Genomic DNA, 55309 nt, shown 5'->3' on the forward strand with positions numbered 1-55309 from the left:
GAAGTCGCCGTTTAAAAGAAAGCACGATGTGCTCGTTTAAAACGTTGGCGATTCTTGATTGCTCAAGAATCTATATTCTCACGATGATCTTCATCATCGCGACTCACTTACTGTTCAGTTTTCAAGGAGCAAACCGTGTTCATTTGTTTCTTTCGTTCGGCGCCGTTTATCTCAGCGGCGACTTTTATATCCTATCACAGTTCCAAGCAGTTCGTCAAGCACTTTTTTAAAATTCTTTTTCAGCACTTGTTTTTCGACTTGTTGTGATGGCCGTCTCTCGAAGAGCCGATTAATAATTTACCACGAAGCAATATAGCAAGTCAACACTTTTTTCGATAAACATTTACGGTTTTTCACAAAGCATTCGTCCGTCCCTTCTTTCTTTTAGAATATAGCAAAAGCGGCACGGGGGTCCCGACCGCTTTTCTCGTTTTAGCATCATCTTGTGCAAGAGTTAGCGCTCGCCGCTATGCCGCTTATCCCGCACATACTTAGATAGCTCCTTGGGAGGCGCAACTCTCGCATACATTTGAAAGATCGTTTGGTATCGTTTAGAAATGGACTCCCGCATATTTTGATCCAGGCGCTTATCGCTCAAGTCGAACAACATCTCGTCCAACTCTTTGCGCAGCACGTAGCCAAATTCCTTGCACTCCATCTCGTTGAACATCATTCCGAGCATTACTGTCCCTCCTTCCGGCTTCATCAACATTGAATTACCAGTTCAACTTTGATTTAACCCAAAATGAAGCAGGGATAACTCTTCGGTGCGTAAAAGTTTACAAAACCTATTAGATTCAACTCTATGCCTAATCAATAGAGACGCTCTGACGCCATACGCTAACGAAGAAGATGGTAGGTCAGCGTACTCTCTATAACAGCCGCTACGAACAACAAGATGACGATCCATACGGCAGCGCCGAGCATCTGCTTCATCGCCGTCTCCCATCGAAGCGCAAGCTGATCCCTTTTTGAACTCCCGAGACTAAAGAGGCTTCCGATCACCAGTCCGCCGAATCGCAGTCCGTAACCGCAGGCAATCACAATCGCAGGCAGCTCGATAATACCGTGAGGAAGCAACCCTTGGAAGATCAACTCTCCCATGTCTTGGCCCTGTCTTCGGGCGACTTCCACCACGAAGCCTAATACCATGCCGTTCAGCAATAAGAAACCAAAAGGCGCCAATCCCAAAAAAGCACCGAACAGCATAACGAGTACTGCTTTTATAGAGTTGTTGAAAAAGATAAAGGTGAAGAAGCTCAACTCGACGTTATCCGACTCCTCCAGCGATTGTGACACAGTCTGCAACCCCTGAAGCTGCGAAAGGAGCAGACGCTGAAGATCATCCGCCCAAATCGCACCCATGGCAATTCCTGCGATGAACAACACCGTCGCTGCCAGCATATACCCTTTATTCTGAGCCAATCCTTTGATAAAGCTCACGAACGACAGCATCTTCATGCTAGACCTCCTTGTTATTGCGCATTCCCGCCTGCCGACGTTTTTTCAATGACCGAACGCGCCATTTCTCCGTACATGCCGCCCGTTTCCGTTTCTGCCTTATATACGGAAGGAGAGAAATCAGGCTCCGAGATATGATTATCCGGAACGCCGAGCGGAATTTGTCCCAACAGTCCGGTATGCAGCGTCTCGGCCAACCGCCCGCCTCCTCCGCGTCCGAATATGTAATCTCGCTCTCCGTTTTTCTCGTAATACGCCATATTTTCTACGACGCCCAGGATCTCATGACCGGTTTGCAAACCCATGGCTCCCGCACGGGCCGCGACGAACGCGGCGGTTCCGTGAGGCGTCGTAACGATGATCTGTTTGCTCTGAGGCAGCATCTGATGCACGTCCAGCGCAACATCCCCGGTTCCCGGAGGCAGATCCAGCAGCATGTAGTCCAGTTCGCCCCAATCCGTCTCCTCGAAGAACTGTCTCAACATTCTCCCCAATAAAGGCCCCCGCCATACAACTGGATTATTTTCACGGATAAAGAAGCCCATCGACATAACTTTCACGCCAAAACGCTCCACGGGATACAAAAGACCGTCGACGACCTCAGGTCCTTCCTCGATTCCCATCATGTCGGGCACGCTAAAGCCATAGATGTCCGCATCGATCAAACCTACCTTTTTGCCTTCGCGCGCCAAAGCCACAGCCAGGTTAACCGCTACAGTCGATTTGCCCACGCCGCCCTTGCCGCTCGCAATGGAGATGAACGTAGTCGGCGAGTCGGGACTTAATATCGGAAGATCCTCCAAGCCCGCCGCGTGACCTTTTACCAATACCGGGTCATCGTCATGTTCCATGGCATCGCGATCCGTCCGGTTATCTTCAATGATAGCCAGACTGCGTTCTTTCTCCATCTCCGTGGCTTCTTTGAAACGGATTCGAACATCTTCGACGGCAAGCGATTGCAAAACGGAGCGAATCTGTGTCTCCAAGCCCTGACGGACTTCTTCTCCAGATTGCAGGCATACGACGCTAAGGGACACTTTTTCATCCCGAATCACGACGTCGCGGATCAACCGCAGGTCGGATAAACGTACACGGTAAACAGGGTCCATCACCGCTTCAAGCGCTTCTACAACTTCTTCTCTCGTTACCATGCTATTCATCCTCTCTCCCTCTCTTACGGGAAATCTCCTCCCCATTATACATGAAACAAAAACACCGAACCGCTCCTCAATGAGGAACACGGTTCGGTGCTTAATGGAATGAACCCTCTTGCTTTAAACTTGCTCGGCCACCCGGTCGCGCATACCTTCGATCAACACTTCAGCCACTTCCGGGCGCGTGAACTCCGGCGGCGGGCATTCTCCTCCGCGAAGCAGTGCACGTACTTTGGTTCCCGACAGGGTGAGATGCTTTTCTTTGCCGTGCGGGCAGGTTTTGCTTGTCGCCATATTGCCGCAATGCGTGCAGAAGAAGCTGTGTTCGAAAAAGAGCGGCGTGATCTCCAGTTCTTCCGGTTGGAAGTTGGAGAAGATCTCCTGCGCCTCATACGTACCGTAGTAATCGCCTACCCCGGCATGGTCGCGTCCGACTATAAAGTGGGTGCAACCATAATTTTTACGGACGATCGCATGGAAAATGGCTTCCCGCGGACCGGCATAGCGCATCGCCGCCGGGAATACGCCAAGGAACGTCCGCGCCGCAGGATAGTAGTTCTCCAACAGAACGAGGTAGCTGCGCATGCGAATGTCTGCCGGAACGTCATCCGACTTCGTCTCGCCTACAAGCGGGTTGAGGAACAGCGCGTCTACCGTTTCGAGAGCAGACTTTTGAATATACTCGTGCGCACGGTGTACCGGGTTGCGGGTTTGGAAACCGACGACGGTTTTCCACCCTTTTTCCGCAAATTGCTTTCTCGTCTCGGACGGATCGAAGTAAAACTCGTTAAAACGCTCCGGCTGCGGACGATTAAGCACCTGCACCGATCCGCCGATTCGCTCCAAAGGACGCTCGAACAACTTTTTCACGCCGGGATGCTCGGGATCGTCCGTTTTAAAAACGTTCACCGCTTCAATATTGCGATCAATCGTGTAGACACTCTCTACATGAAGAATCGCATATACAACGCCGTCATTCTCTCCCACAAGCGCCACACGCTCGCCTGTAAGCGAAGCGTCTGCGCCTTCCAGCGGCAGAGTGATCGGAATGCTCCACACGGTACCGTCTGCCAGGCGCATCTTGCTTACTACGCTATGGTAGTCTTCTTCGTTCAAGAACCCGGTCAGCGGGGAAAAGGCACCTACGGCAATCAAGTCAAGATCGGACAGCACCCAGGCATTGATCGGGATATGGCGCAGTCCTTTCGCTTCGGTAAGCAGAGCTTCACGTTCTTGACCTTCAGCGAGACGGTTAATCAAAGTGCCGCCGTGCGGCTTGATGGAAGTCATAATCGGCAGTCGCTCCTTTATTGAATGGTTGATCGTTTAAATGACAGGCTTCCTTTACTTATGCAGGCCGCACTCGGTCTTGTCGTTGCCCGACCAGCGTCCCGCGCGCGGATCTTCTCCGGGCATAACCTGGCGGGTGCACTGTTCGCAGCCAATGCTCGGGAAGTTGCGGTCATGCAGGGGGTTATAAATAACGTCATTGTCGCGGATATACTTCCACACGTCTTCGCTAGTCCAGTCCGCGAGCGGATTGAACTTCATGAGGCCGAATTTGTAATCGTACTCGACTTTTTTCGAATTGGCGCGCGTCGGGGCTTGATCACGGCGAATACCGGTAATCCAGGCATCGTAGCGGGACAGATTGCGAGTGAGCGGCTCAACCTTGCGGATATTGCAGCACAGGTTGGGATCGGACGTCCATAACTCGGGAGCATGCTTCTCGGCTTGCTCTTCGGGAGTAATTAACGGGGCGACGCGCACGAAGTCCAGGCCGTAACGGTCAACCATCCGATCGCGGGTGTCATACGTCTCTTGGAAATGAAAGTCGGTGTCCAGGTAAAAGATATCGGTAGACGGGCTGATATGCTGCAGCATGTCGACGATCACAACGTCCTCGGCACCGAAGCTGCATGCAAAAGTCAGGCTCGAATACTGCTGCGCGGCAAAACGAACAACTTCCTCGGCGCTCAAATGTTCCAACTCTTCGGCTTTGATACGGGCAAACTCTTCTTTTTCCAGCAAATTCATCGTAAAGACCCTCCATCTCTGAATGGCGAATTGATTGAATAAAATAAAGCATCTCGCAAGGCAGCAGCGAAAAGGAGTGTGGCCGGTCGGGAAGTGATAGTAGCGAAACGGTCGGGAGACACCTGGTGCTTTGTCAACGCTAAAGATACTGGTTACGATCCTTTAGCGTATAAAACCAACTATTCTAATCTGAATTATTTATAAGTATAAAACTTTCCACGTGAACAATCAATCTTTATTTCAAAATGAGAAAAACTTTTTTGGCATATAGGTTGTTATATATTTCAAAAGAATTATTTTGCTTGCCTGTTAACTCTTTTCTCACAAAATGCATAAAGCATAGTACAATGAACTCAGAAAATTCAGGAAGGTGGCACTCATGTCCCTAATCACCAAGAAACTCGCGGTAAAGCTATCCATCATTATCTTTCTTGTTTTGGCAATTCTCTTCACCACATTCGTTTACATGCAAAATGAAAATGTCAAAAAAGCGAGCGAGTACACCATCAGCAGCTTCAATATGAAAATGGCTGAAGCTTTTGCCACACAATTTGATGCCGAACAGTACAAGTCTTATTTGTCCGATACGGCGGAAAACGATCAGTATTGGCAGCTTCGCGACCAGCTCAATACGTATCGAAGCGAAATCGGCGCGATGTATGTCTATACGGTGAGCATCAATGAGGAGAAGCAACCCCTCCTTATTGTTGACGGGCAGCCCGTAGATTCGGATAGCGCATCGCCAATCGGCGAAGTTACCGACATCCCTGAAGAAGCGATCGAGAAGCTGTTAAAAGGTGAAACGGCCAGTACGGGGATCATTGTTCATCCTGAATACGGAAGTTATATTTCAGCCTACGTTCCGATCCGAGATGCCTCCGGGGCGATGATCGGGGTACTGGGAATCGATACGGACGTCAGTGTCGCCAATCAGATATCTAATCAATTCATCGATAGCAGCTTCTTATTTTATATCCTCATGGCAGGCATCACCCTAATTATCTTTACTGTGATTGTTATGTTCTTGTATCGGGCTATAAAGCCACTCGGCATCATCGTAAGGGGAGCCCAGGCTATCGCAGACGGAGAGATCGGCAAAGCCAACCAGGTCTTGAGTACGGTAGGCAAGCCTTCTAAAGACGAAATTGGGCAGACCTATGAGGCGATGGTTAAAATGAGTGCGCGATTAGGCGTAACACTGGGTGATGTGATGCGAGACATGCAGGAGACGACGCAAACTTTAGTCCAATCCTCACATCGCTTCACTTCCGAGGCGAATCTTCTACTTCATATGAATAACGAGTTAAATCAGTCTGCTGCCGCACTCACGGTTGAAGCCAACAATCAATATGCAGGCGCGGAAGACTGTGCAAGATCGATGCAGGAGATTACGTCCGCGATCGAACGGGTAACTCACTCCTCGGCCAATGTATCCAATGCTTCGATGGAAGTTCTGGATGCCGCAACCCAAGGTAAATCTTCAATGGATGGGCTGCAAAAGCAGATTACGGAAATGTCGCAGTTGGTCGGCCATACTTCCGCCTCGGTACAAACCCTCCATTTTTATATGAATGAAGTGGGCCCTGTCCTTCAGGCAATTACCAATATCGCAGATCAAACGAACTTGCTTGCCTTAAATGCTTCGATCGAAGCTGCTCGGGCAGGAGAGCAAGGTGCAGGATTCGCTATCGTAGCAGGTGAAATTCGTAAGCTGGCCGGATTATCTTCCACCTCCGCCTCACACGTCGTCGATCTTTTGTCCAAGATCAGCCAGGAAACAGCCACCATTGGAGAGCGAATGACTCAAGAAAGCACAGAAATTCAAAAGAGCAGCGAGCTTTCTACGCAAGTTAGCGCATTGTTTGAACATACGGTTACACGATTCAACGATATAAGCGTTCATATGGAAGAAATCTCTGCTTCTGCCCAGCAAATTCTGGCCGGCTCAGAGGAAGTGTCCGCTTCAGTCGAGCAGATCTCTACGATCTCGAAGACCACCGCAGACTATACCGTCTCCTTACAAGACCTATCGCTCCAACAATTAGAGGCTTCAAAAACGATTGCCGAAACGACCAAGTCCCTCGAGCAAAGCACTTCCAGCCTGGAACGAACCCTCACCAAGTTTGAATTATAACAGCAACGCTCAAACTAACGGCCCTCTGCTTCCTGACTCCAGGTGTCTAATCACATCAAAGTCAGAAGTAAAGGGCTTATTTGATTACAACAAAAAACAGCCTGCTTCCGAATAAATCGGAAACAGGCTGTTTGCATATCCCAAAAGGATTAACGTTTCGAGAACTGTGGAGCGCGACGAGCGGCTTTGAGGCCATACTTTTTGCGTTCCTTCATACGTGGGTCACGAGTCAGGAAGCCCGCTTTTTTCAGCGAACCGCGCAGTTCTGGATCTGCTTTAAGCAGTGCGCGCGAGATACCGTGACGGATAGCGCCGGCTTGGCCCGAAGTGCCACCGCCGTGTGCCAGTACGATTACATCGTACTTGCCAACAGTTTCAGTCAGGTTCAGCGGTTGGTTGACGATCAGTTTGAGCGTCTCCAGACCAAAGTATTCGTCGATTTCACGTTTGTTGATGACGATGCGTCCTTCACCCGGTACAAGGCGAACACGAGCTACCGAATGTTTACGACGACCAGTCCCATAGTATTGTACATTTGCCATGAAAGGGTCCTCCTTTTATTTAGCCGCGAAGTTCGTAAACTTCCGGTTTTTGTGCTGCATGTGGATGCTCTGCTCCGGCATACGCTTTAAGTCTGAGTTTCATTCTGTCGCCCATACGAGTCTTAGGAAGCATGCCGGCTACGGCAAGTTCCAAGATGCGTGCTGGTTTGTTTTTGATCATTTCGCCTGCGCTAGTGACTTTCAAACCACCTGGGTGCATCGAGTGACGGTAGTATTTCTTGTCCTGCAGCTTGTTGCCTGTCAGGTGAATTTTCTCAACGTTGATGACAACAACGAAGTCGCCGCCGTCTACGTGAGGAGTGAATTGTGTTTTGTGCTTGCCGCGGATGAGGGCAGCAGCTTCGCTAGCCAAGCGGCCCAGCGTTTTGCCTTCGGCGTCGATGATGTGCCAGTTGCGCTCAACTTCGCTCGGCTTAGCCATGTAGGTAGTACGCATGAATAAGTTCCTCCTTCTAATCTTTGCAATAAATTCTTTTTGGGTGTCAGAACGTTCCATGCCGCCGGGCTAAGATCCGGGGCTGCCGGAACGATTTATGTTTGCGATCATGGATAGATAAAGTTAAATCAAAATGATTCGATGCGTTTTTCTTGATTGGGGGCCGTGGGAAGCCTTCAAGAAAACACAACTTTTATTCTACATGATAGCCGGTTAAACTGCAATACATTTTCAAGCAATTCCCCAAAGAACTTTCGGTTACTCGGGCAAAAGTTCGCCATAATCGACGTTCCAGAGCGCGAGACCTTTCCCCACTGCGGTCGGTCCTGCCGCTACGCGGTCGCAAGCCAACAAAATCGTCTTCATATCTTCCGGTGCACGCTTGCCTTCTCCCACCTGTAGCAGCGTTCCCGTAATGATACGGACCATATGCTGCAGAAAGCCGGTTCCGGTCAGGAAAATATGGATAAACCCCTGATCGGCCGTTCCCGGCCGGCAGGTTGTGGTATCCACTTCGATCCGTGCTTCAAGGAGCGTTCGTACGTGATTGGTCTTTTGGGAGTACCTAGAGGCAAACGACGTAAAGTCGTATGTGCCTACCAAGTGTTGCAATCCCTCGCGCATCGCTTCGATATTGAGCTGCGGCGCGGGATGATGGAACTGCATATGCCGCTGAAACACATCCGGGTAGCGGTTCGCGTTAATCGTATAGCGATACGTCTTACGCTTGGCCGCATGCCGGGAGTTGAATTCCAAAGGCACCTCCCAAGAACGGGTCACGACGATATCCTGAGGCAATCGGGCATTTAGCGCAAGCGGCCAGCGATCCGCAGGGATCAGCGAAGACGTATGGAAGTTGAATACCTGAGCGTAAGCATGTACACCCGAATCCGTACGACCCGAAGCAATGATCTTAGGCTTGTCGCCGGTCAGCGCCAGTATAGAGGCTTCAAGTTCATCCTGTACGGTCTTTCCGGCAGGTTGGGTCTGAAAGCCGTGATAATTCGTACCGTCGTAGGCGAGGGTCATGCATAAGTTGCGCAAAGGGATCACCTCCATGTCTTCACTGCGTCCTGAGTTCAAAAAAAAAGAAACGGCTCTGCCGCCTTAAACAGGCGGCATACGTTTCTCGGGAATCCTGATGGTAGGGTTACCCCTGCCCCGAACCGTTAAACCGGCAACTAGGCGCGGTCAACCAATTCCAGGTAAACCATAGGTGCTGCGTCGCCGCGGCGTGCTCCCAGTTTAAGGATGCGCGTGTAGCCGCCTGGACGATCCGCGTAGCGCGGTGCCAGATCAGCGAACAGCTTTTGGATAGCGTCTTTTTCACCGTCAACCGTCTCGCGACGAACGTATGCAGCCACTTGGCGGCGTGCATGCAGATCTCCGCGTTTGGAAAGGGTGATCAGTTTTTCAGCGATAGAGCGAGCTTCTTTAGCCTTCGCTTCCGTCGTTTCGATACGCTCGTACAGGAACAGGTCGGTTACCAGGTCGCGAAGCAATGCTTTACGAGCGCTGGAGTTACGTCCCAACTTTTGGTATGCCATGTTTTTCCCTCCTTCACATAATGCTCTTCGTTCTTAGTCTTCCTGACGAAGACCGAGTCCAAGCTCTTCGAGCTTTTCTTGAACTTCTTCCAAAGACTTGCGGCCCAGGTTGCGAACCTTCATCATGTCTTCTTCCGACTTCGTAGTCAGCTCTTGTACCGTATTGATACCGGCACGCTTCAGACAGTTATAGGAACGCACGGAGAGATCGAGTTCTTCGATCGTCATCTCCAACACTTTTTCCTTCTTGTCTTCTTCTTTTTCGACCATGATTTCCGCGTCGCGAGCTTCGTCGGTCAGACCTACGAAGAGCAGCACGTGCTCGGTCAAAATTTTGGCGCCAAGACTAACCGCTTCTTCCGGACGAATGCTGCCATCTGTCCAGACTTCAAGCGTCAGCTTGTCATAGTTCGTGACTTGTCCAACCCGAGTGTTTTCCACGGCGTAGTTTACGCGGGAAATCGGAGTGTAGATCGAATCAATCGGAATGACACCGATCGGCTGATCGTCACGTTTATTTTTGACGGACTGAACATATCCGCGGCCGCGGCCTGCGAAGATACGCACGTGCAGTCTAGATCCCGGTGCCAGAGTGGCGATGTGCAGATCCGGGTTAAGGATCTCCACATCACTATCAGCGCGGATGTCTCCAGCCGTTACAAGGCCTTCGCCTTCCGCGTCGATTTCCAGTACCTTTTCTTCATCGGAATGAATCTTCAGCGACAGAGCTTTCAGATTCAGAATGATTTCCGTTACGTCTTCCGTAACGCCGGGGATCGTCGAGAATTCGTGCAGAACGCCGTCAATTTGGACCGAAGTTACCGCCGCGCCGGGAAGCGACGACAGCAGGATGCGACGAAGCGAGTTTCCAAGCGTCGTACCGTATCCACGTTCCAGAGGCTCAACGACAAACTTTCCGTACGTGCCTCCGTCATTGATCTCGACGGTCTCGATTTTCGGCTTTTCGATTTCTATCACTACAATACCCCTCCTTCAAAACGTCGCTTCCGTGAAACAAAGCATACTGAATGCACAATGCTTATGATTACTATACGCGGCGACGCTTAGGAGGACGGCATCCGTTGTGAGGAACCGGTGTTACGTCCTTGATCAGGTTGATTTCCAGACCTGTCGCTTGCAGGGAGCGGATAGCCGCTTCACGACCTGCGCCAGGACCTTTAACCATAACTTCAACAGTTTTCAGACCGTGCTCCATAGCAGCTTTAGCAGCTGTTTCGGCAGCCAGCTGAGCAGCGAATGGAGTCGATTTACGCGAACCTCTGAAACCGAGACCGCCCGAGCTTGCCCAGGAGATCGCGTTTCCGTGCGGATCCGTAATCGTTACAATCGTATTGTTAAACGTGGAACGAATATGTGCCACGCCGGATTCGATATTTTTACGGTCGCGACGTTTCGTACGTACGACTTTTTTCGGTTTAGCCATTGTCAGTTATCCCCCTTTCTTACTTCTTCTTGTTCGCTACAGTACGACGAGGACCTTTACGAGTACGAGCATTCGTTTTCGTACGTTGTCCGCGTACCGGCAATCCGCGACGATGACGTACACCGCGATAAGATCCGATCTCGATCAGACGTTTGATGTTCAGCGAGATTTCGCGACGAAGATCGCCCTCAACTTTTTCATTAGCGTCAATCGATTCACGCAGCTTGTTTACTTCATCCTCAGTCAGATCGCGAACACGAGTGTTCGGGCTGATTCCTGTTTGGCTCAGGATTTTTTGGGACGTTGTTTTTCCAATCCCGAAGATATAAGTCAAGGCGATCTCAACGCGTTTGTCACGTGGTAAGTCTACACCAGCAATACGAGCCATTACGCTACACCCCCTTCTAATTTATCCTTGTTTTTGTTTGTGTTTCGGATTTTCGCAGATTACCATGACATTCCCTTTGCGACGAATGACTTTGCATTTTTCGCACATTGGTTTGACCGACGGTCTAACCTTCATGATTATTACCTCCTCAAAAGCATTCGGTTTGATCGTGCCTGGAACGTGCCGGCAAGGCCGCAAACGCTACCCGCACTAGAACGTTGTATATCCAAAAAGCGACGTATCCTTACTTGCGATAAGTGATACGGCCGCGAGTCAGATCGTAAGGCGATAACTGTACGACCACTTTGTCTCCCGTCAGAATACGGATAAAGTGCATGCGCAGCTTTCCGGAAACGTGAGCGAGAATTTGATGACCGTTCTCGAGTTCCACCTTGAACATCGCATTCGGCAATGGTTCGATAACCACGCCTTCGATTTCAATGACATCTTCCTTGGCCATAATCATTCTCCTTTCTGCTTAGCATTGTGTGCGTCGGATTCCAAAAATACGTTCACTGCATGACGCAGCTTGGCATTCGTGACCCTTCCGCTCTCCTGCAAACTGTTTACTACTTCGCTGCTGATCGTCATTTGAGACTCGAGATGAAGCGGATTTTTCTTCTTCGGACGATCAAACCTGCGTTTGTGTCCATCCGCGATCCAAATACCCTGCTCCTCGTCAAGTCTTACGACCACCGCCGCCTGCCCGGCATCGCGGCCTTTCCGGATCTTCACGAGTTGACCGATCTGCAGGGGATGTTCCTTTTTCAAGTTTATCACCTACGCGCTCAATTTTGTGAAAATTTCCAATCCGTTTTGCGTAACTGCCACCGTGTGCTCGAAATGAGCGCACAATGAGCCGTCTACCGTCACGACGGTCCAATTATCCTCAAGCGTCCGAAGTTGTCTTCCGCCGAGAATGGCCATCGGTTCGATTGCCAGCGCCATGCCGGATTTAAGCAACGGACCGCGGCCCTCGATGCCGTAATTCGGGACGTTAGGTTCCTCATGAAGGTCCCTGCCAATGCCGTGACCGACATATTCCCTAACTACCGACATTCCGGACTCTTCGATATGTCGCTGAATCGCATGCGAAATGGTAAACAGACGCACATCCGGCTTCACAAGAGCCAGTCCTGCGTACAGGGCGGCTTCCGTAACGTCCAGCAATCGCTGAGCTTGCTCGGAAATTTGCCCTACCGGGTAAGTCCAGGCGGAATCGCCGTGGTAGCCCCGATATTGCGCACCGATATCGATGGAGATGATATCGCCTTCCCGAAGCTTGCGCTCACTGGGGAATCCGTGTACCAACTGGTCGTTGATCGAAGCACATATGCTAGCCGGAAAACCATTATAGCCTTTGAAAGACGGCACCGCATCCTGGCTGCGGATGGTCGCATCAGCAAGCGCATCGAGCTCGGCCGTCGTAACGCCCGGCTTGATTGCTTTTGCCAATACACGGTGAGTCTCAGCCACAATCCGTCCCGCTTCTCTCATAAAGCCGAGCTCCGTTTCGGACTTGCAAATGATCATTACAGTTAACCTCGCAGTACGGATAGGATACCTTCCGATACCGTACCGATCTCCTGGTCTCCGTCGATCTGCCGCAGCAAGCCTTTGTTTGCATAGTAATCGATCAGAGGCGCCGTTTTGCTTGTATACTCATCAAGCCGAGTGCGTACGCTCTCTTCGTTGTCATCCGGACGTTGGTAGAGTTCGCCGCCGTCTTTGTCGCACACGCCTTCCTGCTTTGGCGGGTTGAAGACTACATGGTAAGTCGTTCCGCAAGTTTTGCAGATTCGACGCCCCGTAATCCGGACAAGAAGCTTCTCCGGGTCCACGTTCAGATTAACAACATGATCAAGCTTACGGCCAGATTCGAGCAAAAGAGCATCCAATGCTTCGGCCTGCAGCAGAGTTCTCGGAAATCCGTCGAGCAAGAAACCTTTTTCGCAATCCGGCTGACTGAGCCGTTCGCGGACGATACCGTTCGTTACGTCATCCGGTACGAGCAGGCCCTGGTCGATGTATTCTTTTGCCTTGACCCCGATCGGGGTTCCTTCTTTGATCGCCAAGCGAAAAGCATCGCCTGTCGAAATATGAGGAAGGCCGAATGCATCGACGATGACCTGCGCCTGTGTTCCTTTACCTGCCCCGGGAGGCCCCATGAATAGAATGTTCACGTGATGTCCACTCCTTACGTCTTACCCATGCCTAACCGCACAAAAGGCGCCGGGCGAGCGCATGGAGTCGGACCCGTCCGGAACCTGAGCTATTTATTGATAAAACCTTTATAATGCCGTTTAATCAGCTGACTTTCAATCGTCTTCATCGTATCCAAGGCAACCCCGACGACGATCAGCAGCGAAGTGCCGCCGATTTGAACCGACTGAGGAAGACCCGAAAGCGAACCGAACGCGATCGGCAGCAGAGAAATTACAGTCAGGAATACCGCACCGGTAACCGTGAGACGCGACATTACGCGAGTAATGTACTTCTCAGTCGCTTTACCCGGACGAACTCCAGGAATGTAACCGCCGTTTTTCTTCATGTTCTCCGCCATCTGCTGCGGATTAATCTGCACGAAGGTGTAGAAGAACGTGAAGCCGATAATCATGATTGCGTAAAGCACCATGCCCAGCGGCTGACTGTAGTTCAGGTTTTCTTGTACCCACTGTGCCCACTGATAAGTAGACCAGAAGTTTGCCAAAATAACCGGGAACTGCAGCAGAGATACGGCGAAGATTACCGGGATGACACCCGCAGCGTTGACTTTCAACGGGATGTGAGTGTTTTGACCGCCGTACATTTTGTTACCGACTACCCGCTTCGCATATTGAACCGGAACTTTCCGGATCCCTTGCTGAATGAAGATAACACCGATAATGATCATAATCAAGACGAGCAGGATAATCACGGTTTTCATTGCGTTCAAGAACGTTTGACCGTCCACGATGAAATCGGATTGAGCCGTCGTCGAGATATAACCAGGAATGTTTGCGACGATCCCGGCAAAGATGAGAATCGAAATCCCGTTGCCAATGCCTTTTTCCGTGATTTGCTCACCCAGCCACATCAGGAGGGAAGTACCCGCGGTCAAGACAATTGCAATCAGAATATAGTCGACGGTCGTAGCGTTCGGAATCATTTCCGCATTATAAATGCGGTTGAAACCGATCGCTGTAGCGAACGCCTGAACCAAACCCAGAACTATGGTGCCGTATCGGGTGATCTGCGCCAGCTTTTTCTTACCGTGCTCACCTTGTTTAGACCACTCGGTGAACTTCGGAATGACATCCATCGACAGCAGCTGTACGATGATCGATGCCGTAACGTACGGGTAGATACTGAGCGCGAAGATCGAGAACTGCAGAAGCGCCCCTCCGGAGAAGGTGTTCAGCAGACCCATCAACTGGCTGCCGGCTTCGTTAGCCGACTGTAGTACGTCCGTGTTAACGCCCGGAACCGGGATGAACGTACCGATACGGTAGATCACCAGAACCATCAACGTAAACAGGATCCGTTTACGGAGGTCTTCGACCTTCCATATATTCTTCAGGGTGTTGAACATTAGATCACCTCGGTTTTACCGCCGGCAGCCTCGATTTTCTCCACCGCAGATTGAGAGAACTTATTTGCTTTGACAGTCAGTTTCACCGTCACGTCGCCATTGCCGAGGATCTTGATACCGCTCTTCGTATCTTTAACGATACCTTGTTCCTTCAGCAGCTCAGGAGTGACTTCTGTGTTTTCTGCAAAGTTGTTCAGTTCTTCGATGTTGACGATGGCATATTCTTTGCGGGTTGGGTTAACAAAACCGCGTTTTGGCAAACGACGATACAATGGGTTTTGACCGCCTTCGAAGCCTGGACGAACACCGCCGCCGGAGCGGGAGTTTTGGCCTTTATGACCGCGTCCGGCTGTTTTACCCGTACCGCTACTCGTACCGCGACCGATGCGCTTCCGCTCTTTAGTCGAACCCGGAGCAGGAGAAAGCTCATGTAACTTCATCGTTCGTTGCACCTCCTTGATTCATTCTATTGTTTCGCTCCTTGCGGAGCGATTGTTTTTAAGCTTCGATTTCTTTTACGGAAACCAAGTGCTTGACTTGGTTAACCATACCGCGAATCGCAGCGTTGTCGTTTTGGACGACAACTTGGTTCGTTTTACGCAGACCCAATGTGTTTACAGTCGTGCGTTGGTTTTTCGGACGTCCGATCAGGCTGCGTACGAGGGTAATTTCCAATTTAGCCATTGTTGTTCCCTCCTTAGCCTCTCAGTTCTTCGACGGATTTACCACGAAGCTTAGCCACATCTTCGGCACGCTTCAAGCGGGACAATCCTTCCAAAGTCGCATTGACCATGTTCATGGAGTTCGAAGAACCCAGGGATTTTGTCAAAATGTCGCCTACGCCTGCAAGTTCCAGTACAGCACGTACCGGACCGCCAGCGATAACGCCAGTACCTTCGGATGCCGGTTTCAGCAATACGCTGCCCGCTCCGAATTTACCGGTAACCAGGTGAGTGATCGTTGTTCCAACGAGAGGAACGTGGATCAAGTTTTTCTTGGCATCTTCGATGCCTTTACGGATCGCATCCGGAACTTCGCCGGCTTTACCGATGCCTGCTCCAACGTTGCCTTGTCCGTCGCCTACGACAACCAGTGCGCTGAAGCTGAAACGGCGTCCGCCTTTTACAACTTTAGCTACGCGGTTGATGTGTACAACGCGCTCCGTCAGTTCTCCTACAGTGCTCATATCTACACGCAAGTCGTTAACCTCCTTTTTTCGTTTTAGAATTCGAGTCCAGCTTCGCGAGCTGCGTCAGCCAGTGCTTGAATCCGTCCATGGTAGAGGTATCCTCCGCGGTCGAAGACGACAACGGTATGACCTTTTTCCTTAGCGCGGTTTGCAACCAGTGTGCCAACTTTAGCAGCAGCTTCAACGTTGCCGCCGTTTGTGATCTCGCTTTTCAGATCTTTGTCCATAGTCGATGCCGAAACGATAGTAACACCGTTTACGTCGTCGATCAACTGGGCATAGATGTGCTTATCCGAACGGTATACGTTCAGACGAGGGCGCTCAACCGTACCTTGAATTTTCTTGCGTACACGCAAGTGTCTTTTCAAGCGAGCTTTATTTTTATCACCTTTGGTAATCATGAGTACTTTCACTCCTTCCCAATCTGCTTATTAAGCAGCTTCACATGAGCAAGCTAAGGGTAATGCGAAGGAAAGCGGCTTATTTTTTCTTGCCGGCTTTACCTTCCTTACGGATGATGCGTTCGCCTTCATACTTGATACCTTTACCTTTGTAAGGTTCCGGTTCGCGTACTTTACGGATTTGAGCAGCATAAGCGCCTACGCGCTCCTTGTCAATTCCGCGAACGATGATTTTCGTGTTCGAAGGAACTTCGAACTCGATGCCCGATTCCGGCGTGATTTCGACCGGGTGGGAATAGCCTACGTTCAGGACGATCTTCTCTCCGGACTTGCTGGCACGGTATCCGACCCCGACCAATTCAAGCGACTTGGAGAAACCTTCCGTTACGCCGCTTACCATGTTGCTGACAACGCTGCGTGTCGTTCCGTGAAGGGAACGATGCTCTTTGTTGTCGGAAGGACGTTCTACCGTAATTGTGTTACCTTCCACCGTTACCTTCATGTCTTTATGAAGTTCACGAGTGAGAGTACCTTTAGGGCCTTTGACTGTAATCGCAGTGTTGTTAAGCGTTACTTCAACGCCGCCCGGTACTTCGATTGGTTTGCGACCAATACGAGACATAGTTATTGCACCTCCTTGTGTTCTGACGTAATTACCAAACGTAGCAGATTACTTCGCCGCCAGCTTTCGCTTGACGAGCTTCTTTGTCGGTCATAACTCCCTTAGACGTGGAGATAATCGCGATACCCAGGCCGCCCAGTACGCGAGGAACTTCGTTGCTCTTCGTGTACACGCGCAGACCCGGCTTACTGATTCTTTTCAGACCAGTAATAACGCGCTCATTGTTTTGACCGTATTTCAGGAAAATACGAATGATGCCTTGTTTGTTATCCTGTACGAATTCCGCGTCGCGGATAAAACCTTCGCGCTTCAGGATCTCGGCAATTTGCTTTTTCATCGCGGAAGCCGGCATTTCGACTTTCTCGTGACGTACCACGTTCGCGTTACGAATACGTGTAAGCATATCAGCAATCGGATCGGACATAGTCATGTGTGTGAACCTCCTTCCTTGTTATGCGGTAATTACCAGCTTGCTTTTTTAACGCCAGGAATCTGACCTTTATGAGCCAATTCGCGGAAGCAAATACGGCAGATTTTAAACTTTTGCAGCACCGAGTGTGGACGACCGCAACGTTCGCAGCGCGTGTATGCACGCACTTTGAATTTCGGTGTACGTTGCTGTTTAACTTTCATCGAAGTTTTTGCCACTTTAGCCTGACACCTCCTGGATTTTTCGGGAGAACAGGGTCATAGATCATGGCCCTAGATACTGGCCGATATTATTTTGCGAAAGGCATTCCGAGACCTGCAAGCAGTTCGCGGCCCTCTTCGTCTGTTTTTGCTGTCGTAACGATAACGATATCCATACCGCGGACCTTGTCCACTTGATCGTATTGGATTTCAGGGAAGATCAGTTGTTCTTTCAGACCCAGTGTGTAGTTGCCGCGGCCGTCGAAGGCTTTGTTGGATACACCTTGGAAGTCGCGTACGCGTGGAAGCGATACGTTGAACAGTTTGTCGAGGAACTGGTACATACGCTCGCCGCGCAGTGTAACCTTAGTTCCGATCGGCATATCTTCACGCAGCTTGAAACCTGCGATCGATTTTTTTGCACGAGTGATAACAGGCTTTTGGCCTGCGATCTGCTCCAGTTCAGCTACGGCAGTATCGAGAACTTTGGAGTTGGATACGGCTTCGCCGACACCCATGTTGATGACAACTTTCTCCAGCTTCGGAACCTGCATGATCGAAGAGTAGCCAAACTTCTGCATCAGAGCAGGAGTGCTTTCGTTCAAATAACGTTCTTTAAGTCTTGTTACCATGAAGGATGAACCTCCTTTCCGTAAAAATGGGATTATTCGATAACTTCTCCGGACCGTTTCGCAACGCGCACTTTTTTGCCGTTGTCCAGCGTTTTGTAACCTACGCGGGTTACTTTGCCGCCGTCTTTCGGGTCAACGTGCATCACGTTCGACACGTGGATCGAAGCTTCTTGTTCCACGATTCCGCCTTGCGGGTTCGCTTGGCTTGGCTTCTGGTGTTTTTTCACCATGTTCACGCCTTCGACCAACACGCGGTTTTCACGAGGATAAGCAGCGATTACGCGCGCTTTTTTGCCTTTGTCTTTACCGCTGATCACGATAACGACATCGTCTTTTTTCACGTGAAGTTTGTTGTTGTGGGATTCCAGAACTTTTTTCACTCTTGCCATCAGGTACACCTCCTATGACTTAAAGGTCGATCGACCATTAAGAAAATCGTGCATTATATTAGATAACTTCCGGTGCCAAGGAAACGATTTTCATGAAATCCTTGTCGCGAAGTTCACGAGCAACTGGTCCGAAGATACGTGTACCGCGTGGTCCACGATCGTCTTTTACGACTACCGCTGCGTTTTCGTCGAATGCGATGTACGATCCGTCTTTACGACGTACCGAACGCTTCGTGCGAACAACTACTGCTTTAACTACGTCGCCTTTTTTGACAACGCCCCCTGGTGTTGCTTGTTTTACCGAGCAAACGATCAGGTCACCGATGTTAGCTGTACGACGTCCCGTACCACCAAGTACGCGGATACACATCAGTTCCTTCGCACCGGAGTTATCAGCTACAGCCAAACGTGTAAATGGTTGAATCATTATGAATGTCCTCCTTTCGGACGAGCTTATCGTTCATTAGATGATGATTGCTTTTTCAGTAACTGCAGCCAGTCTCCAACGCTTGTCTTTGGACAGCGGGCGGGTTTCAACGATTCTTACTGTATCGCCGATTTTCGCTTCGTTGTTCTCATCATGCGCTTTGAATTTTTTCGTCGACTTGATGCGTTTGTGGTAGAGCTCGTGTTTTTTGTAAGTTTCTACAACAACTACGATCGTCTTGTCCATTTTGTCGCTTACGACTTTACCCACCAACGTTTTACGCGAGTTGCGTTCTTCGGTCATGGTTAGCCTCCTTCCTGAATAAAGGACTTATATTATACCCGAGGGTTCAAAGGAATTAAGAAGTAATTCCGAGTTCTCTTTGACGCAGAACCGTTTTGGCACGAGCGATTTCCTTGCGGACTACGCTGATGCGTGTAGGGTTATCGAGCTGACCGGTAGCGAGCTGAAAGCGCAGATTAAAGAGTTCTTCTTTAAATCCGGAGACCTTCTGTTCGATTTCGGCAGTAGTCAGGTCACGCAGTTCCTTAGCCTTCATTTGCTTCACCACCCAATTCTTCACGTTTCACAAACTTAGTTTTAACAGGCAGTTTGTGAGAAGCGAGGCGCATTGCTTCACGAGCGATTTCTTCCGAAACGCCAGCAAGTTCAAACATGATCTTGCCCGGTTTTACAACCGCTACCCATTTCTCAACGTTACCTTTACCGCTACCCATCCGAACCTCGAGAGGCTTTTGAGTAATCGGCTTGTCCGGGAAAATTTTGATCCAGACTTTACCGCCCCGTTTGATGTAACGGGTCATAGCGATACGCGCTGCTTCGATCTGACGGTTCGTGATCCACGAAGGTTCAGTCGCTTGCAGGCCGAATTCGCCGAAGTTCAGTTCAGTACCGCCTTTAGCACGACCGGCCATGCTGCCGCGTTGCTGTTTACGGTGTTTTACACGTTTAGGTACCAACATGATTAGTTGCCTCCTTCCTGAGCAGCTTGTTTCTTAGCTGGAGGAAGAACTTCTCCACGATAGATCCATACTTTAACGCCGATACGACCGTAAGTCGTGTGCGCTTCAGCTGTACCGTAGTCGATGTCGGCACGCAGGGTATGAAGTGGAACAGTTCCTTCGCTGTAGCCTTCCGAACGCGCGATTTCAGCGCCGCCCAGACGTCCACTAACTGCAGTTTTAATTCCTTTAGCGCCTGCACGCATTGTGCGTTGCATCGATTGTTTCAGAGCACGACGGAACGATACGCGACGTTCCAATTGTTGTGCAATGCTTTCGGCAACCAGAATAGCGTCCAGTTCTTGGTTTTTGATTTCTGCGATGTTGATGTGTACTTTTTTGCCGTTCGAAATCTTAGTGATTTCGCCACGCAGTACTTCAACTTCCGCACCGCCACGTCCGATAACCATACCCGGCTTCGCCGTATGGATCGTTACGTTTACACGGTTAGCTGCACGTTCGATCTCGATCTTGGAGACAGCGGATTCTTTAAGCTTAGCTTTCAGATATTCGCGAATCTTCACGTCTTCGATCAACAACGTACCGAAGTCTTTACCAGCATACCATTTGGATTCCCAGTCACGGATGATTCCTACGCGGAGTCCGACCGGATTTACTTTTTGTCCCACAGTTGTCCCTCCTTACTTTTCGGATACAGCCAAAGTGATGTGGCTGGTGCGTTTATTGATCCGGCTTGCGCGTCCCATTGCCCGAGGGCGGAAACGTTTCAAAGTCGGTCCTTGGTTTACGTAAACTTGCGAGATAACCAGCTTGCTCACGTCCAGCGAGTGGTTGTGTTCTGCGTTAGCGATTGCCGAGTTCAGCAACTTTTCCAAAATCGGGGATGCCGCTTTCGGAGTGTGGCGCAGAATCGCGATTGCTTCACCTACGTGTTTGCCGCGAATCAGGTCAGCGACCAATTGGGCTTTACGCGGCGAGATGCGGGAATACTTCAAGTGCGCTTGTGCTTCCATGCTATCATAACCTCCCTTCGGACTTTAATGTAAGGTCCGTTTAGCGTCTTGTTTTCTTGTCGTCAGCTGCGTGGCCTTTGTAAGTACGCGTCGGCGCGAACTCACCCAGTTTGTGTCCAACCATATCTTCCGTTACATAAACCGGTACATGTTTGCGACCGTCATAAACGGCGAAAGTGTGTCCGATGAATTGCGGGAAAATCGTGGAACGTCTAGACCAAGTTTTGATAACGACTTTCTTTTCGGTTTCATTCAGAACTTCTACCTTTTTGAGCAGGTATCCGTCAATGAAAGGGCCTTTTTTAAGACTGCGTGTCATCGATTGTAGTCCTCCCTTCAGCTGGCTTGTTCCATGATCCTAACCGGCGAAGCAATGCGGGATAAGCGCATTACTTCGTGCGGCGACGGATGATGTATTGATCCGAAGATTTGTTTTTCTTGCGTGTTTTGTAACCAAGTGTTGGCTTGCCCCATGGAGACAGCGGGGACTTACGTCCGATTGGAGCACGGCCTTCACCACCACCGTGTGGGTGATCGTTAGGGTTCATGACTACGCCGCGGACTTGAGGGCGGTTGCCCAACCAACGGTTACGTCCTGCTTTACCGATCTTCACGAGCTCGTGGTCTTGGTTGCCTACCGAACCGATTGTAGCGCGGCAAACTTTCAATACGCGACGAACTTCGCCCGAAGACAGACGGATCGATACGTAACGCTCTTCTTTACCCAACAGTTGAGCTTCTGTGCCAGCTGCGCGAACCAATTGGCCGCCTTTACCTGGTTTCAACTCAATGTTGTGGATAACTGTACCTACCGGAATGTTTTCCAGTGGCATTGCGTTACCGATCTTAATGTCCGATCCAGGACCAGAGTAGATGGTATCGCCGACTTTCAGACCCTTAGGCGCGATGATGTAGCGTTTCTCGCCGTCCGCGTAGTTGATCAATGCGATATTCGAAGTCCGGTTCGGATCGTATTCGATTGTAGCAACGTGGCCTGGAATTCCATCTTTGGTACGCTTAAAGTCGATAATACGGTATTTACGTTTGTGTCCGCCGCCATGGTGACGAACTGTAATTTTACCCTGGTTGTTGCGACCCGCTTTTTTGAAGAGCGGCGCGAGCAACGATTTCTCCGGCTGATTCGTTGTGATTTCTTCGAACGTCGACACGCTCATTGCGCGGCGGGCCGGGGATGTTGGTTTGTACTTTTTGATTGGCACGTTAGTTTCCCTCCTTACTCTGCAGATTCAAAGAATTCGAGCGATTTGCTTTCTGGAGTCAGCGTCACGATCGCTTTCTTCCACTCGCTTGTATAACCGGAATGACGGCCGTAACGTTTCGGTTTAGCCGGAACGCGTTGAACGTTGACTTTCAGCACTTTCACGCCGAAGATCGATTCTACTGCCTTTTTCACTTCCGTTTTGTTAGCGCTCATTTGCACTTCAAATACGTATTTCGACTGACTCATTGCTTCAGCTGTACGCTCCGTAATAATCGGGCGTTTGATAAGGTCGCGAGGATCTTTCATTATGCGAATACCTCCTGTACCTTCTGTACTGCGTCCTTCGTGATGATCAACTTATCATGCACGAGCACGTCAAGAACATTAATGCCGTCGGCTTGAACGAATTTCACGCCAGGGATGTTACGAGCGGACAGAGCCACGTTGTTATCATATTCCGGAGCCACTACCAGGGCTTTACGGTCTACGTTCAATTTGCTCAGGATACCCGCGAATTCTTTTGTCTTCGGAGCGTTCAGGCTCAGTGCATCCAAAACGATAATTTCGTTTGCGATGACTTTCGAAGACAGTGCCGATTTGATCGCCAGACGACGAACTTTTTTAGGCAGTTTGAAAGAGTAGCTGCGCGGAGTTGGTCCGAAGACGATACCGCCGCCTCTCCATTGTGGAGAACGGATGGAACCTTGACGAGCACGTCCTGTACCTTTTTGTTTCCAAGGTTTACGACCGCCGCCACGAACTTCCGAACGTCCTTTGACTTTGTGCGTACCGGAGCGAAGCGATGCTTGTTGCATCACGACCGCTTGGTGGAGCACATGTCCGTTAGGATTAATACCGAACACGGAATCGCTAAGTTCGATTTCTCCAACTTCGCTACCTTCGATATTGAATACTTTTACTGTAGGCATTTCATGTTCCTCCTTTCTGCTAAGGATTTATTATTTCTTCACCGATTCGCGAACTTTAACGAAGCCGTTTTTAGGACCCGGAATGGAGCCTTTAACCAGCAGCACGTTACGTTCCGCATCGACTCTTACGATTTCGAGGTTTTGAACAGTGATCGAGTCATGGCCCATGTGTCCTGGCAGGCGTTTACCTTTCGGTACACGGTTAGCCTGGATGGAACCCATCGAACCCGGTCTGCGGTGGTAACGCGAGCCGTGCGACATTGGTCCGCGGCTTTGTCCCCAACGCTTGATACTACCAGCGAAGCCTTTACCTTTGGATACGCCGCTTACGTCGACGAATTGTCCTTCGGCAAACACGTCCGCTTTAAGCACTTGTCCAACCTCGTAGTTAGCGAGGTCAACACCGCGAAGTTCGCGAATGTAGCGCTTAGGTGCAGTGTCCGCTTTTTTAGCGTGACCTGCCGCCGGTTTGTTGGAGCGGCTAGCTTTCTTGTCCGCGAAACCGATTTGTACCGCTTCATAACCGTCATTTTCCAGGTCTTTCTTCTGCAGAACCACACATGGGCCTGCTTCGATAACCGTTACAGGAACGACGTTACCTTCAGCGGTGAACACTTGGGTCATACCCAGTTTTTTCCCTAAGATACCAGTCATGTTGACACCTCTTTTCATTTATGTCCTTATTCAGGATTCTTACAATTTGATTTCGATATCGACGCCGGACGGCAAGTCCAGACGCATCAGAGCATCCACAGTTTGTGGAGTTGGGTTCACGATGTCGATCAAACGCTTGTGTGTGCGTTGTTCGAATTGCTCACGCGAATCCTTGTATTTGTGCACCGCACGGAGAATGGTAATGATTTGTTTTTCAGTCGGCAGCGGGATTGGTCCGGAAACACCGGCACCCGAACGCTTTGCTGTTTCAACAATTTTCTCAGCAGATTGATCCAAAACTCTGTGATCATATGCTTTCAAACGAATACGGATTTTTTGCTTTGCCATTTCAAATTCCCTCCTTCTATCGCCCAATTTGGTATCGGACATACTCCGCGAAAATTTTCCGCTCACACCAACTATGGCAAAGGAGCCGGGTGTGTCGGTAACCTCTCGCATCATCGCAACGTCTCAGAACAACATTCATTATTATATAGAAGATGTCGAGACAATGCAACCCTTTTTTAAAATTACACAAAAAGAAAGCGAGGCCCTATCCCGACTTCGGGATGATGGCCCCGCCTCGCGCTTTCGTTTACAATACAATGTTACTCGTTCCAGTACACTGTTGCTCTATTTAACGGGGTTAGCCGTTATTATTTTTGGATTGTTGCTACAGCACCGGCGCCTACTGTACGTCCGCCTTCACGAATAGAGAACTTAGTTCCTTCTTCGATAGCGATCGGAGCGATCAGGGATACAGTAACTGTGATGTTGTCGCCTGGCATTACCATTTCTGCGCCTTCTGGCAGGTTGATGATGCCTGTTACGTCAGTTGTACGGAAGTAGAACTGAGGGCGGTATCCTGTGAAGAACGGCTTGTGACGGCCACCTTCTTCTTTAGTCAGGACATAGATTTGAGCTGTGAACTCAGTGTGCGGTTTAACCGAACCTGGTTTCGACAGAACTTGTCCACGCTCGATTTGAGTGCGGTCAACACCACGCAGCAGCGCGCCGATGTTGTCGCCGGCTTGAGCGGAATCCATCAGTTTACGGAACATTTCTACGCCCGTAACAACGGATTTCTTGGACTCTTCAGCGATACCAACGATTTCGACTTCGTCACCGATCTTAACTGTACCGCGTTCGATACGGCCAGTTGCTACCGTACCACGGCCAGTGATCGAGAATACGTCCTCGACTGGCATCAAGAAAGGCTTCTCAGTGTCGCGCTCTGGAGTTGGGATGTACTCATCGATGATGTTGAACATTTCAACGATCTTTTGAGCCCATTCGCCTTCAGGGTTTTGCAGCGCTTCACGAGCGGAACCTTGGATGATTGGAGTGTCGTCGCCTGGGAAGTCATATTCGCTCAACAGGTCACGTACTTCCATTTCAACCAGTTCCAGAAGCTCAGCGTCTTCAACCATGTCGCATTTGTTCAGGAATACGACGATGTAAGGAACGCCTACTTGACGGGACAGAAGGATGTGTTCGCGAGTTTGTGGCATTGGGCCGTCAGCTGCGGATACAACCAGGATCGCTCCGTCCATTTGTGCCGCGCCAGTGATCATGTTTTTAACATAGTCGGCGTGACCTGGGCAGTCTACGTGTGCGTAGTGACGAGCTGGAGTTTCGTATTCAACGTGTGCTGTCGAGATCGTGATACCACGTTCTCTTTCTTCCGGAGCCTTATCGATTTGGTCAAACGCGATTGCAGCACCACCATAAGTCTTCGACAGAACAGTTGTGATTGCAGCAGTCAGAGTTGTTTTACCATGGTCGACGTGACCAATAGTACCAATGTTAACGTGCGGCTTATTACGCTCAAATTTAGCTTTTGCCATTTGAAACAGTTCCTCCTTAATATAGAAAAATTATTGGGTTAAAATCAATCCGGATGATGAGGTCTCGTAAGATTCCATCATCCGGCGGTGAAAACGAGGATTACTCCCCTGCTTTCGTTTTCGATACGATTTCTTCAGCGATGCTCTTCGGAACTTCTTCATAGTGAGAAAGCTCCATCGAGAATACGCCGCGTCCTTGCGTACCCGAACGCAGAGTCGTCGAGTATCCGAACATTTCGGAGAGAGGTACCTTCGCACGGATAATTTGAGCACCGCTGCGGGAATCCATACCTTCGATACGGCCGCGGCGGGAGTTCAGCATACCCATAACGTCGCCCATGTACTCCTCAGGCACGGTTACTTCGACTTTCATGATTGGCTCAAGCAGGACAGGCTTACACTTTTCCTTCGCTGCTTTAAGCGCCATCGAACCGGCGATTTTGAACGCCATTTCGTTGGAATCGACATCATGATAAGAGCCGTCGACGATTGTCGCTTTAACGTCTACCAGCGGGAAGCCCGCGATAACGCCGCTCTTCATTTGTTCTTCGATACCTGCAAGTGCCGGTTGAACGTATTCGCGTGGAACGGAACCGCCGACAACTTTGCTCTCGAACTGGCTGCCCGTACCCGGCTCCAGCGGTTCGAATTCAACCCATACGTGACCGTATTGACCGCGACCACCGGATTGACGTACGAACTTGCCTTCTACGCGAGCCGGTTGACGGAAAGTTTCGCGGTAAGCTACCTGTGGTTTACCCACGTTGGTTTCTACCTTAAATTCCCGACGCATCCGGTCGATAATGATATCAAGGTGGAGTTCGCCCATACCTGCCAGAATCGTCTGGCCTGTTTCTTCGTCCGTATGGGCACGAAGGGTTGGATCTTCCTCGGTGAGCTTGCTCAGAGCCACGCCCATCTTATCTTGGTCAGCCTTGGTTTTCGGCTCAACCGCGATTTCGATAACCGGGTCAGGGAAGTTCATCGATTCCAGAATAACCGGGTTCTTCTCATCACACAGTGTATCACCTGTGCCCGTATCTTTCAAACCAACTGCTGCCGCGATATCGCCCGAATAAACGATGCTGATTTCTTGACGGCTGTTGGCGTGCATTTGCAGGATACGACCGATCCGCTCACGTTTGCCTTTCGATGCATTCAGCACGTACGAACCGGATTGAAGCGTACCGGAGTACACGCGGAAGAACGTAAGTTTACCCACGTAAGGGTCTGTCATGATTTTGAAAGCAAGTGCGGAGAACGGCTCTTCATCCGAAGAATGACGAACAGCTTCCGTACCGTCTTCAAGCGTACCCAGGATTGCAGGAACGTCTGTTGGAGCTGGCAGATAGTCAACAACTGCGTCCAGCATCAGCTGAATGCCTTTGTTTTTGTAAGAAGATCCACAGATAACCGGGAAAATCTTAACATCGACGACGCCTTTACGCAGGCCGGCTTTGATCTCATCAACTGTGAGTTCTTCGCCTTCCAGGTATTTCATCATCAATTCTTCGTCCAGTTCCGAAACTTTCTCGATCAGAGTAGAGCGAAGTTCTTCGACTTGAGCCAGATATTCTTCCGGAATGTCGACAACTTCGATATTTTGACCCAGATCGTCTTTGTACATATGAGCTTTTTGCTCAACAAGGTCAATGATACCTGCAAAGTCATTTTCAGCGCCGATTGGCAACTGAATCGCTACCGCATTGGCTTGAAGACGCTCGCCCATATCTTTAACAACGTTAAGGAAGTCCGCACCGATAATGTCCATTTTGTTGACGTATGCGATCCGAGGAACGCCGTAACGGTCAGCCTGTCTCCATACGGTTTCCGACTGAGGTTCGACACCTTCTTTGGCACTGAATACGCCTACTGCCCCGTCCAATACACGAAGGGAACGTTCAACTTCAACTGTGAAGTCAACGTGTCCCGGAGTATCGATGATATTGACGCGGTAACCGTGCCACTGAGCGGTCGTAGCGGCGGAAGTAATCGTGATTCCGCGCTCCTGCTCTTGTTCCATCCAGTCCATTGTCGCTGCGCCATCGTGTACTTCACCGATTTTGTGCGTAATGCCTGTGTAGAAAAGAATCCGTTCCGTAGTTGTCGTTTTACCAGCGTCAATATGCGCCATGATACCGATGTTACGTGTATTTTTCAAGGAGAATTCTCTTGTCATGAATGGGATTCTCCCTTCAAAATTCGTTATTGAATGCTAAGCCGAAATCCTACCAGCGGTAGTGAGCAAACGCTTTGTTCGCTTCAGCCATTTTGTGCGTGTCTTCGCGTTTCTTCACGGATGCACCAGTGTTGTTCGATGCATCGATGATTTCAGCCGCCAGACGTTCTTCCATTGTCTTCTCGCCGCGATTGCGGGAGTAGTTAACGAGCCAACGGAGACCGAGAGCTGTACGTCTTTCTGGCTTAACTTCGATCGGTACTTGATAGTTCGCACCGCCTACACGGCGAGCTTTAACTTCAAGAACTGGCATGATGTTTTTGATTGCAGCTTCAAATACTTCCATCGGGTCATTGCCCGTACGTTCCTGAATCAATTTGAACGAGTTGTAAAGGATGTTTTGAGCTACACCGCGTTTTCCGTCGATCATGATGCGGTTGATCAGACGAGTAACCAGTTTGCTGTTGTACACCGGATCCGGCAGTACGTCTCTTTTGGTAACTGGACCTTTGCGTGGCATGGATATCCCCCTTTCTCCGATAGTTGAACGCCCTCAGGCGCTCAAATTAATTTTTCTTTTCTTTTGGACGCTTAGCGCCGTATTTCGAACGGGCTTGCATACGTCCGTTTACGCCTGCAGTATCAAGAGCACCGCGAACGATATGGTAACGTACACCCGCCAAGTCTTTTACGCGACCTCCGCGAACCAGCACTACGCTGTGTTCTTGCAGGTTGTGTCCGATACCCGGAATGTAAGCAGTCACCTCGATACGGTTCGTCAGACGAACACGGGCATACTTACGAAGCGCGGAGTTCGGTTTACGTGGAGTCATTGTACCTACACGAGTGCAGACACCGCGTTTTTGCGGAGCGCTCAGGTTTGTTTCTTCACGTTTCAGTGCGTTGAAACCCTTTTGCAGTGCTGGGGATTTCGACTTCACGACTTTCGCTTGACGTCCTTTGCGGACGAGTTGGTTAATAGTTGGCATTGTCATTGCCACCCCCTTCCCATATTGGTAAACATCCTTGTTACAAACCGTCTCCTCAAGCCCACAGAGCCAGGTGGTTCATAAAAGAACAAATGAAAGTTTTTGCCCCAAGCGCTTAACGCTCCTGAAACAAAAACGTTCTCACACAGTTATGTCTTTCTCACTTCAGAACCGCAACCATCGCCGCGCCGACTTCGATTCCGCATGCCTTGCCAAGCTCTCGCATGGTTTCGACTTCGGTGATCTTCACGCCGGACTTCACGCACAGCGATGTGATCTTTGCGATCATCCGCTGATCTGCGTCCATGGCTACATAAACTTCGGAAGCTTCTCCAAGTTCAACCGCTCGCACGGTTTGCTTGGTGCCGATTTTAACATGAGCATCCTGAAGTCCTTTATCATTAGACATTCGGCATATCCTCCAAAAGACAGGATTACAACAACCTGCTCACGCACCTTTGCTATATTAGCACCTGGCAGAACAGTATGTCAAGCACAGAATGCAGGGTTTCCAGAAAGATTTCTCTTTCCTTCCACCCCGGTTCCGTTGCTCCGTAACGACTTATTCAGTCGTTACGGGCTCCAAGGATTCTTCTCCGCTATCCGCGCCTTCCGGCTCTTCAAAGCGGATGTTGCGATAACGGCTCATACCAGTACCGGCAGGGATAAGCTTACCGATCAGTACGTTTTCTTTCAGGCCGAGCAATTGGTCGACTTTGCCTTTGATGGCTGCGTCGGTAAGCACGCGCGTTGTTTCCTGGAAGGAAGCTGCCGACAAGAACGAATCGGTTTCCAGCGACGCTTTCGTGATACCCAGCAGGATCGGTTTGGCTACAGCCGGATCCTTACCGCTCAGGATGACGTCTTTATTCGCCTTCTCGTATTCGTGCATTTCCACGAACGAGCCCGGCAGCAGCGTCGTATCGCCTGCATCGACGATGCGGATTTTGCGCAGCATCTGACGAATCATGACTTCGACGTGCTTGTCGTTAATTTCTACGCCTTGGTTCCGGTATACGCGCTGAACTTCCTGAAGGATGTAGTTCTGCACGCCGCGGATGCCCTTGATGCGCAGCATTTCTTTAGGGTCAATCGAACCGTCCGTCAACTCGTCCCCTGCTTCAATGGTCATGCCTTCGCGAACGCGCAGACGGGAACCATAAGTAACAGCGTACGTTTTGCTTTCAGCCTCGCCTTGAACTTCGATTTCGCGACGATCTTTCGTTTCGCGAATCTCTTTCACGACACCGTCGATTTCGCTGATCGTGGCCTGACCTTTAGGGTTACGGGCCTCGAACAACTCCTGGATACGCGGCAGACCTTGCGTGATATCGTCGCCGGCAACGCCGCCGGTGTGGAACGTGCGCATGGTGAGCTGGGTTCCCGGTTCGCCGATCGATTGGGCAGCGATAATGCCGACTGCTTCGCCGATTTCGACGTGTTTACCCGTAGCCAAGTTGCGACCGTAGCACTTTTTGCACACGCCATGACGCGCGCGGCAGCTGAGTACGGAGCGGATTTGCAGTTTTTCGACGCCGGCTTTGACGATTTCTTCGGCTTTGTCCGAAGTAATCAGTTCGTTGCGGCGCGCAATGATTTCATTCGTTTCCGGATGACGAACAGTTTCGAAGCAGTAACGGCCTTCAATACGGTCGTACAGATCTTCGATAACTTCTTTACCGTCCTGGATACGGCTAACCATAAAGCCTTTATCCGTTCCGCAGTCGTCTTCGCGAACGATAACGTCTTGGGCTACGTCAACCAGACGACGGGTCAGATAACCCGAGTCGGCGGTACGAAGCGCGGTATCGGCCAGACCTTTACGCGCACCGTGCGTAGACAGGAAGTATTCGAGGACCGTCAGGCCTTCGCGGAAGTTCGACTTGATCGGGAGTTCGATGATCCGACCCGACGGGTTGGCCATCAGACCGCGCATTCCGCCCAGCTGGGTGATCTGCGATTTGTTGCCCCGGGCCTTGGAATCGACCATGAGCATGATGGAATTATAACGATCCATGGATTTCATCAGAATGTCACTGATTTGATCCTTGGCGTGCGACCAGATTTCGATAACGCGGTCATACCGTTCTTCGTTGGTAATCAGACCTCGGCGATATTGATTCGTAATCACCGAAACCTTCTTGTCCGACTCTTCCATCAGCGCTTTTTTCTCCGGCGGAACGACGACGTCGGATACAGCTACGGTTACGCCCGAACGAGTCGAGTACGTGAATCCGAGCTGTTTGATTTCGTCGAGGATCATCGAAGTTTGAGTCGTCTGGTACACTTCGAAGCAACGTCCGATGATGTCGCCCAGGTACTCTTTACCGATCCCCTTCGTTTGCGGAGCGTTCATGATGCGGTCGGTGACGTTCTCCCCTTTTTCATAGATGAAGAAGTCTTCGGCCACGCCGTCGAACAGGTTTGCACGGGTTGCATCGTTGATATACGGGAAGCTTGCCGGGAAAATCTCGTTAAAGATAATCCGACCTACCGTCGTAATCAACATTGCATCCTGTTGTTTTTCGGTAAAGCTTGTTTTATTGAGAGCTCTGACCGGAATCGCCACGCGAGCGTGGAGTTCGGCCGTGCCACGCTGATAAGCGGACACTGCTTCATTAATGTTACGCAAAATCATACCTGCGCCCTGGGCTTGGTTGTTGTCCATCGTCAGGTAATACGTTCCGAGGACCATATCCTGCGAAGGGGTAACGACCGGCTTGCCGTCTTTCGGGTTCAGGATGTTACCGGAAGCGAGCATCAGGATGCGAGCTTCGGCTTGTGCTTCCGCGGACAGCGGAACGTGCACGGCCATTTGGTCGCCGTCGAAGTCGGCATTGTATGCCGTACATACGAGCGGGTGAAGGCGGATTGCTTTACCTTCGACCAAGATCGGTTCAAACGCTTGGATACCGAGACGGTGAAGCGTAGGGGCACGGTTCAACAGAACCGGATGCTCTCTGATCACTTCTTCGAGCACATCCCAAACTTCAGCGCTTACGCGCTCAACTTTGCGTTTTGCACTCTTGATGTTGTGAGCAAGGCCTTTGTTGACCAGTTCCTTCATCACGAAAGGTTTGAACAGTTCCAACGCCATTTCCTTCGGAAGACCGCATTGGTACATCTTCAGGTTTGGACCTACGACGATAACGGAACGGCCGGAATAATCGACCCGTTTACCGAGCAAGTTCTGACGGAAACGTCCTTGTTTACCTTTAAGCATATGGCTGAGGGATTTGAGCGGACGGTTACCCGGACCTGTAACGGGACGGCCGCGACGGCCGTTGTCGATCAGGGCGTCTACCGCTTCCTGCAGCATGCGCTTTTCGTTTTGGACGATGATGTCCGGTGCTCCCAGATCAAGCAGTCTTTTCAGACGGTTGTTCCGGTTGATCACGCGGCGATACAGATCGTTCAAGTCGGATGTCGCAAAACGACCGCCGTCGAGCTGTACCATCGGGCGCAGTTCCGGCGGGATGACCGGAAGCACATCAAGGATCATCCAGTCCGGATTGTTGCCCGAACTCTTGAATGCTTCGATGACTTCCAGACGTTTGATCGCCCGGCTTCTGCGTTGTCCCTGCGTCGTGCGGAGTTCCTCTTTGAGGAACTCCAATTCTTTATCGATGTCCATGTCCTGAAGGAGTTTTTTGACGGCTTCAGCACCCATGCCGGCGTGGAATCCGTAGCCGTACTTTTCACGGTAGCTGCGGTATTCTTTTTCCGACAAGAGTTGTTTTCTCTCCAAAGGCGTTTCGCCCGGATCGGTTACGACATAAGAAGCGAAGTAAATGACTTCTTCGAGCGAGCGCGGCGACATGTCCAGCGCCAGTCCCATACGGCTCGGAATTCCTTTGAAGTACCAAATATGGGAAACTGGAGCAGCCAACTCAATGTGGCCCATCCGTTCGCGACGAACTTTTGCACGGGTAACTTCAACGCCGCAGCGATCGCAGACAACGCCTTTGTAACGTACCCGTTTGTATTTGCCGCAATGGCATTCCCAGTCTTTGGTCGGTCCGAAGATCTTTTCGCAGAAAAGACCTTCTTTCTCCGGTTTGAGCGTACGATAGTTGATCGTTTCCGGCTTTTTCACTTCGCCACGGGACCAAGAACGAATCTTGTCCGGCGAAGCGAGCCCGATCTTGATAAACTCGAAGTTGTTTACATCCAACAAGGAGCAACCCTCCCTATATGCGGTTCCTGATTTTTAAAACTTATTGTTCCGCGGTAACTTCCGATCCCTCAAGGTTGAGGCCCAGCTTGTCGCCGCCGGTTGGTTCTTCCTCGTCATCCAGTTCCTTCATTTCGATCTCGTTCTCGTCTTCACCCAGGATTTTGACATCCATGCCCAAGCTTTGCAGCTCTTTGATCAAGACTTTGAACGCTTCCGGTACGCCCGGTTCCGGCACGTTCTCGCCCTTAACGATCGATTCGTACGTTTTCACGCGACCAACCACGTCATCGGACTTCACGGTCAGGATTTCTTGCAACGTATAAGCTGCGCCGTAGGCTTCAAGCGCCCATACTTCCATCTCGCCGAAACGCTGTCCGCCGAACTGGGCTTTACCGCCCAGAGGCTGTTGCGTAACGAGCGAGTAAGGGCCCGTGGAGCGGGCGTGGATCTTGTCGTCGACCATGTGCGCGAGCTTGATCATGTGCATGACGCCGACCGTAACTTCGCGCTCGAAGCGCTCGCCGGTACGTCCGTCGTACAGCACGGTCTTGCCGTTGCGCTGCATGCCGGCTTCTTCCATCGTGTCGAATACGTCGTATTCGTTCGCTCCGTCGAATACCGGAGTCGCGACGTGGATGCCGAGACGTTGTGCCGCCATACCCAGGTGGACTTCCAGGATTTGTCCGATGTTCATCCGCGAAGGTACGCCCAGCGGGTTCAATACGATCTGAACCGGCGTTCCGTCCGGCAGGAACGGCATATCTTCTTCAGGCATGATACGCGATACGACACCCTTGTTACCGTGACGTCCGGCCATCTTGTCGCCTTGGGAGATTTTACGTTTCTGTGCGATATAAACACGTACAAGCTGATTAACGCCCGGTGGCAATTCGTCGCCGTTTTCACGCGTGAAGACTTTAACGTCTACTACGATTCCGTCTGTACCGTGAGGTACGCGCAGGGAAGTATCGCGAACTTCGCGAGCCTTCTCGCCGAAGATCGCATGCAGCAACCGTTCTTCCGCAGTCAATTCAGTCACGCCCTTAGGCGTAACTTTACCAACCAGGATGTCGCCGGCAGCGATTTCCGCGCCGATGCGAATAATACCGCGATCGTCGAGGTTCTTCAATGCTTCTTCGCCGACATTCGGAATGTCGCGCGTGATTTCTTCAGGCCCCAGCTTCGTGTCGCGCGCATCGGATTCGTATTCTTCGATATGGATCGAAGTGTATACGTCTTCCTTAACGAGTTTTTCACTCAGCAGGATCGCATCCTCGTAGTTGTAACCTTCCCAAGTCATGAAGGCTACGACAACGTTGCGGCCCAGAGCCAATTCGCCCATTTCGGTCGAAGGGCCGTCTGCCAGGATGTCGCCTTTTTTCACAATATCGCCTGCGCGAACGATCGGACGTTGGTTGATGCACGTGCCTTGGTTCGAACGCATGAATTTGTGTAATTTATAAGTGACCAAGTCGCCTTTGACTTCTTGGCCGTCGACGTTCTCGACGCGGCGCAACGTGATTTCGCTGGCTGTCGAACGTTCGATGTAACCGTCATGTTTCGCTACGATACATACGCCGGAGTCCTTCGCCGATTTGTGTTCCATGCCGGTACCTACGAGAGGAGCCTTGGGAATCAGCAGAGGTACGGCCTGACGCTGCATGTTCGATCCCATCAGTGCGCGGTTGGAGTCATCGTTCTCAAGGAACGGAATGAGCGCCGTCGCGACGGATACGACCTGTTTCGGCGAAACGTCCATGTAGTCGACGCGATCGCTCGGCATCGGCAGGATGTTGTCGGCCTGTTTGTTGTAACGAACGATAACCATGTCATCCGCGAAGGCATCATCTTCAGTCAGCTGGGCGTTTGCCTGAGCGACTACGTAGTTGTCTTCTTCGTCGGCTGTGAGGTAATCGATATGCTCGGTCACTTTGTTCGTCTTCGGATCGACGCGACGATACGGCGCTTCGATGAATCCGTACTCGTTAATCCGCGCAAACGTGGACAAGGAGTTGATCAGACCGATGTTCGGTCCTTCCGGCGTCTCGATCGGGCACATCCGGCCATAGTGACTGGCGTGAACGTCTCGAACTTCGAAACCAGCGCGTTCGCGCGTCAAACCGCCGGGTCCGAGTGCGGACAGACGACGTTTGTGCGTCAGTTCGGCCAAAGGGTTCGTCTGGTCCATGAACTGGGAGAGCTGCGAGCTGCCGAAGAACTCCTTAATGGATGCGATAACCGGACGAATGTTGATCAGAGCCTGAGGCGTGATCACGTTCGAATCCTGGATCGACATCCGCTCGCGCACAACGCGCTCCATGCGGGACAGACCGATACGGAATTGGTTTTGCAGCAATTCGCCTACGGAACGCAGACGACGGTTACCCAAGTGGTCGATGTCGTCCGTGTCGCCGATGCCGTGCAGCAGGTCGATGAAGTAACTCACCGATGCGATGACGTCGGCAGGCGTGATGTTTTTAACCGACTTGTCGATCAGACCGTTGGCGATGACTTTAACGACTTTGCCGTCTTCGATCGGAGAGAACACGTCGATCGATTGCATCGGAATATCGTTAGCTTCAAGCACGCCGCCGGCAACATGATACGTCTTCACACTGTGTTCGCTTTCCAGATAAGGCAGGATCTCGTCGAGGAGACGACGGTCTACCATTTGGCCAGCTTCCGCGATGATCTCGCCGGTTACGGTGTCAATCAGCGTTTCGGCAAGCTTCTGGTTGAACAGACGGTTCTTAATATGAAGCTTTTTGTTGATCTTGTAACGACCTACATTGGCGAGATCGTATCTCTTTGGGTCGAAGAAGCGAGCAACCAGCAAGCTTTTCGCGTTATCCAGTGTAGGAGGCTCACCCGGACGCAGACGCTCGTAGATCTCGATCAGAGCTTTCTCTGTCGAATCCGTGTTGTCTTTGTCGAGGGTGTTGCGGATATACTCGTCATTGCCGAGCAAATCCAGAATTTCGGCATCGCTGCCGAAACCAAGCGCACGCAGCAGTACCGTTACCGGAATTTTCCGGGTACGGTCGATTCGAACGTAAATGATGTCTTTCGCGTCCGTCTCAAGTTCAAGCCATGCACCGCGGTTCGGGATTACAGTTGCGCTATATGCTTTCTTTCCGTTTTTGTCCACTTTATTATTGAAGTAGACGCTTGGAGAGCGAACCAACTGACTGACAATAACCCGTTCCGCACCGTTTATGATGAACGTACCGGTTTCGGTCATCAGCGGGAAGTCGCCCATAAATACTTCCTGCTCTTTGACTTCGCCCGTTTCCTTGTTAATCAGGCGGACTTTCACACGAAGCGGTGCCGCGTAAGTTACATCACGCTCTTTGGCATCGTCTGTCGTGTATTTCGGCTCCCCGAGGCTGTAATCGATAAATTCCAGAATCAGATTTCCGGTAAAGTCCTGGATTGGCGAAATGTCGTGGAACATTTCCCGAAGGCCTTCCTCCAGGAACCATTCATACGATTTCTGTTGAATCTCGATCAGATTCGGAACTTCGAGCACCTCATGAATCCGCGAATAACTCCGCCGAGTGCGTCGACCATATCGAACAAGATGTCCCGTCAACTATACTCACCCCTCAATGTCTACTCAACTTTAGGCACTTTTTGGATGAAAAATGCCGAGTTTAAAAATTCCATTGCAGCCCTTACTTTGAATCACGTATAATGAATTCAAAACGAGCATACCCCTTACATGCAGAAAAGCCCTTATCGAGTTATTCGAAAAAAGAGCGGCGCAAGAACGGGTCGTAAACCAAACTTTGCAAAATGAAACGTCGCTGCATGTCTTACACACTGTCGTCGAAAAACCCATGATAAAACCGCAACTGCATATCAAAATATGAAGCCCCAAACAAAACCGCACTTCCTTTGCTGTTTTGCGGAGCCACTCAACATTTTAATATGCTAAAGCCACGTAGGGCATTCTATACTGACATTTTATAACTATAACACGGCCAAACTCGCAGGTCAACCCCTCTTTGCCATTTTCTCAAAAAGTTCGTTTTCTGCATTAAAGACTTTTTACCGCCTTGTAAATTCGATATCCTTTATCCTTCGTAACCTCATCCACCTGTTCAAACAATTCTTCAAGTTTCGCTTTGGCCGAAGGCGCTCCCTGCTTTTTCTGAATCACGATCCACAGCGAACCTCCAGGCTTCAAGCATGCGCTTGCCTGTTCAAACAGTCGATGCACCGTCTCTTTTCCCGCACGGATCGGAGGGTTACTGATAATTACATCAAATCGTTCCTGCGATACGGCCTCAAGCAAATCGCTTTGCATTGCTTTTGCCTGCGGCACGCCATTGGCTGCTGCATTCTCGCGCGCCAGCTCAATCGCCCGTTCATTCACATCCAGCATCATAATACTTGTCGCACCCAAAATTCCTGCCGCAATACCGATGGGTCCATATCCGCAACCGACATCCAGTACAGAAGCTTTTTCCGGAATTTCCAATGCGTCAATAAGCACCCGGCTACCGTAATCGAGTCCGCTTTTGGAAAAGACGCCGGCATCCGTCACCAATCGAACCTTTTTGCCACGCAGCTCGACTTCAATCGTTCTGCGATCATGTTCGGCGGCAGGACGGTTGGTATAGTAATGATCCGACATTTGCTTCAACCCCTTTATCATTGATCGAAGACTTACGCGCTTTTCACGAGTTTTCGAGAAACGCACCAAATAAGAGAAAAGACCCCCGAAGCAGGATAACTTCGAGGGTCTGCCCTGTGCAATTCTTTATTGAAAAGAAATTACTTAACTTCTACTGCAGCGCCAGCTTCTTCAAGCTTAGCTTTGATCGACTCAGCGTCTTCTTTAGAAGTTTTTTCTTTGATTGCTTTTGGAGCGTTGTCTACAACTTCTTTCGCTTCTTTCAGGCCAAGACCTGTAATTTCGCGAACAGCTTTGATAACGTTGATCTTCGAAGCGCCAGCGCTTGTCAGAATAACGTCGAACTCGGATTGTTCAGCTTCTGCTGCTACTGCGCCGCCTGCTGCTGCTACTGGAGCTGCTGCAGTTACGCCGAATTCTTCTTCGATTGCTTTAACCAGGTCGTTCAGTTCCAGTACAGTCATGCCTTTGATGGCTTCAAGAATTTGCTCGTTGCTCATGATTGAACCTCCATTTGGGTATGTGGGATCAGCCGGTTAAGGCTGTCGATTTTGTGAAACGGGATAAAACGTTGTGCTTGAGATCGCTAAGCGACCTTAAGCGCTTTGTTGCTCGTCTTTGTCTGCAACGGCTTTGACTGCCAATGCGAAGTTGCGCATTGGAGCTTGAAGCACGCTGAGCAGCATCGACAGCAAACCTTCGCGGGAAGGCAGGGAAGCCAGTGCTTTCAGTTCGTCAGCACTTACTACGCGTCCTTCTACTACGCCGCCTTTAAGTTCCAGAGCTTCATTCGTTTTCGCGAAATCGTTCAGGATTTTAGCAGGCGCCACAGCATCTTCAGTACCGAATGCAATTGCAGTCGGTCCAGTCAGAACAGCGTCAAGGTCGCTAAGTTCAGCAGCGGCAGTCGCGCGGCGAACCAACGAGTTTTTCAGAACTTGGAACTCGATGCCCGCTTCGCGAAGCTGTTTGCGCAGCTCGGTAACTTGAGCAACGTTAAGACCACGATAGTCGACAACCACGGTCGATACGCTTTCGCGCAGTTTACCAGCGATTACGTCTACCGACTCTTGTTTGGATTGAATCACTTTTGCGTTAGCCAAATCGTACACCTCCTGTTGAATTCGAGTGAAGCGCCGAACCGCCGCAGCGGGCGATTCGGTCGCCTCCACTTTTGCCACATTCAAGTAAACTTAACGTGCGGCGCATGCAATAAGAAAAGCCTCCGCAGAAGACGAAGGCTTGACGAATCAGCAAAGCTGAAATTCTATCACACACCTCGGTAGGAAATTAAGCCCGAAAGCACCTACTGTCTACGGTAAGCATATTCAAATTTACCAGACCGTTCAGAGAACGGAATGAACAACTACTACAGTTTATCGAAAAGTTTGACGCAAGTCAACACTTTTTATTATCTGTAGGAAGTTGTGTTAACGCGAACGCTCGGTCCCATCGTTGCGGACACAGCTACGCCTTTCAGGTAAACGCCTTTTGCAGCAGCTGGCTTAGCGCGGTTCAGCGCGTCCATCAGTGCTTTCAGGTTTTCGTTCAACTGATCCTCACTGAACGACGCTTTGCCGATCGGTGCATGGATTTGGCCTGCTTTGTCCAGACGGTATTCGATTTTACCAGCCTTGATTTCTTGAACGGCTTTGGTAACGTCGAAAGTAACTGTACCTGCTTTAGGGTTAGGCATGAGGCCTTTACCGCCGAGCAGACGGCCCAGTTTACCGACTTCGCTCATCATGTCAGGCGTCGCTACGCAGACGTCAAACTCGAACCAACCTTGTTGGATCTTGTTGATCATGTCCTGATCGCCTACGAAGTCCGCTCCGGCAGCTTCCGCTTCCTTCGCTTTTTCGCCTTTTGCAAATACCAGTACGCGTTGCGTTTTACCCGTGCCGTGTGGCAGGACAACGACGCCGCGAACGGCTTGGTCTTGTTTACGCGGGTCTACGCCCAGACGTACTGCTGCTTCGACAGTTTCGTCGAATTTAGCTGTTGCGGTCTTTTTAACGAGACCTACAGCTTCAGCCGGTTCGTAAGTTGCTTCGCTGTCGAACAGCTTGGCAGCTTCTACGTATTTCTTACCGTGTTTAGCCATTGTGTATTCCTCCTTTGTGGTGTTAGCGGGTAACCCTCCCACATTATGCCGCACTTCCTGATGAGGCTCGGCTTTGGACGATGGTCAAGACTAGTCTTGAATCGTGATGCCCATGCTGCGAGCAGTACCTTCAACCATGCGCATAGCGGACTCTACGTTCGCAGCGTTAAGGTCAGGCATTTTTTGTTCAGCGATTTGACGAACTGTATCACGGTTAACCGTTGCAACTTTCTTTTTGTTCGGTTCGCCCGAACCCTTCTCGATCTTCGCAGCGACGCGCAGAAGAACTGCAGCCGGCGGAGTTTTCGTGATGAAAGTGAAAGAACGGTCTTCAAACACGGAGATCTCGACCGGAATGATCAGACCTGCTTGATCCGCTGTGCGAGCATTGAATTCTTTACAGAATGCCATGATGTTCACACCTGCTTGACCCAATGCCGGACCTACTGGAGGCGCCGGGTTGGCTTTACCTGCAGGAATTTGAAGTTTCACCATTTTAATAACTTTCTTTGCCATTGAGAAACACCTCCTTGCGTTAATTAAATCTTCTCGACTTGCGTGTAATCCAGTTCAAGCGGCGTTTCGCGCCCGAACATGTTGACGTGAACCTTCAGCTTGCTTTTCTCGAGCAGAATTTCTTCCACTGTTCCGACAAAGTTAGCAAAAGGACCCACTTTGATGCGCACGGATTCCTTCAGATCGAATTCGATCTTCGGTTTCGGTTCGGACATGCCCATATGCTTCAGAATTTGTTCTACCTCTTCTGGAAGCAAGGCTGTCGGCTTGGAACCGGAACCCGTTGAACCTACAAATCCCGTGACGCCGGGCGTGTTGCGAACAACATACCAAGAATCATCGGTCTGGATCATTTCCACCAAGACATAACCCGGATAGACCTTACGCATGACGGTTTTTTTCTTGCCGTCTTTGTCGACCACTTCTTCTTCCATAGGAACAAGAACCCGAAAAATCTTGTCTTCCATGCCCATCGATTCTACGCGTTTTTCCAAATTGGCTTTGACTTTGTTCTCATACCCGGAATAGGTATGAACGACGTACCATCTTTTTTCCATATCAAGCCACCTACAGGCCTTTCCTTAAATTATCGCTTCAATCGCATAGGAGAGTCCGATGTCGATTACCCAAAAGAATACAGCCATCACAACAATCGTTCCCAAAACAACAAGCGTGTAATTGGTCAGTTCTTTGCGATTGGGCCAGCGAACCTTTTTAAGTTCAGCCCAGCTTTCAGAGAAAAAGGAAAACATAGACTTGAAGCTTTTTTTCACGCCCATGACACCTCCAACTAACTATCTGGTCTCACGATGAGGAGTTTGCGAGTTACAGTACTTGCAATACTTCTTCATCTCCATGCGGTCAGGGTGATTACGTTTGTTTTTCATCGTTGTATAGTTGCGCTGTTTGCATTCTGTGCACGCCAACGTGATAATAACCCGCATAGATTTACACCTCCCGAAGATATCCTTCAATCAAGAAGAACTCGTATTGAGCCTAAAATCATGATTTTAGGCCTACCTAAAACACTTTAGCATAGCCGGTATAGGCTGTCAACGAAAAACTACAGCAACTTGGCCGCGCGTTTCCTGTTCTTCTTTTTATGATCCATGTGCTTTAAAAAGAAAAAGGCTCCGATGCCGGAGCCTCAGGCTGTCGAGAAACTCTCGATAGCCTTTCTTTATGTCTATTCTGTTTATGACGACACCGCGTTAATGTTGTATAATAGAAGTACCTTTTAACGAACGGATGGTGTTCTCATGTTGCGTCCAAATCGAGAAAAACAACAAGCCTACGAACTCGTTTCGATTGAAGATCTTGTGCCCGAAAACCATATGCTGCGCAAGATTGATCGGTATATCGATTTCTCTTTCATCGATGCAAAGGTCCGTCCTCTTTATTGCGAAAACAACGGTCGTCCGGCCATTGACCCGACGGTTCTCTTCAAGATGATTTTCCTGGGTTATTTTTATGGCATTCGTTCCGAACGCCAGCTGGAACGCGAAGTCCAAACGAATCTGGCTTACCGTTGGTTTCTCGGGCTTGGCTTAACTGACAAAGTGCCGGACTCTTCCACGATTAGCTGGAATCGCCGAACACGCTTTAAGGAGACGACAATTTTCCAGGACATTTTCGATGAGATTGTGCTGCAGGCCATGTCGCACAAGATGGTAGGTGGACGTGTTTTGTTCTCGGATTCGACCCACGTCAAAGCGAGCGCCAACAAACACAAGTACACGAAGCAAGAAGTGCTGCAAAACACAAAAGACTACCTGGACGAGCTGAACACTGCTGTCGAAGCCGACCGAAAGGCGCATGGAAAAAAGCGCTAAAACCACGAGAGGAGGTGGAAGAAACCAAAGAAGTGAAAGTGAGCACGACCGATCCGGACAGTGGCTACATGGTGCGTGATGGAAAGCCAGAAGGCTTTTTCTACCTGGACCACCGCACGGTTGATGGGAAGTACAATGTGATTACCGATGTGCATGTGACGGCTGGAAATGTGCATGATTCCGTACCGTATTTGACGCGCCTGGACCGGCAGCGTGAGCGATTCTCGTTTCAAGTGGAAGCCGTGGCGCTGGATGCCGGTTATTTGACGAATCCGATTTGCCGAGGACTTGAAGAACGACAGATTTATGGCGTGATTGCCCACCGAAGATTCCAGCCTGTAAAAGGTCTATTTCCGAAAGCCAAATTCCGCTACAATGTCGACGAGGACCACTACACCTGTCCAAATGGGCAAGAGTTACCGTACCGAACAACCGACCGACAAGGGTACCGCCAGTACGCCTCCGACCCCAAGCTCTGCCAAGACTGTCCATGGCTTCAGAGCTGTACACGCTCGGCGAACCGACGAAAAGTGGTGACCCGGCACGTCTGGGAAGACAGTAAGGAAAAGATGCGGGAAAACCGGCTGAGCCGCTCGGGCAAGCAGCTGTACCGCAAACGAAAAGAGACGATTGAACGAAGCTTTGCAGATGCGAAAGAGCTGCATGGGTTTCGTTATTTCAGGTTGCGCGGACTTGCGAATGTGACGGAGCAGGCACTCCTGACCGCCGCCGTGCAGAACATGAAGAAGGTGGCGAACCACCTGGACCGGCAGGCCAAACAGGCCTAACCGGCCTGCTTGGCCTGCCGGCCGAGGAAAAAAGAGTCACGAGACGCAAAAGAAACCCAACTCTCTATGAGGAGAGCTGGGTTTCTCGACATTCTGAGGCTCCGATGCCGGAGCCTTTTTCGCCCCGTTTCGAAGGCGTTTTCTCTGTATATGTAACTCGGCGCGCGGACGACCGTTTCAAACCTGGTCCCGGACTTCCAAATAACGTTCCAACTTGCGTTTAACCCTCTGAAGGGCGTTATCGATCGACTTGACATGCCTGCGCAGATCAACGGCAATCTCCTGATAGGATCGCCCGTCCAAATACAACATCAACACCTGACGTTCCAACTCGCTTAAAATTTCCGACATTTTGTCTTCCAGTCCGCTAAACTCTTCCCGGTTGATAATCAACTCTTCCGGGTCCGATGCCTGCGATACGCAGATGACATCGAGCAGCGTGCGATCCGAATCCTCTTCGTAAATCGGCTTGTCCAACGAGACGTACGAATTCAGCGGAATATGCTTCTGCCGAGTCGCGGTCTTGATCGCCGTAATAATCTGACGGGTAATGCACAGCTCGGCAAAAGCTTTGAACGACGCCAACTTATCGCCCCTGAAGTCGCGGATCGCCTTATACAGTCCGATCATGCCTTCCTGGATGATATCTTCGCGATCCGCGCCGATCAAGAAATACGACCGCGCCTTCGCCCGGACGAAATTCCGATACTTGTGGATCAGATATTCCAGCGCTTCGCTGTCGCCCACGCGAACCGCTTCCACAAGTTCTTCGTCGCTCTGGAAATCGTAAGGTGAAACGATGACGTCTTTGAGATCTACACTCACCAGCAATCCCTCCGGCCGCGGCGCAAGTTTCGAGCCTGTTGTAAAAGTTAGCCCCAGTATATATTATGTCACCTAACACCGTCAACCGCATAACGCCCAAAAGAGGGTCATAGTGCCGAATAATTCCTTTTTGTACACCGACTTGTAAAAAAACGCTTACTTTTGCGGCATGTCGGCACATTGACCGCGCCGGGACGCGGCCGGCGCATGCACCGATTCATTGCCGCCGCCAGCGTTCGAATAACCGAAGCTGCTCGGGCGTCAGCTTGCCGTCAATGGTGTTTCGGCTGCCCCGCTGCGCCTGTTCGGCAATTCTTTTTCCGATTTCGCGCTCACTTTGTTCCACTTCCGTCAACAGCTCAAGCGCAGGCATTCGCAGCGCGCCCTGCGCAAAAGCCACGCTTTGCTCCACAAAATCGCTTGTTGCCACGTATACGCTGCGCCGTTTGCCTTTGAGCTGCGCGGCAAAACGCTCGACCGCTTCGTCCGCCGTCTCTTTTTCCTTCGTAAAGTAGACTTCGACCTTGCCCTGCTCGAACGATTTGCCTTTGCCCGGAATCCGGTAAGCATCGAACACTGCAATGACCCGACGTCCCGTGAAAGCTTGATAGTCCGCAAGGCGCTCGAGTAATCGGTCGCGTGCCTGATTCATATCGATTTGCGACAGCGAAGCCAGTTCAGGCCACGCTCCGATCATGTTGTAGCCGTCCACCAGAAGCACATCCCGCAAATCGGCCATAAGCGAATCTCTACTTTCTGCCGCTGCGCTGGCGCAGCACTTCGTACATGACCACGCCTGCGGCCACGGAAGCGTTAAGCGAGTTGATCCGTCCCTGCATCGGCAGCTTGATCAGCACGTCGCATTTTTCGCGGACAAGCCGTCCCATGCCTTCGCCTTCGTTGCCGATGACAAGCGCGAGCGGTCCTTTGAACACATCCGTATCGTAAATCTCGCCTTCGGCCCGCACGTCCGTACCCGCGATCCATACGCCCGCTTCTTTGAGTTTTTCCATCGTTTGCGCCAGATTGGTCACACGCGCAACCGGAACATACTCCGCCGCGCCTGCGCTCGTTTTCGATACGGTCGCGTTCACCTGAGCCGAACGGCGCTTCGGAATAATGACGCCGTGCACGCCCGTGCAGTCGGCCGTGCGCAGAATCGAACCCAGGTTATGCGGATCTTCGATCTCGTCCAAAATGATCAAGAACGGATCTTCGTCCTTTGCCGCCGCGGCGGCAAGCAGGTCTTCGACTTCCGCATATACGTAAGGAGCCGCTTGCGCGACTACGCCCTGATGCTGAATCCCCGGCACGAGCGTGTCCAGCTTGCGCTTGTCCGCGGTCTGTACCACGACGCCCCGGTTTTTCGCTTCGGTCAGGATCGGCTGCATCTGCTTTTGCTGCGCGCCCTCCGCGATCCAAATTTTATTGATGCTGCGTCCGGCTCTAAGCGCCTCGGCGACCGAGTGCTTGCCGGCAATCAATTCTTCTTCCATGCTATTCGTTCCCTTCTTCGGACGATGCGGATGTTAATCATCGCCATTCGAATTTATCGTTTATTCCTGATCCGATTCTTGCGGCGCATCAGGCTCAAGTCCTCTGCGAATCAACTCTTCCAGACGTCCGACCCGGCCGCTGTAGTACAAATAACCGGCCAAGCACTCCAGCCCCGTTGCATGCCGGTATTCGAGCACGTCGGCATTTTTGGGCACGGAACCGGACTTGGCATTGCGGCCTCGGCGAACCATGTCCGCTTCCTCTTCCGTCAGCAAAGACTCGATACGGAAAAGCATGCGGGCCTGCGCGCCTGCCGATACGAATTTCGTCGCTTCGCGATGCAAATGATGGGGTCTCAAGTTACTGTGTCCGATCAGATACTGGCGAATCGCCACCTCGAATACAGCGTCACCGATATAGGCAAGGACGAGCGGCGGCAGCAAACCCGGCGGCTTGGACGGCGGATAGTCGAAAAGAAGCCCGTTTGGCAAAACGGCTTTCACCGCGTATTCTGCTTCCTCAGCTATCTGAGATTCTTCGTTGACAGCGTCTGTTCCCGTCCCTTTTTCATTCTCGTGTTCGGTCATGTTATTTTCTCCGCCATCTCATGCCCTGCGGCGTATCTTCGAGGAGGATTCCCTGTTCAGCCAGCAGATCGCGGATTTCGTCGGAGCGGGTCCAATTTTTCGTTTTGCGGGCTTCGACGCGTTCGGCAATCAGTGCTTCAACTTCCTCGTCGAGCAGTTCCGAACCCGGCTCGGACGCAATACGAAGTACCGCATTCATTTTGCGGAAAGCGTCGAGCAAGGCTTCAAGATCCGCTTTGATTACCACCTCTTCGCGCAGCACGCGGTTCGTTTCGTTTACCCACTCGAAGATGGCCGTCACGGCATCCGGCGTATTGAAGTCGTCATCCATTTTTGCATAAAAATCGTTCAGTACCGCTTCCAGCTTGCCGCGCAGTTCTTCGCTGACGGCATTCGCCCCTTGAGTTGCCGCTCCGAGACGGTGGTGAACCGCACCTACGGCATTCTCGATCCTTTCCACGCTGTTCAGCGCCTGCTGCATGTTGTCTGCGCTGAAGTTGAGCGGGTTACGGTAATGCGTCGAGAGAACGAAATAACGCAAAGCTTCTTTTTTATAACGTCCGCGCAGATCCTGCACCGTAATCCCGTTGCCGAGCGACTTGGACATTTTCTCGTTATCGATATTGACGTAGCCGTTATGCATCCAATAGTTGGACAACGCATGGCCGGTCACGCATTCGGATTGGGCAATCTCGCACTCATGGTGAGGGAACTGCAAATCCTGCCCGCCTCCGTGAATATCGAGCGTATCACCCAGGTAACGTCTTGCCATCGCCGAGCACTCGATATGCCAGCCCGGACGTCCCGCTCCCCAAGGGCTGTCCCAAGAAATCTCGCCCGGCTTCGCGCCTTTCCAAAGCACGAAATCTTCCTGGTTTTCTTTGCGCGCGTCGACTTCGATCCGGATGCCGAACTGAAGCTGCTCCAGGTTTTGACGCGACAGTTTGCCGTATTGTTCAAAGCTCGATGTGCGGAAATACACGTCGCCGCCGCTCGGGTAAGCATGGCCGGTGTCCACCAATTCGCCGATAAAGGCAATAATGTCGTCCATATTCTCGGTTACGCGCGGATTCAACGTGGCCTTGGCCACGCCCAATCCTTCCAAGTCCTCGTAGTACGCCGCAATAAACTTCTCCGCCACTTCAGGCACGGTCGTGTTCATCGCTTCCGCTTTGCGGATCAGTTTGTCGTCGACATCCGTGAAATTCACGACATAATTCACTTCGTACTTCCGGTCTTCCAGATAAGCTCTGACTACGTCGAAAAAGATAACCGGACGCGCGTTTCCGATATGGATGTAGTCGTATACGGTCGGGCCGCACACGTACATATTCACCTTACCCGGATTCACCGGCACGAACTTTTCTTTTTCCCTTGTCATTGTATTGTAAATTTGCAGCGTCATTTTTCCACGTTCCTCTCATCGTCAAACGTTCTACTTTTACTGGGTATCTCCGTTGCCGGCGGCGCGCTTCGGCTCTCCGTACGCGTCCCGGCGCACCGTCTCCAACTCGCGTTGAAGCTCGCCGATCTGGCGTCTAAGTTCGCAAATCGCATCGTGCGAAGGATCAGGCATCTGATGGCTGAGCCGATCGACTTTGCGTCCATGCTGCCTGACGATCTGTCCCGGAATGCCGACCACCGTGCTGTTGGGCGGCACTTCCTTGAGCACGACGGAGTTCGAACCGATGTTGCTCTGATCCCCTATCGTAATAGAGCCGAGCACTTTCGCTCCCGAACCGATGACCACGTTGTTGCCGATCGTCGGGTGCCTCTTTCCTTTTTCTTTACCCGTGCCGCCGAGCGTGACGCCTTGATAGACGACGACATCGTCGCCGATCTCGCACGTCTCGCCGATCACGACGCCCATTCCGTGGTCGATGAACAGTCGATTGCCGATCGTCGCGCCCGGATGGATTTCAATCCCGGTGAAAAAGCGGCCTACCTGCGACACGAACCGAGCCAACGTGAAACGCCGCCACTTGTACAGCTTATGCGCCACCCGGTGAGCCCAAATCGCATGCAAACCCGAATAGGTGAATATGACTTCAAACATGCTTCTTGCCGCCGGATCGTTGTCGAATACCGCACGGATATCGGACTTCATCGATTTGAACATCACGCTTCCTCGCTTCCATTGCCCAAAAATAAAAACGCCTCTGTAGCATCGTTATGCTACAGAGGCGTTCGACCGCGGTTCCACTCTGCTTGAACGTCCCGTTGCGGGAAATCCATCTTCTTCAAGTCCGTAACGGGGACGAATCGGCGGACTCTAGCCCACGGCCGAAAAACCATGGGTTCGAATTCGCAGCTCCCAGGCGCATTTCCGTCTGCCTCTCCGGACGACTTCCAGCTCCGCGCCCCGGCCCGATTGGGCTGTTGGCGTTCGGCCGTCCTCTCTGGGGATGCGGCGTACGACGTACTTCTCCTGTTCTTCGCTATAGAAATATTCGATTAATGACGGTATGGGATAGATCTTGTTTAGCCATTATAAACGAATCGGTGCGGTCTGACAATCATTTGCGGTCGCGTTACGCCGTTTGAGCTTTGAGCCGCTCGATCACGGTCTCTTTTCCGAGCAGGTAGATCGTCTGGTTCAGGTCGCGCCCGTGCATCTGTCCCGTCAACGCGACGCGAATCGGCATAAACAGCTGCTTGCCTTTGATGCCGTTCTCCTTCTGGACTTCTTTGATCAGCGCGGCCATGCGTTCCGGCGTGAACTCGTCGGAAGCTTCAATCTTCGACAGGAACGCACTAAGCGCTACCGGCGCTTTTTCATCCGCGAGCACTTCGCGTTCTTCGTCGCCGAATTCGATGTCTGTACGGAAGAATACCTCGGACAGGTTCACGATATCCGAAGCGGCATTCATCTGCTCCTGGTAAAGCGCCACAAGGCGTTGCGCCCAGTCCTGCTGCGCCGCATCCAGCGTCGCCGGCAGAAGACCCGCTTTTTGCAGATGAGGAATAGCCAAATCGGCGATCCGCTGCGAATCCGCGTTTTTGATGTAATGGTTGTCGATATGCGCCAATTTGTTCGGATCGAACACGGCCGGGCTTTTCGACAGACGATTCGCATTGAAGATCGAGATCAGCTCTTCGCGACTGAAGATTTCTTCCTCGCCTTCCGGCGACCAGCCGAGCAGCGCGATAAAGTTGAACATGGCTTCCGGCAAGTAACCGAGTTCTTCGTATTGCGCGATAAACTGAATAATCGACTCGTTGCGTTTGCTGAGCTTTTTGTGATCGTCGCCCACGATCAGCGTCATATGACCGAAGCGCGGCGGCTCGAAGCCCAGTGCTTCATAGATCATCAGCTGACGCGGCGTGTTGGAGATATGGTCTTCCCCGCGCAGCACGTGGCTGATTTTCATCAGGTGATCGTCGAGCACGACCGCGAAGTTGTACGTCGGAATCCCGTCGCGCTTCACGATGACGAAATCGCCCGTGTCTTCCGTCGTAAACGAAATTTCGCCTTTGACCATATCGTCGAAAGTATACGTTTTGTTCTCCGGCACGCGGAAACGCACGCTCGGTACGCGACCTTCGGCAGCAAACGCTTCGCGCTGCTCTTGGGTCAGGTTACGGTGCTTACCGGAGTAGCGCGGCGTTTGGCCTGCGGCCATCTGCTCTTCGCGCTCTTTTTCCAATTCGTCTTCCGTGCAGTAGCACAGGTACGCCAACCCTTTGTCGAGCAGCTCCTGCCAATATTTTTTATAAATGTCCAGACGCTCGGTTTGACGGTAAGGTCCATATTCTCCGCCGACGTCGATGCTTTCGTCCCATTCGATGCCCAGCCATTTCATGTATTTCAACTGGCTTTCTTCCCCGCCGGCCACGTTGCGTTTCACGTCGGTGTCTTCGATGCGGACGATGAATTTACCGCCTTGGTTGCGTGCGAATAAATAGTTGAACAGAGCCGTTCTGGCATTGCCGATATGCAAATGCCCGGTCGGGCTCGGTGCATAACGTACGCGTACTTCCTGTGTCATGATTGTGTTCCTCCCGTATCGTTTCTGAAAACTCTTTTACAAAGATAGCATACCCTTCGTCAGGCAGACAACGGCTTGCGCCGCGATTCCTTCGCCGCGTCCGGTAAAACCGAGCCATTCGGTCGTTGTCGCCTTTACGTTGATCCGGGATTCCTCAGCGCCCAAAGCGCCCGCGATCACAGTGACCATTTGCGGGATATACGGCGCCATTTTCGGCTTCTGCGCAATGATCGTCGCATCCAGATTGCCCAATGCATACCCGCGTTCTTGAGCCATTTTCCACACGTCTTCCAGCAGTTTCAGGCTGTCGGCGTCTTTGAAAGCCGCATCGGTATCCGGAAAATGACGGCCGATATCGCCCAGCGCCAATGCACCGAGAATGGCGTCGCTGATCGTATGCAGCAGCACGTCGGCGTCCGAGTGTCCCAGCAGTCCTTTTTCATGGGGAATGGTTACGCCGCCGATGATGCAAGGCCTGCCCTCCACCAGTTGGTGCACGTCGAAGCCTTGTCCGATTCTAATCATGCTTCTTTCTCCTTTCGAACGGCCCGAAGCAAAAATTCCGCATAGTCCAAATCTTCGGGTGTCGTGATTTTGATATTGGTATAGTCGCCTTGAGCCACGCTCACCGGGATGCCGATCCGCTCCGCCAGCATGGAGTCGTCGGTACCGAGAAAACCTTCGGACACCGCTTCTTCGTGCGCGCGCAGCAGCTCTTCCGTCCGGAACCCCTGAGGGGTCTGAATCGCCCACAGCGCGCTGCGGTCCGGCGTATCGACGATTGTGGTATCGTTAACGATCTTAATTGTATCTTTAACCGGAACCGCAAGCACTGCCGCGCCGCTGCGCTGCATTTCTTCGTAGCAGGCGCCGATATCTTCTTCCCTGATAAAAGGACGCACGCCGTCATGCACCATGACCCACGGCGAAGAAGCTTGCTTCAAGCCTTCATACACGGAATGTTGACGCTCGGATCCGCCCGCAACGACTGTTTTGACGAGCGGACAATCCGCTTCCCGAATGTATCGCTCGCAGCGCTCGACATCCGCGGCTCCGGTGACGACGATGATCTCCGCAGTCGCGCCGAATCGCCCGAACGTCTCGATTGCCCGCAGGAATAACGGTCGTCCGTCCAGTTCGAGAAACTGTTTGCTTTCTTTCGTCCCCATGCGCGAACCTCGCCCGGCCGCGACCACGATGACGCTCAAATTCCGTTCCATGACTTTCAGCCCCGCCTTTATGTCCGTTTCGCTGTTTTCGCGTCCCCTTATTATACTACAAGACGCCGAAGTCGTCTTCAAAGTCCTGTGCGATAGCTAAGCCTGGCGGCTTCGGGGGAATTCGTTTCGGTCGCGTGTTGAAATTGGGAAAGTTCGATTGAGTTTTAATAAGGTTTTTTCCCAATTTCAAAGGCGAACACTAAGCATATGCTTCCGAAGTGACTTTCTCCGAAAGTCTTCACCTACACTGAATTCTCCCTGCGCCTGGCGCTTTGCTAAGGCAAGGGTTTTGGAGACACTTTTGGAGTCTTCGCAAACGGGGTGGCTTTTTATTAGAAAAAAGAAGAAACGGAGGCTTCGGTTCCGTTTCGCTTTTTGGGGATCAAGTAATTGAGGCTCCCCCTTAACACCGCCCTGCCCCAAACAAACCAAAAGCTCCTCGCGGAACGCGGGAGCTTCATTGATCGATCCAAAACGACGGAACGCGAACCGACAAGTTCGCGCTTCGCTTTTTTAAAACCTAAAAATAATAAATCGAATCGTGTCCCACCAAACCTACCAGCGGAGTGAACTCGTTTTGAGCGACTTTTGGCTTTGATTTCCTTCCCCGAATCTTCTCCCCCGAACCCGGAAATCAAAACAAGCGAAGCGAAAAACGAGTTCACGCAGCGCCCAGGTACGGCAAACGGACAGTCACACCTGCCGTTCGATAAACACCTGATCCTGTAGTCGGCGCAGGCCTTCTTTGATCGTGCGGGCGCGGGCGCCGCCGATGCCGTCGACTTCGTCGAGTTGTTCCAGCTCGGCGCGCACGACTTGGCCCAGTTGGCCGAAATGTTCGGTGAGGTTGTTCACGATCACGTTCGGCAGACGAGGGATTTTGCTCAACACGCGATAGCCGCGCGGCATCAGCATTTCGTCGGTGACGGATACCGATGCCGGGTAGCCGAGCAGACGGACGATATGCGCGGTGTCCAGCAGTTCGTCGTCCGTGGAACGGCGAAGCGCAGTCAGGACGTCTTTGGCTTTATCGTCGTCCGTTTGGGCGATATAGTCTTTGATCAGCAGCATGACTTCGCGCTCGGTATTGCCGACCAACTCTTCCATTTGCATGGAGATCAATCGCCCCTCATTACCGAGTTCGCTGACGTAGCGCTGAATTTCCGTTTTGATGCGCAGCACCATTTCCACGCGGCGAATGACTCCGACCACTTCGGCCAGCGTGACCAATTCTTCGAATTCGGAAGCGGTCAGGTTGGTCAGCGCTTGCGTCAGCACGACCTTATAGCGTTCCAGCGTTTGGATCGCCTGATTCGCTTTGGTCAGGATTACGCCGATTTCTTTGAGGGTGTAACGCAGGTTGCCCAAATACAGCGTAATGATATTCCGACGCTGCGAAATGGATACGACCAGCTTGCCGGTTTGCTTGGCGACCCGTTCCGCCGTCCGGTGACGAATGCCCGTTTCCGACGAAGAAATCGCGGAGTCGGGAATCAGCTGGGTATTGGCATACAGGATGCGCTTAAGATCCTCGCTAAGGATGATCGCGCCGTCCATTTTGGCAAGTTCGTACAGATAGTTCGGCGAAAAATCGCAGTTGATGGAGAAGCCGCCGTCGACCACTTCCATCACCTCCGGGCTGTACCCGACAACCAGCAAAGCGCCGGTCTTCGCCCGAAGCACATTCTCAAGCCCGTCGCGGAAAGGTGCTCCCGGTGCGACGAGCTTGAGCAGTTCGTTCATTTTTATGGATTCCGATTCTTTCATTGGCTGCCTCCCCTTGCGTCGGCCGATGGACAACGCCCTACTCCAGCGCTGCTTTGAGCGCCTGCGAAACGGTCTCGACCCCGATTAATTGTATACCTTGAGGATGCTTCCATCCCTTTAAGCTTTTCTCAGGCAAAATTACCCGTTTGAAGCCCAACTTCAACGCTTCTTTCACGCGCTGCTCGGCTCGGGCCACGGCACGCACTTCGCCGGTCAGTCCGATTTCCCCGAACACCGCGTCGTAAGGACGCGTAGGCTTGTCCTGCATGCTCGACGCGATGCTGACCGCGACGGCCAGATCGACCGCGGGTTCGTCCAAGCGAACGCCGCCCGCCACGTTGACGTAAGCGTCCTGCGTCTGCATATATAATCCCATCCGTTTTTCCAACACCGCAATGATCAGGTTCAAACGGTTATAATCGATACCGGTTCCCATCCGCCGCGGCGAAGGAAAATGCGTGGTTGCAACCAAGGCTTGAAGCTCGACCAGTACGGGTCTTGTTCCTTCCATGCTGGCAACGACGGTTGTACCCGATACGCCCATCGCCCGCTCGGACAAGAACAATTCCGAAGGGTTGGTCACTTCGTCCAAACCATGCTCTCGCATTTCGAAGATCCCCATCTCGTTCGTCGAACCGAAACGGTTTTTAACCGCGCGCAGGATCCGATACGTATGATGACGCTCGCCTTCGAAATACAATACGCAGTCCACCATATGCTCCAGCATACGCGGGCCGGCGATCGCGCCTTCTTTGGTCACGTGACCGACCAGCACGATGGCGATTCCGCCGTTTTTGGCCAATCGCATAAAGCGGGCCGTACATTCGCGAACTTGCGACACGCTGCCCGGCGCGCTCGTGACATCCGGCTGATACACCGTCTGGATGGAGTCGATGACGAGAAAGTCCGGCGCGATTTGCTCGATCGACTGCTCGATCTGCTCCATATTGCTTTCGCAAAGCACATACAATTGCGGAGACAACGCGCCCAACCGCTCGGCCCGAAGCTTCGTCTGCTTGACCGACTCTTCCCCGGAAATGTACAGAACCTTGAGACCCGAGGCCGCTAGAGAATGCGAAGCTTGCAGCAGCAATGTGGATTTCCCGATCCCGGGATCTCCGCCGACCAGAATAAGCGAACCGGGCACGATGCCTCCGCCAAGCACCCGATTCAGTTCTCCGATTCGGGTATCCACGCGCGGCTCTTGTCCGCTCTCGATATCGACGATGGACATCGGCTTTTGCGTTCCTTGGAACAGAGAAGCGTTCATTCCGGTCATGCCCTGCGTTTTCACGCTGCTGACCGTCTCTTCCACCATGGAATTCCACGATTGGCATCCCGGGCATTTTCCGTACCATTTAGGCGACTCGTAGCCGCAATCGGTGCAATAAAACTTTGTTTTTGTTTTAGCCATGAATCTCCTCTCTCCCCGGTCTCCCGGCGATCCCGAACCATCCGTTCGCCTCCGGCCTACGGAAAGCTCTTCCTAAAAAGTTTATCATTTATCGGTTATAAAAGTAAGGGTCCAACCACCTGTCCGGACGGCCGTCAAGCAAAAAAATCCGGACTGCGGAAAGTGGATTCCGCGGTTCGGATTTGATGCGGCCGGCAGACCGGATGAGCGCGAAGCTTCGCCCGGCCCGGGCCTGATTGCGCAAGGCGACGCTTCTGCTAAAGCCGCCTGATTAATTTTCGGATTTTTCGATCGCTACGGCCGGTGTTTCTTCTTCCGCTTTGTCGACGGACAGCGCGCCGTCTTTCTCGTCGATCAGCAGGAAGTCTCCTTTGGCTACGCGGCCGGTCAGCAGCTCTTCGGACAAACGGTCCTCGATATGCTTTTGGATCGCGCGGCGCAGCGGACGGGCGCCGTAAGCCGGATCGTAGCCTTCTTTCGCCAAGAAGTTCTTCGCTTCGTCCGTCAGCTTGAAGTTCACGCCGTACTCGTTCAGGCGCTTGCGCAATTCTTCCGACATCAAAGTCACGATCTCGGCGATATGCTTCTCTTCAAGCGAATGGAACACGATCGTTTCGTCGATCCGGTTCAGGAACTCCGGACGGAAGCTCTTTTTAAGTTCATCCATGACTTTGCTCTTCATGCTCTTATATTCCGCTCCGCTATCGGCCGCAGCCGTGAAGCCAAGCGTCGAGTTGCGGCGAATCGCATCCGCGCCGACGTTCGACGTCAGAATGATCAGCGTATTGCGGAAATCGACCACGCGGCCTTTGGAATCGGTCAGGCGCCCGTCTTCAAGCACTTGAAGCAGGATGTTGAAGACTTCAGGGTGCGCTTTTTCGATCTCGTCCAGCAGCACGACGGAATACGGTTTGCGGCGTACCTTTTCGGTCAATTGACCGCCTTCTTCGTATCCGACGTATCCCGGAGGCGCTCCGACCAGACGGGAAGTCGAGTGTTTCTCCATGTACTCGGACATATCGATCCGGATAACCGCGTTTTCGTCGCCGAACATCGACTCCGCCAATGCTCGAGCCAACTCGGTTTTACCGACGCCGGTAGGGCCGAGGAAAA

Annotated in this window: 69 protein-coding genes, 1 pseudogene and 1 other annotated feature (1 of these 71 only partly in view); of the genes and pseudogenes, 4 read left to right on the plus strand and 66 right to left on the minus strand. The window is 51.5% G+C overall.

The features are described 5' to 3' along the window. Positions 1-230, plus strand: a 230-nt coding sequence (locus SACSAC_RS28330) for a hypothetical protein (protein ID WP_211251351.1), incomplete at its 5' end; no start/stop codon positions are given. 224 nt (positions 231-454) lie between these two features. On the opposite strand, the gene SACSAC_RS26260 is transcribed toward SACSAC_RS28330, so the two are convergent. The 5 genes from SACSAC_RS26260 to SACSAC_RS26280 all read right to left on the minus strand — a co-directional run bounded on the left by SACSAC_RS26260 (position 455) and on the right by SACSAC_RS26280 (position 4652). After that, a complete protein-coding gene (locus SACSAC_RS26260) occupies positions 455-682 on the minus strand; it encodes a hypothetical protein (RefSeq protein ID WP_037291510.1) in 228 nt (75 codons plus the stop codon). A 158-nt stretch (positions 683-840) separates the two neighbouring features. Next, a complete protein-coding gene (locus SACSAC_RS26265; RefSeq protein WP_211251352.1) occupies positions 841-1461 on the minus strand; it encodes a stage II sporulation protein M in 621 nt (206 codons plus the stop codon). Positions 1462-1475: 14 nt separating this feature from the next. Further along, positions 1476-2612, minus strand: coding sequence for an Mrp/NBP35 family ATP-binding protein (locus SACSAC_RS26270; RefSeq protein WP_037291511.1), 1137 nt, complete (start codon positions 2610-2612; stop codon positions 1476-1478). Between the two features lie 123 nt (positions 2613-2735). Next, positions 2736-3905 carry a sulfate adenylyltransferase gene (sat, locus tag SACSAC_RS26275; protein ID WP_037291513.1) on the minus strand — a complete coding sequence of 390 codons (1170 nt, stop codon included), beginning with the start codon at positions 3903-3905 and terminating at the stop codon, positions 2736-2738. Between the two features lie 54 nt (positions 3906-3959). After that, complete coding sequence (locus SACSAC_RS26280) at positions 3960-4652, minus strand: phosphoadenylyl-sulfate reductase (protein ID WP_037291515.1); 693 nt, start codon at positions 4650-4652, stop codon at positions 3960-3962. A gap of 379 nt (positions 4653-5031) precedes the next feature. Here SACSAC_RS26280 and SACSAC_RS26285 point away from each other — a divergent pair, with 379 nt between their 5' ends. Beyond that, on the plus strand, positions 5032-6786 hold the full coding sequence (locus tag SACSAC_RS26285; RefSeq protein WP_037291518.1) for a methyl-accepting chemotaxis protein: 1755 nt from the start codon (positions 5032-5034) through the stop codon (positions 6784-6786). A gap of 149 nt (positions 6787-6935) precedes the next feature. Here the strand turns inward: SACSAC_RS26285 and rpsI are convergent, their stop codons facing one another. The 49 genes from rpsI to rpmG form a co-directional block, all read right to left on the minus strand. Next, entirely contained in the window at positions 6936-7328 is a 393-nt protein-coding gene (rpsI, locus tag SACSAC_RS26290) for a 30S ribosomal protein S9 (protein ID WP_037291520.1), read from the minus strand. 19 nt (positions 7329-7347) lie between these two features. Beyond that, positions 7348-7785, minus strand: coding sequence for a 50S ribosomal protein L13 (gene rplM / locus SACSAC_RS26295; protein ID WP_018978339.1), 438 nt, complete (start codon positions 7783-7785; stop codon positions 7348-7350). 258 nt (positions 7786-8043) lie between these two features. Further along, on the minus strand, positions 8044-8829 hold the full coding sequence (gene truA, locus SACSAC_RS26300; RefSeq protein WP_037291523.1) for a tRNA pseudouridine(38-40) synthase TruA: 786 nt from the start codon (positions 8827-8829) through the stop codon (positions 8044-8046). A gap of 137 nt (positions 8830-8966) precedes the next feature. Further along, the gene (gene rplQ, locus SACSAC_RS26305) at positions 8967-9332 is read right to left on the minus strand and encodes a 50S ribosomal protein L17 (protein ID WP_037291525.1); all 366 of its coding nucleotides are present in this window, start codon (positions 9330-9332) and stop codon (positions 8967-8969) included. A gap of 33 nt (positions 9333-9365) precedes the next feature. Next, entirely contained in the window at positions 9366-10310 is a 945-nt protein-coding gene (locus SACSAC_RS26310; protein ID WP_037291528.1) for a DNA-directed RNA polymerase subunit alpha, read from the minus strand. A 70-nt stretch (positions 10311-10380) separates the two neighbouring features. After that, positions 10381-10776, minus strand: coding sequence for a 30S ribosomal protein S11 (rpsK, locus tag SACSAC_RS26315; protein ID WP_037291530.1), 396 nt, complete (start codon positions 10774-10776; stop codon positions 10381-10383). 19 nt (positions 10777-10795) lie between these two features. Then, positions 10796-11164: a 30S ribosomal protein S13 gene (gene rpsM, locus SACSAC_RS26320; protein WP_037291532.1), complete on the minus strand. Its 369-nt coding sequence runs from the start codon at positions 11162-11164 to the stop codon at positions 10796-10798. 21 nt (positions 11165-11185) lie between these two features. Beyond that, positions 11186-11299, minus strand: coding sequence for a 50S ribosomal protein L36 (gene rpmJ / locus SACSAC_RS26325; RefSeq protein WP_037291536.1), 114 nt, complete (start codon positions 11297-11299; stop codon positions 11186-11188). Positions 11300-11408: 109 nt separating this feature from the next. Next, on the minus strand, positions 11409-11624 hold the full coding sequence (gene infA, locus SACSAC_RS26330) for a translation initiation factor IF-1 (protein WP_018978345.1): 216 nt from the start codon (positions 11622-11624) through the stop codon (positions 11409-11411). Between the two features lie 2 nt (positions 11625-11626). Beyond that, positions 11627-11935, minus strand: a complete 309-nt coding sequence (locus SACSAC_RS26335) for a KOW domain-containing RNA-binding protein (protein ID WP_037291538.1) — start codon at positions 11933-11935, stop codon at positions 11627-11629. A 9-nt stretch (positions 11936-11944) separates the two neighbouring features. Next, a complete protein-coding gene (gene map, locus SACSAC_RS26340) occupies positions 11945-12697 on the minus strand; it encodes a type I methionyl aminopeptidase (RefSeq protein ID WP_037291540.1) in 753 nt (250 codons plus the stop codon). Between the two features lie 5 nt (positions 12698-12702). Next, positions 12703-13347 (minus strand): adenylate kinase, encoded by a 645-nt coding sequence (locus tag SACSAC_RS26345; protein WP_037291542.1) that lies wholly within the window; start codon positions 13345-13347, stop codon positions 12703-12705. Positions 13348-13436: 89 nt separating this feature from the next. Next, on the minus strand, positions 13437-14735 hold the full coding sequence (secY, locus tag SACSAC_RS26350; protein ID WP_037291545.1) for a preprotein translocase subunit SecY: 1299 nt from the start codon (positions 14733-14735) through the stop codon (positions 13437-13439). Beyond that, entirely contained in the window at positions 14735-15175 is a 441-nt protein-coding gene (gene rplO, locus SACSAC_RS26355; protein WP_037291547.1) for a 50S ribosomal protein L15, read from the minus strand. Before rplO ends, secY begins: the two co-directional genes overlap by 1 nt. A 58-nt stretch (positions 15176-15233) precedes the next feature. Next, positions 15234-15419 (minus strand): 50S ribosomal protein L30, encoded by a 186-nt coding sequence (gene rpmD, locus SACSAC_RS26360; protein ID WP_037291550.1) that lies wholly within the window; start codon positions 15417-15419, stop codon positions 15234-15236. Positions 15420-15432: 13 nt separating this feature from the next. Continuing rightward, positions 15433-15933, minus strand: a complete 501-nt coding sequence (rpsE, locus tag SACSAC_RS26365) for a 30S ribosomal protein S5 (protein ID WP_037291553.1) — start codon at positions 15931-15933, stop codon at positions 15433-15435. A 23-nt stretch (positions 15934-15956) separates the two neighbouring features. Beyond that, entirely contained in the window at positions 15957-16325 is a 369-nt protein-coding gene (gene rplR, locus SACSAC_RS26370) for a 50S ribosomal protein L18 (protein WP_037291555.1), read from the minus strand. A gap of 79 nt (positions 16326-16404) precedes the next feature. Then, positions 16405-16947 carry a 50S ribosomal protein L6 gene (gene rplF / locus SACSAC_RS26375; RefSeq protein WP_037291557.1) on the minus strand — a complete coding sequence of 181 codons (543 nt, stop codon included), beginning with the start codon at positions 16945-16947 and terminating at the stop codon, positions 16405-16407. A gap of 31 nt (positions 16948-16978) precedes the next feature. Continuing rightward, positions 16979-17377 (minus strand): 30S ribosomal protein S8, encoded by a 399-nt coding sequence (gene rpsH / locus SACSAC_RS26380; RefSeq protein WP_037291559.1) that lies wholly within the window; start codon positions 17375-17377, stop codon positions 16979-16981. 32 nt (positions 17378-17409) lie between these two features. Beyond that, the gene (locus tag SACSAC_RS26385) at positions 17410-17595 is read right to left on the minus strand and encodes a type Z 30S ribosomal protein S14 (RefSeq protein ID WP_037291562.1); all 186 of its coding nucleotides are present in this window, start codon (positions 17593-17595) and stop codon (positions 17410-17412) included. 71 nt (positions 17596-17666) lie between these two features. Continuing rightward, positions 17667-18209, minus strand: coding sequence for a 50S ribosomal protein L5 (rplE, locus tag SACSAC_RS26390; RefSeq protein ID WP_037291566.1), 543 nt, complete (start codon positions 18207-18209; stop codon positions 17667-17669). Positions 18210-18241: 32 nt separating this feature from the next. After that, the gene (gene rplX, locus SACSAC_RS26395; protein ID WP_051507433.1) at positions 18242-18598 is read right to left on the minus strand and encodes a 50S ribosomal protein L24; all 357 of its coding nucleotides are present in this window, start codon (positions 18596-18598) and stop codon (positions 18242-18244) included. A 58-nt stretch (positions 18599-18656) separates the two neighbouring features. Further along, positions 18657-19025 (minus strand): 50S ribosomal protein L14, encoded by a 369-nt coding sequence (gene rplN / locus SACSAC_RS26400; protein ID WP_018978358.1) that lies wholly within the window; start codon positions 19023-19025, stop codon positions 18657-18659. Positions 19026-19061: 36 nt separating this feature from the next. After that, entirely contained in the window at positions 19062-19328 is a 267-nt protein-coding gene (gene rpsQ, locus SACSAC_RS26405; protein WP_037291570.1) for a 30S ribosomal protein S17, read from the minus strand. Positions 19329-19383: 55 nt separating this feature from the next. Next, positions 19384-19584, minus strand: a complete 201-nt coding sequence (rpmC, locus tag SACSAC_RS26410) for a 50S ribosomal protein L29 (RefSeq protein WP_018978360.1) — start codon at positions 19582-19584, stop codon at positions 19384-19386. Then, positions 19574-20008 (minus strand): 50S ribosomal protein L16, encoded by a 435-nt coding sequence (gene rplP / locus SACSAC_RS26415; protein ID WP_037291571.1) that lies wholly within the window; start codon positions 20006-20008, stop codon positions 19574-19576. Before rplP ends, rpmC begins: the two co-directional genes overlap by 11 nt. A 2-nt stretch (positions 20009-20010) precedes the next feature. Beyond that, positions 20011-20676, minus strand: a complete 666-nt coding sequence (rpsC, locus tag SACSAC_RS26420) for a 30S ribosomal protein S3 (protein ID WP_037291573.1) — start codon at positions 20674-20676, stop codon at positions 20011-20013. Between the two features lie 12 nt (positions 20677-20688). Then, a complete protein-coding gene (gene rplV / locus SACSAC_RS26425) occupies positions 20689-21021 on the minus strand; it encodes a 50S ribosomal protein L22 (protein WP_037291577.1) in 333 nt (110 codons plus the stop codon). 40 nt (positions 21022-21061) lie between these two features. Then, entirely contained in the window at positions 21062-21340 is a 279-nt protein-coding gene (rpsS, locus tag SACSAC_RS26430) for a 30S ribosomal protein S19 (protein WP_037291578.1), read from the minus strand. Positions 21341-21410: 70 nt separating this feature from the next. Then, a complete protein-coding gene (gene rplB, locus SACSAC_RS26435; RefSeq protein WP_037291579.1) occupies positions 21411-22241 on the minus strand; it encodes a 50S ribosomal protein L2 in 831 nt (276 codons plus the stop codon). Positions 22242-22255: 14 nt separating this feature from the next. Beyond that, positions 22256-22549, minus strand: coding sequence for a 50S ribosomal protein L23 (rplW, locus tag SACSAC_RS26440; protein WP_037291580.1), 294 nt, complete (start codon positions 22547-22549; stop codon positions 22256-22258). Continuing rightward, the gene (gene rplD, locus SACSAC_RS26445; RefSeq protein ID WP_037291581.1) at positions 22549-23172 is read right to left on the minus strand and encodes a 50S ribosomal protein L4; all 624 of its coding nucleotides are present in this window, start codon (positions 23170-23172) and stop codon (positions 22549-22551) included. Before rplD ends, rplW begins: the two co-directional genes overlap by 1 nt. A 30-nt stretch (positions 23173-23202) precedes the next feature. Continuing rightward, on the minus strand, positions 23203-23826 hold the full coding sequence (rplC, locus tag SACSAC_RS26450) for a 50S ribosomal protein L3 (RefSeq protein ID WP_037291583.1): 624 nt from the start codon (positions 23824-23826) through the stop codon (positions 23203-23205). Between the two features lie 39 nt (positions 23827-23865). After that, complete coding sequence (gene rpsJ, locus SACSAC_RS26455) at positions 23866-24174, minus strand: 30S ribosomal protein S10 (RefSeq protein ID WP_037291586.1); 309 nt, start codon at positions 24172-24174, stop codon at positions 23866-23868. A gap of 308 nt (positions 24175-24482) precedes the next feature. Then, on the minus strand, positions 24483-25673 hold the full coding sequence (gene tuf, locus SACSAC_RS26460; RefSeq protein ID WP_037291589.1) for an elongation factor Tu: 1191 nt from the start codon (positions 25671-25673) through the stop codon (positions 24483-24485). A 100-nt stretch (positions 25674-25773) separates the two neighbouring features. Beyond that, positions 25774-27852 (minus strand): elongation factor G, encoded by a 2079-nt coding sequence (fusA, locus tag SACSAC_RS26465; RefSeq protein ID WP_037291591.1) that lies wholly within the window; start codon positions 27850-27852, stop codon positions 25774-25776. A 49-nt stretch (positions 27853-27901) separates the two neighbouring features. Then, positions 27902-28372 carry a 30S ribosomal protein S7 gene (gene rpsG, locus SACSAC_RS26470; RefSeq protein ID WP_018978372.1) on the minus strand — a complete coding sequence of 157 codons (471 nt, stop codon included), beginning with the start codon at positions 28370-28372 and terminating at the stop codon, positions 27902-27904. 46 nt (positions 28373-28418) lie between these two features. Continuing rightward, positions 28419-28841, minus strand: coding sequence for a 30S ribosomal protein S12 (gene rpsL, locus SACSAC_RS26475; protein WP_026293957.1), 423 nt, complete (start codon positions 28839-28841; stop codon positions 28419-28421). A 160-nt stretch (positions 28842-29001) separates the two neighbouring features. Beyond that, complete coding sequence (locus tag SACSAC_RS26480) at positions 29002-29250, minus strand: ribosomal L7Ae/L30e/S12e/Gadd45 family protein (protein ID WP_037291593.1); 249 nt, start codon at positions 29248-29250, stop codon at positions 29002-29004. A gap of 153 nt (positions 29251-29403) precedes the next feature. After that, complete coding sequence (gene rpoC / locus SACSAC_RS26485; protein WP_037291596.1) at positions 29404-33018, minus strand: DNA-directed RNA polymerase subunit beta'; 3615 nt, start codon at positions 33016-33018, stop codon at positions 29404-29406. 40 nt (positions 33019-33058) lie between these two features. Further along, entirely contained in the window at positions 33059-36610 is a 3552-nt protein-coding gene (gene rpoB / locus SACSAC_RS26490) for a DNA-directed RNA polymerase subunit beta (RefSeq protein WP_037291599.1), read from the minus strand. Positions 36611-37057: 447 nt separating this feature from the next. Continuing rightward, positions 37058-37657, minus strand: a complete 600-nt coding sequence (locus tag SACSAC_RS26495; RefSeq protein WP_037291602.1) for a class I SAM-dependent methyltransferase — start codon at positions 37655-37657, stop codon at positions 37058-37060. A gap of 140 nt (positions 37658-37797) precedes the next feature. After that, the gene (gene rplL, locus SACSAC_RS26500) at positions 37798-38157 is read right to left on the minus strand and encodes a 50S ribosomal protein L7/L12 (RefSeq protein ID WP_037291604.1); all 360 of its coding nucleotides are present in this window, start codon (positions 38155-38157) and stop codon (positions 37798-37800) included. 96 nt (positions 38158-38253) lie between these two features. Then, positions 38254-38760 (minus strand): 50S ribosomal protein L10, encoded by a 507-nt coding sequence (gene rplJ / locus SACSAC_RS26505; RefSeq protein ID WP_037291606.1) that lies wholly within the window; start codon positions 38758-38760, stop codon positions 38254-38256. A gap of 103 nt (positions 38761-38863) precedes the next feature. Next, positions 38864-38994 (minus strand) — a sequence feature (ribosomal protein L10 leader region). 74 nt (positions 38995-39068) lie between these two features. Then, positions 39069-39761 (minus strand): 50S ribosomal protein L1, encoded by a 693-nt coding sequence (rplA, locus tag SACSAC_RS26510; protein WP_037291608.1) that lies wholly within the window; start codon positions 39759-39761, stop codon positions 39069-39071. Between the two features lie 90 nt (positions 39762-39851). Beyond that, on the minus strand, positions 39852-40277 hold the full coding sequence (rplK, locus tag SACSAC_RS26515; RefSeq protein WP_037291610.1) for a 50S ribosomal protein L11: 426 nt from the start codon (positions 40275-40277) through the stop codon (positions 39852-39854). 23 nt (positions 40278-40300) lie between these two features. Further along, positions 40301-40834 carry a transcription termination/antitermination protein NusG gene (gene nusG / locus SACSAC_RS26520; RefSeq protein ID WP_037291613.1) on the minus strand — a complete coding sequence of 178 codons (534 nt, stop codon included), beginning with the start codon at positions 40832-40834 and terminating at the stop codon, positions 40301-40303. Between the two features lie 24 nt (positions 40835-40858). Next, positions 40859-41050 carry a preprotein translocase subunit SecE gene (gene secE / locus SACSAC_RS26525; RefSeq protein WP_026293958.1) on the minus strand — a complete coding sequence of 64 codons (192 nt, stop codon included), beginning with the start codon at positions 41048-41050 and terminating at the stop codon, positions 40859-40861. A gap of 21 nt (positions 41051-41071) precedes the next feature. Continuing rightward, the gene (rpmG, locus tag SACSAC_RS27835; RefSeq protein WP_083923737.1) at positions 41072-41221 is read right to left on the minus strand and encodes a 50S ribosomal protein L33; all 150 of its coding nucleotides are present in this window, start codon (positions 41219-41221) and stop codon (positions 41072-41074) included. 390 nt (positions 41222-41611) lie between these two features. Here rpmG and SACSAC_RS28550 point away from each other — a divergent pair, with 390 nt between their 5' ends. Both SACSAC_RS28550 and SACSAC_RS28555 read left to right on the plus strand, forming a co-directional pair. Next, the gene (locus SACSAC_RS28550) at positions 41612-42109 is read left to right on the plus strand and encodes a transposase (protein WP_483826426.1); all 498 of its coding nucleotides are present in this window, start codon (positions 41612-41614) and stop codon (positions 42107-42109) included. Further along, positions 42061-42897 (plus strand): annotated as a pseudogene (locus SACSAC_RS28555) (IS1182 family transposase); the annotation flags it as partial. The gene SACSAC_RS28550 and the pseudogene SACSAC_RS28555, both read left to right, overlap by 49 nt. Positions 42898-43074: 177 nt before the next feature. Here the strand turns inward: SACSAC_RS28555 and sigH are convergent. The 12 genes from sigH to clpC form a co-directional block, all read right to left on the minus strand. Continuing rightward, positions 43075-43722 carry an RNA polymerase sporulation sigma factor SigH gene (sigH, locus tag SACSAC_RS26540; RefSeq protein WP_037291618.1) on the minus strand — a complete coding sequence of 216 codons (648 nt, stop codon included), beginning with the start codon at positions 43720-43722 and terminating at the stop codon, positions 43075-43077. A 217-nt stretch (positions 43723-43939) separates the two neighbouring features. Next, positions 43940-44461 (minus strand): NYN domain-containing protein, encoded by a 522-nt coding sequence (locus SACSAC_RS26545; protein ID WP_037291620.1) that lies wholly within the window; start codon positions 44459-44461, stop codon positions 43940-43942. A 10-nt stretch (positions 44462-44471) separates the two neighbouring features. Continuing rightward, entirely contained in the window at positions 44472-45218 is a 747-nt protein-coding gene (gene rlmB, locus SACSAC_RS26550; protein WP_037291622.1) for a 23S rRNA (guanosine(2251)-2'-O)-methyltransferase RlmB, read from the minus strand. Between the two features lie 60 nt (positions 45219-45278). Then, positions 45279-45806 carry a Mini-ribonuclease 3 gene (locus tag SACSAC_RS26555; RefSeq protein ID WP_084778374.1) on the minus strand — a complete coding sequence of 176 codons (528 nt, stop codon included), beginning with the start codon at positions 45804-45806 and terminating at the stop codon, positions 45279-45281. A 1-nt stretch (position 45807) separates the two neighbouring features. Then, positions 45808-47211, minus strand: coding sequence for a cysteine--tRNA ligase (cysS, locus tag SACSAC_RS26560; RefSeq protein ID WP_037291624.1), 1404 nt, complete (start codon positions 47209-47211; stop codon positions 45808-45810). A gap of 36 nt (positions 47212-47247) precedes the next feature. Next, the gene (cysE, locus tag SACSAC_RS26565; RefSeq protein ID WP_037291626.1) at positions 47248-47925 is read right to left on the minus strand and encodes a serine O-acetyltransferase; all 678 of its coding nucleotides are present in this window, start codon (positions 47923-47925) and stop codon (positions 47248-47250) included. 412 nt (positions 47926-48337) lie between these two features. Next, a complete protein-coding gene (gene gltX / locus SACSAC_RS26570) occupies positions 48338-49795 on the minus strand; it encodes a glutamate--tRNA ligase (RefSeq protein ID WP_037291627.1) in 1458 nt (485 codons plus the stop codon). 36 nt (positions 49796-49831) lie between these two features. After that, on the minus strand, positions 49832-50320 hold the full coding sequence (gene ispF, locus SACSAC_RS26575) for a 2-C-methyl-D-erythritol 2,4-cyclodiphosphate synthase (protein WP_037291630.1): 489 nt from the start codon (positions 50318-50320) through the stop codon (positions 49832-49834). Continuing rightward, the gene (ispD, locus tag SACSAC_RS26580) at positions 50317-51015 is read right to left on the minus strand and encodes a 2-C-methyl-D-erythritol 4-phosphate cytidylyltransferase (protein ID WP_037291632.1); all 699 of its coding nucleotides are present in this window, start codon (positions 51013-51015) and stop codon (positions 50317-50319) included. Before ispD ends, ispF begins: the two co-directional genes overlap by 4 nt. Positions 51016-51708: 693 nt before the next feature. Then, the gene (gene disA / locus SACSAC_RS26590; protein WP_037291638.1) at positions 51709-52782 is read right to left on the minus strand and encodes a DNA integrity scanning diadenylate cyclase DisA; all 1074 of its coding nucleotides are present in this window, start codon (positions 52780-52782) and stop codon (positions 51709-51711) included. A 37-nt stretch (positions 52783-52819) separates the two neighbouring features. Further along, positions 52820-54196 (minus strand): DNA repair protein RadA, encoded by a 1377-nt coding sequence (radA, locus tag SACSAC_RS26595; RefSeq protein WP_037291642.1) that lies wholly within the window; start codon positions 54194-54196, stop codon positions 52820-52822. Between the two features lie 271 nt (positions 54197-54467). Beyond that, positions 54468-55309, minus strand: partial view of an ATP-dependent protease ATP-binding subunit ClpC gene (gene clpC, locus SACSAC_RS26600; protein WP_037291645.1) — the 3' end only. 1624 nt of this gene lie beyond the right edge of the window; 842 of the gene's 2466 nt are visible here — the last part of the coding sequence; the start codon falls outside the window, past its right edge — the gene reads right to left on this strand; its stop codon occupies positions 54468-54470.

The sequence above is a fragment of the Saccharibacillus sacchari DSM 19268 genome, from assembly GCF_000585395.1.
In the GTDB taxonomy this organism is placed as follows: Bacteria; Bacillota; Bacilli; order Paenibacillales; family Paenibacillaceae; genus Saccharibacillus; species Saccharibacillus sacchari.

Excerpts from the sequence above, each read along its gene's own strand:
- SACSAC_RS26260 (WP_037291510.1), bottom strand. The coding sequence starts at position 682 with ATGCTCGGAATGATGTTCAACGAGATGGAGTGCAAGGAATTTGGCTAC.
- SACSAC_RS26265 (WP_211251352.1), bottom strand. The coding sequence starts at position 1,461 with ATGAAGATGCTGTCGTTCGTGAGCTTTATCAAAGGATTGGCTCAGAAT.
- SACSAC_RS26270 (WP_037291511.1), bottom strand. The coding sequence starts at position 2,612 with ATGGTAACGAGAGAAGAAGTTGTAGAAGCGCTTGAAGCGGTGATGGAC.
- sat (WP_037291513.1), bottom strand. The coding sequence starts at position 3,905 with ATGACTTCCATCAAGCCGCACGGCGGCACTTTGATTAACCGTCTCGCT.
- SACSAC_RS26280 (WP_037291515.1), bottom strand. The coding sequence starts at position 4,652 with ATGAATTTGCTGGAAAAAGAAGAGTTTGCCCGTATCAAAGCCGAAGAG.
- SACSAC_RS26285 (WP_037291518.1), top strand. The coding sequence starts at position 5,032 with ATGTCCCTAATCACCAAGAAACTCGCGGTAAAGCTATCCATCATTATC.
- rpsI (WP_037291520.1), bottom strand. The coding sequence starts at position 7,328 with ATGGCAAATGTACAATACTATGGGACTGGTCGTCGTAAACATTCGGTA.
- rplM (WP_018978339.1), bottom strand. The coding sequence starts at position 7,785 with ATGCGTACTACCTACATGGCTAAGCCGAGCGAAGTTGAGCGCAACTGG.
- rplQ (WP_037291525.1), bottom strand. The coding sequence starts at position 9,332 with ATGGCATACCAAAAGTTGGGACGTAACTCCAGCGCTCGTAAAGCATTG.
- rpsK (WP_037291530.1), bottom strand. The coding sequence starts at position 10,776 with ATGGCTAAACCGAAAAAAGTCGTACGTACGAAACGTCGCGACCGTAAA.
- rpsM (WP_037291532.1), bottom strand. The coding sequence starts at position 11,164 with ATGGCTCGTATTGCTGGTGTAGACTTACCACGTGACAAACGCGTTGAG.
- rpmJ (WP_037291536.1), bottom strand. The coding sequence starts at position 11,299 with ATGAAGGTTAGACCGTCGGTCAAACCAATGTGCGAAAAATGCAAAGTC.
- infA (WP_018978345.1), bottom strand. The coding sequence starts at position 11,624 with ATGGCCAAGGAAGATGTCATTGAAATCGAAGGCGTGGTTATCGAACCA.
- map (WP_037291540.1), bottom strand. The coding sequence starts at position 12,697 with ATGATCATTTGCAAGTCCGAAACGGAGCTCGGCTTTATGAGAGAAGCG.
- secY (WP_037291545.1), bottom strand. The coding sequence starts at position 14,735 with ATGTTCAACACCCTGAAGAATATATGGAAGGTCGAAGACCTCCGTAAA.
- rplO (WP_037291547.1), bottom strand. The coding sequence starts at position 15,175 with ATGAAGTTACATGAGCTTTCTCCTGCTCCGGGTTCGACTAAAGAGCGG.
- rpmD (WP_037291550.1), bottom strand. The coding sequence starts at position 15,419 with ATGGCTAAATTGGAAATTACCCTCGTACGCAGCCTGATCGGACGTCCG.
- rplR (WP_037291555.1), bottom strand. The coding sequence starts at position 16,325 with ATGATTACCAAAGGTGATAAAAATAAAGCTCGCTTGAAAAGACACTTG.
- rplF (WP_037291557.1), bottom strand. The coding sequence starts at position 16,947 with ATGTCTCGTATTGGTCGCAAACCAATCGAAGTACCGGGCGGCGTTGAA.
- rpsH (WP_037291559.1), bottom strand. The coding sequence starts at position 17,377 with ATGACTATGTCCGATCCGATTGCTGATATGCTTACACGTATTCGTAAC.
- rplE (WP_037291566.1), bottom strand. The coding sequence starts at position 18,209 with ATGGTAACAAGACTTAAAGAACGTTATTTGAACGAAAGCACTCCTGCT.
- rplX (WP_051507433.1), bottom strand. The coding sequence starts at position 18,598 with ATGGCAAGAGTGAAAAAAGTTCTGGAATCCCACAACAACAAACTTCAC.
- rplN (WP_018978358.1), bottom strand. The coding sequence starts at position 19,025 with ATGATTCAACCATTTACACGTTTGGCTGTAGCTGATAACTCCGGTGCG.
- rpsQ (WP_037291570.1), bottom strand. The coding sequence starts at position 19,328 with ATGACCGAAGAACGCAACTCGCGTAAAACGTTGGTGGGTAAAGTCGTA.
- rpmC (WP_018978360.1), bottom strand. The coding sequence starts at position 19,584 with ATGAAGGCTAAGGAACTGCGTGACCTGACTACTGCCGAAATCGAACAG.
- rplP (WP_037291571.1), bottom strand. The coding sequence starts at position 20,008 with ATGTTGGTACCTAAACGTGTAAAACACCGTAAACAGCAACGCGGCAGC.
- rplV (WP_037291577.1), bottom strand. The coding sequence starts at position 21,021 with ATGGAAGCACAAGCGCACTTGAAGTATTCCCGCATCTCGCCGCGTAAA.
- rpsS (WP_037291578.1), bottom strand. The coding sequence starts at position 21,340 with ATGACACGCAGTCTTAAAAAAGGCCCTTTCATTGACGGATACCTGCTC.
- rplW (WP_037291580.1), bottom strand. The coding sequence starts at position 22,549 with ATGAAAGATCCTCGCGACCTTATCAAACGCCCGATTATTACGGAGCGT.
- rplD (WP_037291581.1), bottom strand. The coding sequence starts at position 23,172 with ATGCCTACAGTAAAAGTATTCAATATCGAAGGTAGCGAAGTTGGAGAA.
- rplC (WP_037291583.1), bottom strand. The coding sequence starts at position 23,826 with ATGACTGGTATCTTAGGGAAAAAACTGGGTATGACCCAAGTGTTCACC.
- rpsJ (WP_037291586.1), bottom strand. The coding sequence starts at position 24,174 with ATGGCAAAGCAAAAAATCCGTATTCGTTTGAAAGCATATGATCACAGA.
- tuf (WP_037291589.1), bottom strand. The coding sequence starts at position 25,673 with ATGGCAAAAGCTAAATTTGAGCGTAATAAGCCGCACGTTAACATTGGT.
- fusA (WP_037291591.1), bottom strand. The coding sequence starts at position 27,852 with ATGACAAGAGAATTCTCCTTGAAAAATACACGTAACATCGGTATCATG.
- rpsG (WP_018978372.1), bottom strand. The coding sequence starts at position 28,372 with ATGCCACGCAAAGGTCCAGTTACCAAAAGAGACGTACTGCCGGATCCG.
- rpsL (WP_026293957.1), bottom strand. The coding sequence starts at position 28,841 with ATGCCAACTATTAACCAACTCGTCCGCAAAGGACGTCAAGCGAAAGTC.
- SACSAC_RS26480 (WP_037291593.1), bottom strand. The coding sequence starts at position 29,250 with ATGTCTAATGATAAAGGACTTCAGGATGCTCATGTTAAAATCGGCACC.
- SACSAC_RS26495 (WP_037291602.1), bottom strand. The coding sequence starts at position 37,657 with ATGTCGGATCATTACTATACCAACCGTCCTGCCGCCGAACATGATCGC.
- rplL (WP_037291604.1), bottom strand. The coding sequence starts at position 38,157 with ATGAGCAACGAGCAAATTCTTGAAGCCATCAAAGGCATGACTGTACTG.
- rplA (WP_037291608.1), bottom strand. The coding sequence starts at position 39,761 with ATGGCTAAACACGGTAAGAAATACGTAGAAGCTGCCAAGCTGTTCGAC.
- rplK (WP_037291610.1), bottom strand. The coding sequence starts at position 40,277 with ATGGCAAAGAAAGTTATTAAAATGGTGAAACTTCAAATTCCTGCAGGT.
- nusG (WP_037291613.1), bottom strand. The coding sequence starts at position 40,834 with ATGGAAAAAAGATGGTACGTCGTTCATACCTATTCCGGGTATGAGAAC.
- rpmG (WP_083923737.1), bottom strand. The coding sequence starts at position 41,221 with ATGCGGGTTATTATCACGTTGGCGTGCACAGAATGCAAACAGCGCAAC.
- SACSAC_RS28550 (WP_483826426.1), top strand. The coding sequence starts at position 41,612 with ATGCTGCGCAAGATTGATCGGTATATCGATTTCTCTTTCATCGATGCA.
- SACSAC_RS26545 (WP_037291620.1), bottom strand. The coding sequence starts at position 44,461 with ATGGCCGATTTGCGGGATGTGCTTCTGGTGGACGGCTACAACATGATC.
- rlmB (WP_037291622.1), bottom strand. The coding sequence starts at position 45,218 with ATGGAAGAAGAATTGATTGCCGGCAAGCACTCGGTCGCCGAGGCGCTT.
- SACSAC_RS26555 (WP_084778374.1), bottom strand. The coding sequence starts at position 45,806 with ATGACCGAACACGAGAATGAAAAAGGGACGGGAACAGACGCTGTCAAC.
- cysS (WP_037291624.1), bottom strand. The coding sequence starts at position 47,211 with ATGACGCTGCAAATTTACAATACAATGACAAGGGAAAAAGAAAAGTTC.
- cysE (WP_037291626.1), bottom strand. The coding sequence starts at position 47,925 with ATGTTCAAATCGATGAAGTCCGATATCCGTGCGGTATTCGACAACGAT.
- gltX (WP_037291627.1), bottom strand. The coding sequence starts at position 49,795 with ATGACACAGGAAGTACGCGTACGTTATGCACCGAGCCCGACCGGGCAT.
- ispF (WP_037291630.1), bottom strand. The coding sequence starts at position 50,320 with ATGATTAGAATCGGACAAGGCTTCGACGTGCACCAACTGGTGGAGGGC.
- ispD (WP_037291632.1), bottom strand. The coding sequence starts at position 51,015 with ATGGAACGGAATTTGAGCGTCATCGTGGTCGCGGCCGGGCGAGGTTCG.
- disA (WP_037291638.1), bottom strand. The coding sequence starts at position 52,782 with ATGAAAGAATCGGAATCCATAAAAATGAACGAACTGCTCAAGCTCGTC.
- radA (WP_037291642.1), bottom strand. The coding sequence starts at position 54,196 with ATGGCTAAAACAAAAACAAAGTTTTATTGCACCGATTGCGGCTACGAG.